Annotated in this window: 33 protein-coding genes, 1 tRNA gene and 1 pseudogene; 24 read left to right on the top strand and 11 right to left on the bottom strand. The window is 60.1% G+C overall.

Annotated elements, in window-relative coordinates; genetic code table 11:
• Window positions 1–1,668: oxidoreductase (locus tag BGC09_RS19020; RefSeq protein ID WP_069805795.1), on the bottom strand; the 1,668-nt coding region annotated here is incomplete at its 3' end.
• A 95-nt stretch (window positions 1,669–1,763) separates the two neighbouring features.
• Window positions 1,764–4,307 carry an alpha-glucan family phosphorylase gene (gene glgP, locus BGC09_RS19015; RefSeq protein WP_084659116.1) on the bottom strand — a complete coding sequence of 848 codons (2,544 nt, stop codon included), beginning with the start codon at window positions 4,305–4,307 and terminating at the stop codon, window positions 1,764–1,766.
• Between the two features lie 579 nt (window positions 4,308–4,886).
• On the opposite strand from glgP, the gene BGC09_RS19010 reads away from it, so the two are divergent.
• On the top strand, window positions 4,887–5,402 hold the full coding sequence (locus BGC09_RS19010; protein ID WP_069805793.1) for a hypothetical protein: 516 nt from the start codon (window positions 4,887–4,889) through the stop codon (window positions 5,400–5,402).
• A gap of 46 nt (window positions 5,403–5,448) precedes the next feature.
• Here BGC09_RS19010 and BGC09_RS19005 read toward each other — a convergent pair whose 3' ends face one another.
• Together BGC09_RS19005 and BGC09_RS19000 are read right to left on the bottom strand one after the other, a co-directional pair.
• Window positions 5,449–6,150, bottom strand: a complete 702-nt coding sequence (locus BGC09_RS19005) for a LuxR C-terminal-related transcriptional regulator (protein WP_069805792.1) — start codon at window positions 6,148–6,150, stop codon at window positions 5,449–5,451.
• A 367-nt stretch (window positions 6,151–6,517) separates the two neighbouring features.
• Window positions 6,518–7,102 carry a GTP-binding protein gene (locus BGC09_RS19000; protein ID WP_052888601.1) on the bottom strand — a complete coding sequence of 195 codons (585 nt, stop codon included), beginning with the start codon at window positions 7,100–7,102 and terminating at the stop codon, window positions 6,518–6,520.
• 409 nt (window positions 7,103–7,511) lie between these two features.
• On the opposite strand from BGC09_RS19000, the gene gatB reads away from it, so the two are divergent.
• Both gatB and BGC09_RS18990 read left to right on the top strand, forming a co-directional pair.
• Window positions 7,512–9,008 (top strand): Asp-tRNA(Asn)/Glu-tRNA(Gln) amidotransferase subunit GatB, encoded by a 1,497-nt coding sequence (gatB, locus tag BGC09_RS18995; RefSeq protein ID WP_069805791.1) that lies wholly within the window; start codon window positions 7,512–7,514, stop codon window positions 9,006–9,008.
• A gap of 182 nt (window positions 9,009–9,190) precedes the next feature.
• Complete coding sequence (locus tag BGC09_RS18990) at window positions 9,191–10,414, top strand: Glu/Leu/Phe/Val family dehydrogenase (protein WP_069805800.1); 1,224 nt, start codon at window positions 9,191–9,193, stop codon at window positions 10,412–10,414.
• A gap of 244 nt (window positions 10,415–10,658) precedes the next feature.
• Here BGC09_RS18990 and BGC09_RS22995 read toward each other — a convergent pair whose 3' ends face one another.
• Window positions 10,659–11,291, bottom strand: a complete 633-nt coding sequence (locus tag BGC09_RS22995; RefSeq protein ID WP_069805790.1) for a hypothetical protein — start codon at window positions 11,289–11,291, stop codon at window positions 10,659–10,661.
• 789 nt (window positions 11,292–12,080) lie between these two features.
• On the opposite strand from BGC09_RS22995, the gene dxs reads away from it, so the two are divergent.
• A complete protein-coding gene (dxs, locus tag BGC09_RS18975; protein WP_069805788.1) occupies window positions 12,081–14,024 on the top strand; it encodes a 1-deoxy-D-xylulose-5-phosphate synthase in 1,944 nt (647 codons plus the stop codon).
• Window positions 14,025–14,168: 144 nt separating this feature from the next.
• Here the strand turns inward: dxs and BGC09_RS18970 are convergent, their stop codons facing one another.
• The gene (locus BGC09_RS18970; protein WP_069805787.1) at window positions 14,169–14,900 is read right to left on the bottom strand and encodes a response regulator; all 732 of its coding nucleotides are present in this window, start codon (window positions 14,898–14,900) and stop codon (window positions 14,169–14,171) included.
• A 545-nt stretch (window positions 14,901–15,445) separates the two neighbouring features.
• Here BGC09_RS18970 and rpsB point away from each other — a divergent pair.
• From rpsB to ispG, 9 genes and pseudogenes are all read left to right on the top strand, one after another.
• Window positions 15,446–16,108: pseudogene (gene rpsB, locus BGC09_RS18965) on the top strand (30S ribosomal protein S2); the annotation flags it as partial.
• 1,088 nt (window positions 16,109–17,196) lie between these two features.
• Complete coding sequence (gene tsf / locus BGC09_RS18960) at window positions 17,197–17,793, top strand: hypothetical protein (protein WP_069805786.1); 597 nt, start codon at window positions 17,197–17,199, stop codon at window positions 17,791–17,793.
• A gap of 274 nt (window positions 17,794–18,067) precedes the next feature.
• Complete coding sequence (gene pyrH, locus BGC09_RS18955; protein ID WP_069805785.1) at window positions 18,068–18,853, top strand: UMP kinase; 786 nt, start codon at window positions 18,068–18,070, stop codon at window positions 18,851–18,853.
• A 153-nt stretch (window positions 18,854–19,006) separates the two neighbouring features.
• Window positions 19,007–19,564 (top strand): ribosome recycling factor, encoded by a 558-nt coding sequence (frr, locus tag BGC09_RS18950; RefSeq protein WP_052888610.1) that lies wholly within the window; start codon window positions 19,007–19,009, stop codon window positions 19,562–19,564.
• 2 nt (window positions 19,565–19,566) lie between these two features.
• Window positions 19,567–20,430, top strand: coding sequence for a polyprenyl diphosphate synthase (gene uppS / locus BGC09_RS18945; RefSeq protein ID WP_245688605.1), 864 nt, complete (start codon window positions 19,567–19,569; stop codon window positions 20,428–20,430).
• A gap of 83 nt (window positions 20,431–20,513) precedes the next feature.
• Window positions 20,514–21,344 (top strand): phosphatidate cytidylyltransferase, encoded by an 831-nt coding sequence (locus tag BGC09_RS18940; RefSeq protein WP_069805784.1) that lies wholly within the window; start codon window positions 20,514–20,516, stop codon window positions 21,342–21,344.
• 273 nt (window positions 21,345–21,617) lie between these two features.
• Window positions 21,618–22,853 carry a 1-deoxy-D-xylulose-5-phosphate reductoisomerase gene (dxr, locus tag BGC09_RS18935; RefSeq protein WP_069805797.1) on the top strand — a complete coding sequence of 412 codons (1,236 nt, stop codon included), beginning with the start codon at window positions 21,618–21,620 and terminating at the stop codon, window positions 22,851–22,853.
• 34 nt (window positions 22,854–22,887) lie between these two features.
• On the top strand, window positions 22,888–24,138 hold the full coding sequence (locus tag BGC09_RS18930; protein WP_069805783.1) for a M50 family metallopeptidase: 1,251 nt from the start codon (window positions 22,888–22,890) through the stop codon (window positions 24,136–24,138).
• Window positions 24,139–24,371: 233 nt separating this feature from the next.
• Complete coding sequence (ispG, locus tag BGC09_RS18925) at window positions 24,372–25,610, top strand: flavodoxin-dependent (E)-4-hydroxy-3-methylbut-2-enyl-diphosphate synthase (RefSeq protein ID WP_084659115.1); 1,239 nt, start codon at window positions 24,372–24,374, stop codon at window positions 25,608–25,610.
• Window positions 25,611–26,032: 422 nt separating this feature from the next.
• Here ispG and BGC09_RS18920 read toward each other — a convergent pair.
• Window positions 26,033–26,107, bottom strand: a tRNA-Val gene (locus BGC09_RS18920).
• A gap of 406 nt (window positions 26,108–26,513) precedes the next feature.
• On the opposite strand from BGC09_RS18920, the gene BGC09_RS18915 reads away from it, so the two are divergent.
• From BGC09_RS18915 to BGC09_RS18870, 10 genes are all read left to right on the top strand, one after another.
• On the top strand, window positions 26,514–29,195 hold the full coding sequence (locus tag BGC09_RS18915; RefSeq protein ID WP_069805781.1) for a CHAP domain-containing protein: 2,682 nt from the start codon (window positions 26,514–26,516) through the stop codon (window positions 29,193–29,195).
• 89 nt (window positions 29,196–29,284) lie between these two features.
• Entirely contained in the window at window positions 29,285–30,982 is a 1,698-nt protein-coding gene (aroB, locus tag BGC09_RS18910) for a 3-dehydroquinate synthase (RefSeq protein ID WP_084659114.1), read from the top strand.
• Window positions 30,979–31,449 (top strand): type II 3-dehydroquinate dehydratase, encoded by a 471-nt coding sequence (gene aroQ, locus BGC09_RS18905; protein WP_069805779.1) that lies wholly within the window; start codon window positions 30,979–30,981, stop codon window positions 31,447–31,449. Before aroB ends, aroQ begins: the two co-directional genes overlap by 4 nt.
• Window positions 31,446–32,546 (top strand): M24 family metallopeptidase, encoded by a 1,101-nt coding sequence (locus tag BGC09_RS18900; protein ID WP_069805778.1) that lies wholly within the window; start codon window positions 31,446–31,448, stop codon window positions 32,544–32,546. Before aroQ ends, BGC09_RS18900 begins: the two co-directional genes overlap by 4 nt.
• Before the next feature lie 13 nt (window positions 32,547–32,559).
• The gene (gene efp, locus BGC09_RS18895) at window positions 32,560–33,117 is read left to right on the top strand and encodes an elongation factor P (protein ID WP_069805777.1); all 558 of its coding nucleotides are present in this window, start codon (window positions 32,560–32,562) and stop codon (window positions 33,115–33,117) included.
• Between the two features lie 28 nt (window positions 33,118–33,145).
• Window positions 33,146–33,673, top strand: a complete 528-nt coding sequence (locus BGC09_RS18890) for an acetyl-CoA carboxylase biotin carboxyl carrier protein (RefSeq protein WP_069805776.1) — start codon at window positions 33,146–33,148, stop codon at window positions 33,671–33,673.
• 21 nt (window positions 33,674–33,694) lie between these two features.
• Complete coding sequence (xseA, locus tag BGC09_RS18885) at window positions 33,695–34,909, top strand: exodeoxyribonuclease VII large subunit (protein ID WP_069805775.1); 1,215 nt, start codon at window positions 33,695–33,697, stop codon at window positions 34,907–34,909.
• Window positions 34,910–35,094: 185 nt separating this feature from the next.
• A complete protein-coding gene (xseB, locus tag BGC09_RS18880) occupies window positions 35,095–35,352 on the top strand; it encodes an exodeoxyribonuclease VII small subunit (protein ID WP_218104109.1) in 258 nt (85 codons plus the stop codon).
• Window positions 35,353–35,382: 30 nt separating this feature from the next.
• Window positions 35,383–35,820, top strand: a complete 438-nt coding sequence (locus BGC09_RS18875; RefSeq protein WP_069805773.1) for a divergent PAP2 family protein — start codon at window positions 35,383–35,385, stop codon at window positions 35,818–35,820.
• A gap of 92 nt (window positions 35,821–35,912) precedes the next feature.
• A complete protein-coding gene (locus tag BGC09_RS18870) occupies window positions 35,913–36,533 on the top strand; it encodes an acyltransferase (protein WP_069805772.1) in 621 nt (206 codons plus the stop codon).
• 73 nt (window positions 36,534–36,606) lie between these two features.
• Here BGC09_RS18870 and BGC09_RS18865 read toward each other — a convergent pair whose 3' ends face one another.
• Window positions 36,607–37,914, bottom strand: a complete 1,308-nt coding sequence (locus BGC09_RS18865) for a phospholipase C (protein WP_069805771.1) — start codon at window positions 37,912–37,914, stop codon at window positions 36,607–36,609.
• A 455-nt stretch (window positions 37,915–38,369) separates the two neighbouring features.
• Here BGC09_RS18865 and BGC09_RS18860 point away from each other — a divergent pair, with 455 nt between their 5' ends.
• Window positions 38,370–39,209: a DUF4388 domain-containing protein gene (locus BGC09_RS18860; RefSeq protein WP_069805770.1), complete on the top strand. Its 840-nt coding sequence runs from the start codon at window positions 38,370–38,372 to the stop codon at window positions 39,207–39,209.
• Between the two features lie 123 nt (window positions 39,210–39,332).
• On the opposite strand, the gene BGC09_RS18855 is transcribed toward BGC09_RS18860, so the two are convergent.
• From BGC09_RS18855 to BGC09_RS18845, 3 genes are all read right to left on the bottom strand, one after another.
• The gene (locus BGC09_RS18855) at window positions 39,333–40,307 is read right to left on the bottom strand and encodes an MBL fold metallo-hydrolase (RefSeq protein ID WP_176728977.1); all 975 of its coding nucleotides are present in this window, start codon (window positions 40,305–40,307) and stop codon (window positions 39,333–39,335) included.
• A 130-nt stretch (window positions 40,308–40,437) separates the two neighbouring features.
• Complete coding sequence (gene pruA, locus BGC09_RS18850) at window positions 40,438–42,018, bottom strand: L-glutamate gamma-semialdehyde dehydrogenase (RefSeq protein ID WP_069805769.1); 1,581 nt, start codon at window positions 42,016–42,018, stop codon at window positions 40,438–40,440.
• A 152-nt stretch (window positions 42,019–42,170) separates the two neighbouring features.
• Window positions 42,171–43,187: MFS transporter (locus BGC09_RS18845; protein WP_069805768.1), on the bottom strand; the 1,017-nt coding region annotated here is incomplete at its 5' end.

The following is a 43,187-nucleotide window of genomic DNA, read 5'->3' as shown; positions in this document are numbered from 1 at the left end:
CTGCCACCCCTCATTGGCCAGCAGCTCCACGGTTGAGAGCACAGCATGTGAGGCCGTCTCATCGATCACCACGGCGTGCTGGCCCGTGCCAGGCACTCGTTCACCCTGCAGGATACGGCGCACATCCAGCACATGGGGAAGATCATGGCCAGGAATCGGCAGCAACCCCTGACCTGCTTTCGCTCCTGTGGCCACAAGCACTGCGCCAGGACGCTGCTCCAGGAGCCAGCTGGCGCTCACAGTGATGCCAGTACGCAGCTCGACCCCTAGACGCTCGCATTCGCCCACCAGATAATCGATGATGCGGCGCAGTGAGGCACGTCCCGGAGCTCGTGCTGCCAGGGCGACCGCCCCCCCTGGCTCCGGCGCCCGCTCAAAGATGACAACCCGTCGCCCGCGCAGAGCAGCGGTGCGCGCCGCTTCCAATCCTGCTGGGCCCGCCCCCACAACCACAAAGGCTTCGCTCAGCGAGGGCGTCTTGCCTGGAGAAAGCTGGCTCTGGCTCTGGTGGCTTGCAGCAGCTGGCTCGCTGTCTGGAGAAAGAGAGGCGGGCCAGGGCTGCAGGACATCAGGGTTAACATTACAGCTGAGAGCCGCGTTGAGCAGGCCACGTACCTGGCAGCCCTGGTTACAGGCCAGACAAGGCCGCACGCGCTCCGCCTTGCCCTCTTGAGCCAGACGCGGCAAGGCGGGATCGGCGATCAGGGGCCGAATCATCTCAACTCCATCGGCCTGGCCTGCTGCTATAATTGCCTCCGCCTGCTCCGCGTCCATAATGCGACCAGCGGCAAAAACAGGAATAGCGACCGCCTCCTTCACGGCTGCCGCCAGCGCGACTGTATAACCTGGGGCGACATGCATTGAAGCGTGGAAAGGGAACAGGTGGGTGCTCAAGATGCTCCCCATCGTCACCGTCAGATAGTGCACCCGACCGGTCTCGGCTAAGCGGCGCGCAATCTCGACCCCCTGCTCCGGGGTAAGCCCGGCCCACGGTGCCAGCTCATCAACGCAGAGACGCACCCCCAGAACAAAGCGCCCCTGCAGGACGGCGGCCACGGCCTCGATGGTCTCCTGCAAGAAGCGCAGGCGATTCTCTAGTGAGCCTCCATAAGCGTCACTGCGCTGATTGGTCAGTGGCGACAGGAACTGACGCAGCAGCGAGCGGTCAGAGACCTGTAGCTCTATTCCATCGGCCTCACCGCGCACAGCGTGCTGGGCAACCAGGGCGAAGCCGGAGATCACAGCGCGAATATCCTCCAGCTCCATCGCCTTGGGCACCTCGCGCGTGGCCACATCGGGCACGGCGGAGGGGGCCCACAGCTCGCGCTGATGATGATCACTTACCCCCTGCTGACCGTTATGGTTCAGCTGAACCAGCGTCAACGCTCCAGCAGCGCGCACACGAGCGCTCACCCTGGCCAGGGCCGCTGGCGTTTCGGGTAAGTAACCAAGCAAGGCAGCCTCGTAGGGCCGATCGGAGGGATGCACGATGTGCTCCTCCAGCACGATGCTGCCAACTCCTCCTTCGGCCCGGCTGGCGTAGTAATTGCCGTGCTGCTCACTCAGCAAATGCTGGCGGGCGAGATTGGTCGTGTGGCTCCCAAAAATCAGGCGATTGCGCGCCTCGCGCGGCCCAATGCTAAGGGATTGAAACAGTTGAGCGTACATGCTTCTCATGGCGTAGGGCGGATTCTCCTCTAGCGGCACTGCCAGCGCCGCCCGTTTTCATTGGCCAAAGCAAAGAGACCAGGCAGATTGACAACTCAGGCCCAACGCACCAGACCCATATCGTGCTTGTCCGCCAGCAGCGGATGGTTGGGCAACACGCGCACCCCATAGACCAGACTACCGCTCTCCTCCGGCTGGAAGCGAGCTTCATAGCGATACGAGCCATCTTGTTCCTGATGGCGATACTGCATGGGAATAGCCCGTTGATGAGAGACCTGCTCACCGTCACCGCTCTCACCGTAGACCAGCTCGACCAGCAGATCATCTGGCGTAATCTCTTGCGCGCGTACCCAGGCTCGCACCTCGATACTCTCGCCCAGGCTGAGCTGACCCTCGCGTCGACCCTCGACGTACAGGGTCAGGCTCTCCCAGCGCTGTTGAATGCGCTCTTTCCACTGGGCCAGGGAGCGGGCCAGCTCATAGGCGTTCTGCTCGACTCGCTGGCCCTGCTGAATCTGGGGGACATAAAAGCGCGTCGTGTATTCCTTGACCATCCGTCGCGTACTGAAGTGGGGGGCGCAGGACCGAATAGCTTCTTTCATATAGCTGATCCAGCGATGAGGCAGGCCGCTGTTGGCCAGATCGCGCTCGTAGTAGGTAGGGATGATCTCCCCTTCCAAGAGAGCGTAGAGCGACAGGCTATCGGCCTCATCCTGAATCTCGGGATTGTGATACTCGCGCTCCTCGCCGATGGCCCAGCCGTTGCGCCCGTTATAGGCTTCGGCCCACCAGCCATCGAGGACGCTGCAGTTGGGTTGCCCGTTCAAAGCTGCCTTCTGGCCGCTGGTACCGCTGGCCTCGTGAGGGCGAATCGGATTATTCAGCCAGAGATCGGTTCCTGCTACCAGATAGCGTGCCATATCAATATCGTAGTTTTCCAGAAAGATGACCTTGCCGCGGAAGTCGTCGCTACGAGAGATGCGATAGACCTGCTCGATCAGCGCCTTGCCGGGTTCATCGGCTGGGTGGGCCTTGCCCGCAAAGATGATTTGCACCGGGCGCTCAGGATTATTCATAATGCGCTTCAAGCGTTCCAGATTGCGGAAGAGCAGCGTAGCCCGCTTATAGGTAGCAAAGCGGCGGGCAAAGCCAATCAGGAGGGCCTCGGGATCAAGCATACGCTCGAACTCAGCCATCTGCAGCGGGCCCTCGCCCAGGCGCAGATGCTGCTGTTTTAAGCGGCGGCGCACGTAGTCGACCAGCAGGCGCTTACGTTGCAGATGGACCTGCCAGAGCTCCTCATCGGGGATCTCCAGCACGCGATTCCACAGATCTGGCTCATCGACGTGCTCCGCCCAATCCGGTCCCAGGTAGCGCTGGAAAAGGGCATTCATCTCGGGAGCCACCCAGGAAAGGGTATGGATGCCGTTGGTGATCGAATCGATGGGCACCTCATCGGGATCGACGCCTGGCCAGAGAAACTGCCACATCCGGCGCGAGACCGCGCCGTGGAGCTTGCTCACTCCATTATGCTGTCCAGTCAGCCGCAGTGCCAGCACCGTCATCCCGTAGGTCGGCCCCCAGCCATGATCTTCGCGGGCCACCTCCAGAAACTGCTCGCGCGAAAGGCCAAGCTGACCCCAGTAGGTATTGAAATACTTGTCGATCAGGTCGTAGCTAAATGTATCATTGCCCGCTGGTACCGGCGTGTGGGTAGTGAAGAGTGAGCTGGCAGCCACGACCTCGCGCGCCTCGCGGAAAGTCAGCCCGCAGGCGACCAGCTCGCGGCAGCGCTCCAGATTGAGGAAAGCGGCGTGACCCTCGTTGATATGCCAGACAGCCGGAGCAATGCCCAAAGCTCGCAGAGCGCGCACTCCCCCAATGCCCAGGACAATCTCCTGAGAAATGCGCATCTCGCGGTCGCCCCCATAGAGGCGGGCCGCCAGCTCACGGTCGGCGGGAGCATTTGGTTCGACATCGGTATCCAACAGATAGAGCGGAATACGACCCACCTGGACGCGCCAGACCTTTGCATGGATGCGTCGCCCCGGCAGATCGACACTGATCAACACCTCATTGCCATCGGGGCCACAGGCTGGAGCTGCTGGCACCTGGGAGAAGATCAACTTATCGTAGAAAGCCTCCTGGATGCCCTCGCGCGTGATGCTCTGCCGGAAATAGCCCTGGGGATAGAGGAAGCCCACGCCTACCAGCGGCAGACCCAGGTCGCTCGCCTCCTTACAGTGGTCCCCGGCCAGGATGCCAAGGCCACCGGAATAGATAGGCAGCGCCTCATGGAGGCCAAACTCAGCCGAGAAGTACGCGATCACGCACTGCTCCAGCTCAGGATAGGTGCGGGCGAACCAGGTGCTGCCCGGGGCCGGATGCATATAGCGATCGAATTCCTCCAGCACACGATCATAGACCTGCAGATACTGAGGATTATGGGCGGCCTTCTCTAAATACTGTGGTCGCACCTCGCTCAGAAAGTGGACAGGATTGTGACCAACCGCCTCCCATAGCTCGGGGTCGAGCGAGCTATAGAGCGCGCTGGCTTCGGGGTGCCAGCTCCACCACAGATTGTAAGCAAGCTCATAGAGGCGGCTAATCCGGGCGGGCATGATGGGGAAAACGGTCATGCGTCCGAATACTTTCACGGAAATCAAGCTCCCTTTCTTCGCTTACTGGACTGGCCTTTGGGCTGTGTCATCGTCTTGTTACCTGTGGCCCGTGGCCCGGCGAGTGATCAAAGGCCACCGAGACTGATCGCTCGCCACCAGGCGAGACTTGTTTCAGGGTACCACAGCCGGCAAGCGCAGGTCCCCCCAGCTTGCTCCTTGGGTTCCCGCTCTGCTCGTCAGCTCCTGTACGCGCGGGTCCAGAGACGCAGGCAGGGCCTGTCAGCCAGAGACAGGCTCAACCTGGCTGCTTCCTCCTCTTCTTCCCATTCTCATTATGGCATATTGCTTGAGGGGTGCGCCCCCTTCCGCTGTCAGAGGCTTGTTTTTGCCAGGCGTCTTCGACTATACTTGGCAATGCGAGGTGAACTGAAAGCTTGAGCCTGGCGGCGACGGCACTGGCGAGCGCCAGACCCACCAGTGCCTCAGCTAACCTGCTTGTCAGCGAGCGGATCGTAGCCGACCAGCCCACCAGTGCTCTCCAGGCAGAGCAGGGCAGTCCAGGCACACCTCTTGAGAGGAAGGAGAAAAGGTGTCGGCATGAGGCGACAACAGCGCATCCAATCGGGCACCTGGAAGATCAGCGGCCTCGTTGGGGCGCTGCTGCTGCTGATCGGTCTGGGTTGCTTTATTCTCCTGCTCAGGCACCCTCAAGGGGGGCTGAAGCTACTCGTTCCCCACCTGGCTCAGACAAGTCAAGCATCGGCTGTCCAGCTGCCCGCCCTCTACACTGCGGGCGTCATTCTGGGTACACCCTCCCAGCCACCCAGCCTGAGTCAGGAGGAGGCCCTCCTGCTGGCGAGCCAGTGGGAGCCCGAAACAGCCAGCAAAGCCAAGAAAGTCCTTGCCCGCTATGTCCTCCTAACCTACATTCCTCGCACGAGCAACCGGACCCAGATCGAAAATGTCCCAGCCTGGATGATCATCTATGAGCAGGTACCGCTGCAGCCCGCTGATGCCTCTGTTGATCCCACACCATTCCCGCGCTCAAGTTATGACTTTTACCTGTTTCTTGACGCCAAGAGCGGCAAGGTACTTCTGAGCCTGTGGACCTGACTGGCTGGCCACAGCTGTCGGTAGCCTTTTCTCCTCTCTCCTGGCCTTACGTATCCTGGATCTTGATCCAGCCGTGGCGTAGAGCATGCACCACGGCGGCGGTGCGATCGTTCACCGCCAGCTTCTTAAGAATCGATGTAATATGGTTTTTCACTGTTTGATCGCTAATCTTCAAAGACTTAGCGATCTCCTTATTACTATTCCCACGGGCGATGTAGTCCAGAATCTCGATTTCGCGGCTAGAGAGTGGGGAATAGCTCTCTTGGCCGTCGCTCTCATCGGTACCATTGTGAGGAGCCACTGGCAGCTCGCGCAACGACTGCAAAACACGGCTGGCGATCTGAGGTCGAGCCAGCACCTCGTCGTTAATCAGATACTCACCGCGATTCACTCGTTGCACGGCCTCGATCAGCTCCTCGGGTGAGATATTGCGGGTATAGTAGGCCGCGGCGCCCACCTTGATCGATTGAAAGAGGCGCTCCTCATCCTCGGAAGGAGTAAGGATCATGATGGCCAGCTGGGGGGCCAGCTGGCGGAGTTGGCGAGCGAGCTCAAGGGCGTCAGCGCTCTTGAGGCCGGCATCCAGGAGGATCACCTCGGCTCCTGGATCGCGTGCCAGTGCCAGAATTTCGGCGGGCTGAGTCGACTCGCCCACCACAGTGCACTGGCCCAGGTGCTCAAGCGTATAGCGAATTCCTTCGCGGAACAGCGGCTGCTCATCAACGATGATGACACGGATAGACTCCATAAGAACCTCGCAGCGAGACAGTCGATCGATCGAACGGGCGGCCCAACATTTGTTGTCCAGGGCGCCTCGCGGTGATGGCCTTTCATCCACAGAGGGAGGGGAAGGCCAAATTCCCCTTCGTAGAGAAGGAGAAAGCAACCAAACCAGGTTTTGCCGTATTATACACAGAGAACCGTCGATGAACAACGACTAAGACAGGAACAAAGTTGCTCTACATAGGCGGTGGAAGAAGCACAGGGAGAAAGAGTTGCTGAAAAAAAGGTCGGGCCATCCTGCCAGTCAGAAGAGAAGTGGCGACTCCTTGCCACAGAGGAGGGCGGAGCGAGCGCGCGCGCGTAGTGTAGAGACGCGCCGGTGGCAGGCTGGGCTAGATACGTTCGAGGCGGCGAAGGGTCGCGTTGATGGCGACGCGCAGGCATTCGATCACGCCGTAGCCGGTGACAGCGACGGCCTCGAAGCTAGGGACGCGGTACGGGTTCAGGTACTGTTCCAGCACCGACACTGGCAGAATATCCTGCAAGTCGCGCTTATTCCACTGCATCACCAGCGGGAACTCAGTGATATTCTTATTCATGCGGCGGAGCTGTTCCTGAAGCTCGTTCCAGCTTTCGATATTTTCCTGCAATTTACTGGCCTGAGAATCGGCCACGAAGATCACGCAGTCGGCCCCTTTCAGCACCGAGATCCGTGTCTGCTGGTAGAGCACCTGACCGGGCACGGTATAGAGCTGGAAACGGATTGAGAAGCCATTGACCTTGCCCAGCTCCAACGGCAGCAGATCGAAGTAGAGGGTACGCTCTGTCTCGGTATCGATCGAGACCATCTCACCTACATCACGGGGATCGACTGCTTGATAGATATAGTGCAGGTTGGTTGTCTTGCCAGACAGACCAATGCCATAGTAGACGAGCTTACAAATGATCTCGCGTTTGGCCATATTAATCAGGGACATAGGTGGTCATTCTCCTCATCCGCTCGCTGGTGTGCCTCGTGTCGTGGTAGCGCATCGTCTCCTCTTCTCTACAAGAGGAGGGCACCGTGCCTTTGAATCTCAGCAACAGTTCTCTCGTGCGAAGCAGTACAAAAGGCATTTCCTGGATTTATCAAGGGAAGCTTGCGTTTCGGCGCAAGACGTCCCACGATGTTGGTGCCTTCAGTATACCAGAGTCATCCGTATCTGGCAAGGACTCCGGTGCCTCTTTCCTGCCTGTTTGTCCCGAAGCAACGGCCTGGCGGCCTGCCCGGGCAGCGTTGAGTCGTGGCTGGGCCTGGCACGGCTACCCAGTTGACGAATCCAGGGGAAAGGGCTAGACTAACGGGTGACAGTGACGCTGAAGAAGCTTTCAGGAAGGTTGGGAAAGATGGCTGTACCTGCTCATACCGAGGTGACCACCGAATACGAGGTTGTCATCGGCCTCGAAGTTCATGCTCAACTCACCACGCGGAGCAAGATGTTCTGCTCCTGCAGCACCGACTACGCCAACGCCGCTCCCAACACGCATGTCTGCCCCATCTGTATGGGGATGCCGGGCGTGTTGCCGGTCATCAATCGCCAGGCGGTGGCCTACACCATCATGACGGCGCTGGCCCTCAACTGCAGTATTCCCGAGTATTCCAAATTCGACCGCAAGAACTATCCCTACCCTGATCTGATGAAGGGGTACCAGATTTCCCAGTACGATCTTCCGCTCAGTCGCAATGGCTATCTTCTGATTGAGCACGATGGGCAGGTGCGGCGCATCGGTATCACGCGCGTTCATCTGGAGGAAGATACTGCCAAGCTCCTGCATCGGGATGGCTACAGCCTCGTCGATGTTAACCGTGCCGGTACCCCACTCATTGAAATCGTCAGTGAGCCGGATATGCGCAGCCCCGAGGAAGCGCGGCTCTATATGCAGAAGCTGCGCGAGATTCTGGTTTACCTGGGAGTCTCTTCGGGGCGCATGGAAGAGGGGAGCCTACGCTGCGATGCCAATATCTCGGTCCGTCCCCGCGGCCAGCAGGCGCTAGGGGTGAAGACCGAGATCAAGAATATGAATAGCTTCAAGGCCCTGCAGCAGGCCCTTGAATATGAGGCTCGTCGCCAGATCGAGGTGCTGCGGGCCGGTGGAGCTATTCAGCAGGAAACGCGCGGCTGGGACGAGAGCCGGGGGGTGACAGTGCCGCAGCGCAGCAAAGAATATGCTCATGACTATCGTTACTTCCCTGAGCCAGACCTGCCGCCGCTGGTAATCAGCCGTGAATGGGTCGAGGAATTGCGCGCGCGCCTGCCTGAGCTGCCCGATGCTCGCCGGCTGCGCTACCAGCGCGACTATAGCCTCTCGGCTCAGGATGCCGATATTCTCACAGAAGAGAAAGCCCTCGGCGACTACTTCGATCAGGTAATGGCCCTTTCCTCTCATGTCCAGGACCGCCAGGCCCGTGCGCGCACGGCCAGCAACTGGCTCCTGAGCGAGGTTGTCCGCCTGCTCCATGCGCATGATATCGCCCCTGCGTCTTGCCCGCTGAAGCCGGCGGCACTGGTGAATCTCCTGGATCTGCTCGATCGCCAGCGCATTACTGGCAAGCAGGCGAAGGAGGTCCTCGAGGAGGCCTTTGTCAGCGGTGAGCTGCCAGAGACCATCGTGGTGCGCAAGGGCATCCAGCCGCCAATTACCGACCCGCAGGCGCTGGAGCGCATCATCGTTGAGGTCATTGAGGCGAACCCCAAGATCGTGGCCGATTACCGCTCGGGTAAGACCAACGCCGCTCAGTATCTGGTCGGCCAGATTATGAAGCGCACTCGCGGTCAGGCCAAGGCCGATCTTGTCCAGCAACTCTTGCGGGCCAAGCTTGATGAGACACCCCCCACTGCCTGAGCGAGCTTGACCGGCCCTGGCAGTCAGACCGGACTGCAAGACCAAAAGAGGCCGGTGGGGTAAACCTGAGATCTTGGCTGCATCAGCTGCCATCAGCTGCAAAATACGGAAAAAGGAGCAAGAACGTGGACCTGCACAACGACGTGAAGTCCTCTCGCGAGACCCGTATTAACCCCTATGAAATGGCTGTGCAGCAATTTGAAGAGGCCGCCGATCGGCTCAATCTCTCGGAGGACATGCGAGAGATTCTGCGCAAGCCCAAGCGCGAGCTGACAGTCAACTTTCCTGTACGCCTGGATGATGGCCGGATCAAGACCTTTACCGGCTATCGCGTACAGCACAACGTGAATCGCGGGCCTGCCAAAGGTGGCATTCGTTACAGTCCTGATGTGACTCTGGACGAGGTCAAGGCGCTGGCCATGTGGATGACCTGGAAGTGTGCAGTAGTTGGCATCCCCTATGGGGGGGCCAAAGGGGGGGTTATCTGTGACCCGAAGACCATGAGTCCGGGCGAGCTGGAGCGGCTGACGCGCCGCTATGCGACCGAGATCTCGATTATCATTGGCCCTCACAGCGATATTCCGGCGCCCGATGTCAATACCAATCCCCAGGTCATGGCCTGGATTATGGATACCTACTCGATGCACGAGGGCTTCTCTATTCCTGCTGTTGTCACGGGCAAGCCGCTCTCCATTGGAGGAAGCGAGGGGCGCAACGATGCTACGGCGATGGGGGTGCTCTTTGTCACCCGCCAGGCGGCGCGTCGGGTTGGCATGCCCCTGCGCGGAGCGCGCGTCAGCATTCAGGGATTCGGCAATGCTGGCTCTATTGCGGCTCGTCTCTTCCACCGTGAGGGCTGCAAGATCGTAGCGGTCAGCGATACCCGGGGTGGCATCTACAACGAGGCCGGGCTGGACCCTGCTGCGGTGCTTCGACACAAGCAGGAGCGGGGCAGTGTCGTTGGTTTCCCCGCAGCCCAGCAGATCAGCCCTCAGCAGGTTTTGGAAATTCCTTGTGATATCCTGATCCCGGCGGCGACCGAGGGCGTCATCACCGAGGCCAATGCCGGTCGTATCCAGGCGCGCATCATAGCTGAGGCAGCCAACGGCCCGACGACTCCCCAGGCGGACAGGATTCTCGGGCGCAAGGGTATCATTGTCATCCCGGATATTCTTGCCAATGCCGGCGGCGTCACGGTCAGCTACTTCGAGTGGGTGCAAGACCTCCAGAGCTTTTTCTGGGGCGTTGAAGAAATCACTCAGAAGTTAGAGATTATTATGAATCGGGCCTTTGCAGCGGTAGTCGAGAAAGCTGAACAATATCATTGCGATCTGCGGCTGGCGGCCAACATGCTGGCCATTTCACGAGTGGCTGAGGCCACTCAGATTCGCGGCATTTACCCTTGATCTGAAGTGAAGATAGCCGCAGAACGGATCAGTGAAAGCCCGAGAGGCTCGAAGCAAGCAGAGGAGGCATCAACAAAAAAGGCCAGGAGCAGAAAAACTGTCTCCTGGCTCTTCCTGGCTGGGATCGGACTGGCGTGGCAAGAGCGAGCTCACCCAGATGGAGAGGAAGCTCTTAGAAAGCCTCTTCTCTTCCTTGCTATTCCAGTCCAGTCAGCATGCAGTACTGCGTATCCTGGCAGTCGGTCTAGTAGCCGCGGCGTGTCTCACGTTTTGGACGCTTGGCGGGCTTGGACTGACGGCCAGGTTTGGGCTGCTTCTTCTTACCTTTGCCGCCGGGCCAGAGGTCTTCATCCTCCTCCTCCTCCTCTTCCTCGTCGAAAAACTCCTCCTCTTCCTCGAAGTCCGGCTCTAGCTCCTCCTCTTCCGCGTATTCCTCCTCCTCCTCTGGAGAAATGTCCAGAGACTCTTCTTCCTCTAGCAGCTCCTCATCCTCATGATCGGCTTCCGCGCTCTCCTCGTCCTCCTCGACGGCTGAGATCTCCTCTTCGGGGACGAAGGTCTCCTCCGGGGACGCCGCTGCAGGCGGAGCCGCGGGCGCCGTGACCTCGGACTGATGGGTCTGAGCTGTTAGCGTTTCCGCCTGAGAAGCGCGAAGCTCCTCCTGCTCGCGGCTTTCGCTACTGGGTATGTGACTGCCGCGAGCCGGCTTTCGTGCAGCCCCTGACTCCTGGGAGTCGCGTTCGCCCCGCTCACCCGTCTCGCTCTCCTCGGTGGTCTTGGAGCTGCCGATCACCCGGCGTCCGGCGGCGACATCGAGCCAGAACTGAGAATAGTAGTGCGGACGTTCGGTGTCCTTTTCGCTCTCTTTCCTCGTCATTGGACCTGCGGCGCAGCAACCCCCGCCAGGAATCTGGGGAGAAGCGCCGCCTCCTTTCCCTCAAAACAGTATCAGAAGATGACGACAAAAGCGCCGTAATGTCCGTTCTTTCAGACGGCAAGCCGCCTGGGCACTACTGCCGGTGCCTCTCTCCCCGGACTGGGCGTGCTGACCGTCTCCCCCCTTCCTCCCTCGGTCCTGTTAGCGTGTTGTGCTGCGGGGCTACTTCAGCCCTGATGTTTGCCGGCCTCATGACTGCTTAGCTGGTTTGACTCAGCTCGACTGGCTTCCTCACGAGCTGAAGGGGGACATTCCCACGCACGGACAGGGTTGATGGGAGACAAAGAGCTGAAGGGAAGCAGGAGAGCCGCCTCCACCCCAATGCGATCAGTATACCGGCAGGAAAAGGCAACGTCAAGCGGTCCATCGGGTCACGCCTGCCATCATTTCAGCGCGTAAACGGACCTCCCCTTGCGGGGGAGCGTTGATCTCTCGGGAACGCTCCAACCCACCCGGATGTCCCAAATGTTTTCCGAAAGGCCATGATAAGAAGAAAGTGGAACCCTGTCAAGAGTCTTCCGGCTCCATCCTGGCCGATCGCTACCGTGAGCGACTCTAGCACACAAGCAACCGCCGGGAAGCTTCCCGTCCTCTCTGCCTCCTTCTCCTTTTGCATGAGCAGCTGTCCTGTCAAGGCTTCAGGTGCATTCGTCTGTCGCATCGCGACCTTTCTTTCCCTGTCGGTAGCGCCCTATAATACGAGGTAAGCTTTCCTGTGGGAGGACTGCCTTGGCAAGGATACTGGATCGCATTGATAGCCCGGCTCAGCTCCGCTCGCTCAGCGTGGCGGAGATGCAGACGCTGGCCGAAGAGATTCGTCAGGAAATCATCGAGACTGTCTCGACGAGAGGGGGACATCTTGCCCCCAACCTGGGCGTTGTCGAGCTGACACTCGCCTTGCATACCGTCTTCAACACCCCCCATGATCTTCTTGTCTGGGATATCGGCCATCAGGCTTATGTGCATAAATTGTTAACTGGACGTCGCGAGCGCTTCCGCACAATTCGCCAATTTGGAGGCCTGTCGGGCTATCTCCGCCGCGAAGAAAGTCCCTATGATGTCTTCGGTGCCAGCCATGCCAGCACCTCCATCTCTGCCGCTCTGGGCCTGGCAGTGGCGCGTGACCTGCAGGGCCAGGACTTCAAGGTCGTGGCCGTTATCGGTGACGGCGCCCTGACTGGGGGTATGGCGCTGGAAGCGCTCAACAACGCTGGTAGCTTGAAGAAGAATCTTATTATCGTTCTCAACGACAACGAGAAATCTATCTCGGATAATGTGGGCGCCATAGCCGCCGTCCTGGCTAAAGCGCGACGGGTGCAGACCTCGCCGGGCTACCAGCGCTTACGGGAGATGACCAAAGGTTCGATCGAGCGCCTGCCCGTGGTGGGGGATGTTGCCCTGGAGGCTGCCGCGCGCGCTGAAACCAGCTTTAAGCAGTTTGTCTTGCACAGCAAGAGCGGAGCCATCTTCGAAGAGCTGGGCTTCAAATTCTTTGGACCATTCGATGGTCATGATCTCATTCTCCTCATCGATGTCCTGGAAAATATCAAGCGTATTGAAGGGCCGATCGTTGTTCAGGTTGTGACCAAGAAGGGCAAAGGTTGGTCCTTTGCCGAAGAAGATGCCACCAAGTGGCATGGGCCTGGCGCCTTCGACTACCGCACCGGCGTCATTAAAAAGAATCCTAATGATCCCCCGACCTATACCGAGGTCTTTGCGAACACGCTGGTCGAGCTGGCCGAGCGCGACCAGGCCATTGTTGGCATTACGGCGGCGATGGCCGAAGGTACAGGCTTGAAGAAGTTGCACCAGCGTTTCCCCGAGCGCTACTTCGACGTTGGCATTGCCGAGCAACATGCTGTAACCTTTGCCGGAGGGCTGGCCGTTGGCGGATTGCGTCCGGTAGTTGCCATTTATTCCACCTTCATGCAGCGGGCCTTTGACCAGGTCATCCACGATATCTGCATGCAGAACCTGCATGTTGTCTTTGCCATGGACCGCGCCGGGATTGTCGGAGAGGACGGCCCCACGCAGCACGGCCTCTTTGATATCGCCTTTATGCGGATGATTCCCAATATGAAGGTCATGGCTCCTCGCGATGAAAACGAGCTGCGCCACATGCTCTATACCGCCCTGTCTATGGAGGGACCGGTCTGCCTGCGTTATCCACGTGGTAAGGCGCGTGGGGTAGCGCTGGACAAAGAGCTACGCCTCCTGGAGATCGGTAAAGCCGAGCTGCTCACGCCAGCGACTCTGGCAGAGGCCCAGCGCTGCCAGTGCACCTTGCTCGCCTATGGTACCACCGTCGAGCTTGCCGAGCAGGCGGCCACAGAGCTGCGAGAAGAGGGGCTGAGCGTGGCAGTTGTCAACGCGCGCTGGGCCAAGCCGCTAGACGAGGACCTCATTCTGGCCCTGGCGCGTGCGACGCGGCACCTGGTCACCATTGAAGACCATATGGTGGCGGGAGGCTTCGGCAGCGCTGTGCTTGAACTCCTGGCCCGCGAGAGCTGCCACGATGTCCACGTCAAACTCATCGGCTTCCCCGATCGTCTGGTTGAGCACGGAGCGCCCTCCATCCTCAAAGAGTTGTATGGCCTCTCCAGCGCTCACATTAAGGAAGTCGTTCGCGAGCTGCTCGGCGCCACGGCGCACAGCAGCCCGGCCTCGGCCTGAGTGAACGGTGACGGGGACGGGCCCCACCTCCGGGCTGAGGGCAGACGAATCTTCTCTGCCCTCAGCCACAGCGAGGAACGCGAGAGCGGCAGCATGGTAGCAAGCAGGAATCTGCTTGCTGGACATGAGAGGCAGCAACCACCCTCAGTTACGCGAACTGAGTAGATAAATGGCCTCGGTGCGGCTACGAGCATGGAGCTTCTCAAAAATATTCTGAATGTGCTTATGTACTGTTGATTCCGCTATATTGAGTTCCTGAGCAATTTCTCGGTTCTTGCGGCCTTTACGGATCAGGTCCAGAACCTCGATTTCGCGCTCCGTCAGGGGGCGCGAGAGATTGGGCAGGTTCAGCGCTGAACCGTGGAGCCGCTGCTGGACCTTATAATAGAAAGCGCGACTGGCCGCGCCCTGGGAGAAATCAGCTGGAGGAACTTCGCGGATCTTGCCGCTGAGAGTCAATGTGCGCAAGTGTGCCAGCACGCGCGTGGCCAGGGGGCCAGGGATTGAGATCTCATTGCGCGCGGCGGAGTGGATGGCTGCCACCAGCGTCTCTGGCTCGATGTCCTTGGTCAGGTAGCCAATGGCTCCACGTTGGATGGCGAGCAGGGCCAGCTGTTCCTGCTGCGAAGCTGTCAGGATAACCACACGTGTCTCCGGCGAGCAGACAAGCACCCGCTCTGTTGCCTCGAAACCATCACATTCTGGCATGTCCAGGTCCATCAATGCAACATCCGGGTGGGTTTCACTGGCCTGGGCCTCGGCCTCGCGGCCAGTGCAGGCCTCGGCCACCACTTCGATATCACCGGCTCGCTCCAGAATCTCACGCACGACACGTCGAATCAAAGTATGATCATCTGCCAGTAGGACTCTAATCATCGTGTAACCCTTTCTGCCTCCTGTACAGTCTTAAGTCCTCTCAGTATAGAAGCAAATATGCACGTGTGCCAGATAGGAAAGCACACATAAGCGAATATGTGTACACATTACACTGTACTGTAGCCTCCAAGAAGCAGAGGCTAAAAGCGTGGTTGGGCGGGAAGGTCTGGGGAAGAGAGGGGAGAGGTAGAGAGGAGACAGTCCGGGAAATCTTGCTTGCGTCCATCTGCAACCTATGCTATACTTGCAAGTTAGCAGGAGCGAGGGTTCCTGCGGGTTAAGGCACGTGTAGCGTTGTCTTATTCATCAAGTACACACGCTCTCTGATCGGCGTTTCCCTGGTGCCCCGATACCCTCGTACCTCGAACCCTGAACAGCCCTGGCACCGGTGTGGCGAGGGGAGGGGCGCGAGCGAACGAGCGAACCAGCAGACCAGGCAACCAGGAAGCTGTGCAGCGCAAGGAGCGAGCAAGGGGAACCCTTTCGCCGATAGGAGGAGAGCGGAGGTAAAAGGGAGGATCTGTTTTTTGGCCAACATTATCTCGATGAAACAGCTTCTGGAAGCTGGCGTTCATTTTGGGCACCAGACGCGGCGCTGGAACCCCAAAATGAAGCCCTTCATCTTCATGGAGCGCAATGGCATCCATATCATCGACCTTCAGCAAACGGTGGCGCGCCTCAACGAGGCCTACAAGTTTGTGAAGGAACTGGCTGCCAGCGGTGAGACTCTGTTGTTCGTCGGGACGAAGAAGCAGGCTCAGGAGGCGGTGGCGGAGGAAGCCAGGCGCTGTGGAATGTTCTATGTCAACCAGCGCTGGCTGGGTGGGATGCTCACCAATTTCCAGACCATTCAAGGGCGCATCCGCTATCTCCGCGAGCTGGAGGCACGGCGCGAGCGGGGCGAATTCGAGCGTCTGCCCAAAAAAGAGGCCCAGCGTCTGCAGGATGATTTGGAGCGCTTGGAGCGTATCCTGGGAGGCATCAAGGACATGCGTCGCCTGCCCGGAGCGGTCTTCATCATCGACACTCGCAAGGAGCATACTGCTGTCCTGGAGGCCCGTCGTCTGGAGATCCCCATTGTGGCCCTGGCTGATACGAACTGTGATCCCGACGAGATTGACTATCCGATTCCGGCTAACGATGATGCCATTCGCGCTGTCCGCCTCCTCTGCTCCAAGATTGCTGATGCGGTGATTGAAGGACGCCGCGAGCTGGAGGCACAGCAGAAGGATAGCGAGGCCCCTGTCGAGGGCGTGGCAGCTTCAGGTGAAGAAGGAGCTGTCCAGACGGAGGCGGTGGAGACCTCGGCCTCTGGTGCTGGCTCGTCTCAGCGCGAGCGTGAAGCCGCGGCCCCTGCGGGTGAGGTCGAGAGTTCATCGAATGCCTCTGAGCCTGAGCTGGTGGCCAGAGAATCCTAGTGCCATCTTGCTCCCCTACGAGTTTGTCCCATCCTGCCGCTTGTCGTTCGTTCGTTTGTTCGTGATCTGGTTGCATTGCTGTGCTGCTTACCCTGCTCTCGCCCACCAGCTGATCTTCGGCTGGCGAGGCGCGGCTATCTGTGCTTGTGCCTGCATGCCCTTCGCTTGCCTCCTCTCTCGGTCCAGGCACTGTGAGGAGGGAGGAGCGTGTGAGGGCCTCGATGGCCTCAAGAGCTGCAACGCTTGACCAGGCAGAACAGCCTCCCCGGCTGGTTCGCCGGTGGTGGTAGTAGCTGGCTGGCTGGCTGGCTAAGTGAAACGTGACACTGCCCCGGGCAGGTTGTCTGTAGGGGGCGGCAGGCGGTTCCTAACGGCCAGCAAGGAAGATGGGGGCAAGGCAGGTGGCCCGGCGGGCGGGCTGGATTCATTAGTAACGAACCTGTTCTTCTCTTCTCTCTATTATCCCGCGTGCTCCAGGTCTATCGGGACCGGCACGGACAGCCTGCGTGCGCCAGATGTCGATGGCCGGCTTGCGCGCTGAGCTGCCATGAGACTTGGGTGGGATATGGACCTGGTGACCACACGTGTGCCAGACCGGAAAGACAGCAAGGTTTCTCGCCTCCTGGCGCTGGCCGTGGTGGGTGCCAGGTCCTCTCTATGCCGTCTGGCCTGGCGGCGTGGACTGGTGGGGGAAACTCAAACGGGGATTCTTGGGGCCAGGGTGGCTAACGGGCCGTACACGGGCCGTACAAAGCCCAGAATCCTACTGTACCGCAGCTGTCAAGCACTCGAAACCGTCTACGAGTGACCGAGAGTCATTGTCAGTCAGACTGAAACCTGAGTATGCTATCAGAGTACGCTGAAGGAGAAGCACCCTTATGAATTATGCTGCTGCCGATGTGAAGAGGTTGCGTGAGGAGACTGGGGCGACCTTTGCCGATTGCAAGAGCGCGCTGGAGGAGGCGCAGTCGTGGGAGGAGGCCATCAAGATCCTCAATGCGAAGGCCAGCCGCAAGGCGGAGAAGATGATTGCCGCCGGTCGCGAGACCAAGCAGGGCGGCGTCTTCTCCTATGTCCACCACAACAACAGTGTGGGGGTTCTGCTGGAGCTGAACTGCAGTACGGACTTCGTTGCACGCAGCGAGAGCTTTCGCCAATTGGCCAATGAGCTGGCTCTGCAGATTGCTGGCACCAATCCAAAGTATGTGAATTACGAGGATGTGCCTGCCGAGGTGATCGACCAGGCTCGTCAGCAACTGCTTGAGGACCCCTCGATGGCTCGTGTACCGGAACACAAGCGTGAGGAGGTCATTCAGGGCAAGCTCAAGAAGCTCTTCGGCGAGCAGGTGCTGATGATGCAGCCCTGGATTCGGGATGAGAGCCAGGTGGTGGGCGACCTGGTACGCAAGGCCATTGCGGAAACCGGGGAGAACATCGTGATTCGCCGCTTCTGTCGCTTTGCCTTGGGCGAATAGGGTAGGGAAGGAAGCGGCACTTCCTGGCTTGTCTTGTGGCGTGCTATGCTATGTGTGGAATTGGAGGCGAGCGAGATGCGCTCCGGGCGACCGCCTGTCCTGGGGGGCCGGTGTAGCATCCGCTCCCACTCCGGCCTTGCCTATCGGGGGCCGGCCTCTCTTCTTCCCCTGTCTGCCTGCTCTGGTCGCTGGCTGAGAGCGCCACGCGCCAGCCTCGGGCAGTACAGGGCCGGGGCTGTTCCCCCACGAAAAGCGCATGGGAGTAGAAGAGAAGATGGCTGAATCTCAGATGGCTGCGTCCTTGCGATATCAGCGCATCCTGCTCAAGCTAGGCGGTGAGGCGCTGGGCCCCCGCCATACCTCGGAAGCCGGTGAGCCGCGCATTGGCATCGATCCGGTGGCGGTCCGCCGAATCGCGGCTGAGGTCAAGCGCGTCCACGATCTGGGGGTCGAGGTTGCAATGGTCATCGGTGGCGGCAATATTTGGCGTGGGGCAGATGCCGCTGCCGCAGGCATGGATCGCGCGACCGCCGACTATGTCGGTATGCTGGCCACAGTGATGAATTCTCTGGCCATGCAGGATGCTATGGAGAAGCTCGGCCTGGTCACGCGCGTGCAAACTGCGATAGAGATGCCTCCGGTGGCGGAGCCGTTTATCCGCCGCCGCGCTGTGCGCCACCTCGAAAAGGGGCGCGTGGTCATTCTGGCGGCGGGAAGTGGCAATCCGTTCTTTACGACCGACACGGCGGCGGCCCTGCGTGCCATTGAGCTGAATGCCCAGGTGCTGCTGAAGGCTACGAAGGTCGATGGCGTCTACGATGATGATCCCATGCGCAATGCGAACGCTCGTAAGTTCGAGGAATTAAGCTATATGCGCGCCCTCAATATGGGCCTCAAGGTGATGGACAGCACCGCGATCTCTCTGTGCAAGGATAATCGCTTGCCGATCGTGGTCTTCAACCTCGATCAGCCTGGTGCGCTGGAGGCGATTATGCGTGGCGAGAAGCGTGGGACACTCGTTCATGACCTTGAGGAGAGCGCTATTGGTGAGCGCGCCTGAACGCAGACAGGCTGTCTGCCTGTCTATCTGCCTGCCATATGCCCAGGCCCCTGACTTTCTGGCTGCTGTCTGGCTTGCTCGCCAGTGGCTCTACCCTGGTTTGTCGCTGGCTCTGCGTGCGTATCCAAGGTACCTTACGATGGGAGCATTGCTATGGTAGATGATATTTTCGGAGATGCCGAGCGCCGGATGCAGAAAGCTGTGGAGGCGCTCCGCCATGACTTGGGGAGCATCCGCACTGGCCGCGCCAGTTCTGCCCTCGTGGAACGGATTCAGGTCGATTACTACGGCGTCCCCACGCCAATTAACCAGCTCGCTTCAATCTCTGCGCCAGAACCACGCTTGTTGGTGATCCAGCCCTGGGACCGCAGGCTGCTCCCTGATATTGAGCGGGCGATTCAGAAGTCCGATCTGGGGATCAATCCCAGTAGCGATGGCCAGGTGATCCGCCTGGCAATCCCCCCTCTCAATGAGGAGCGGCGCCGTGAGATGGTGAAACTCCTTCATAAGAAGTTGGATGAGCACAAGGTCGCAGTACGCAATATCCGCCGCGATGTCCAGGACAAGTTGCGTGACCGCGAGAAGAAGAAGGAGATCTCCGAAGATGAGCTGAAACGCGGTCAGGACCGCCTGCAGAAGCTGACCGACCGCTACATCGAGGAGATGGATAAGATCGGCAAGCTCAAGGAACACGAGATTTTGGAGGTCTGACGTTGACCAGGATACGTGATCTTTTTCCCTCTTCCGTAGGGAAAAAGAGTGAGCAGTCGCAACCAGCGCTAGAGGTGCGCTCTCGGGAGCAGGAGCCAGGGCTGCGGGCCTCTGGCCCGCAGACTCAGGGGCAGGAGCAGGCACAGAAGCAGGGGCAGAGCTGTCCGCTGCGTCACCTGGCCATCATCATGGATGGCAATGGACGCTGGGCCGCTCAGCGCCATTTGCCTCGCCTGGCCGGCCATAAGGCCGGCGTGGCTGCGCTCCGCCGCGTGGTGGAGGCCGCCGTCGATGAGCATATCGAGTATTTGAGCGTCTACGCTTTCTCGACCGAGAACTGGGGCCGCCCCAGGGAAGAGGTCGAGGGCCTCATGCGCCTTTTCTGGGAAACCATCCGCTCTGACCTGGAGAAGTTGCATCGTGACGGGGTGCGACTGCGCCATCTTGGTCGCTTGCAAGATCTCCCCCCTGCGATTCAGCGCGCCGTCCAGGAGTCGGTGGAGCTGACGCGCTATAATAATCGTATCCACCTCAGTGTGTGCTTTAACTACGGCGGTCGCGCTGAGCTGGTCGACGCCGTCCGGCGTATTATCGCCGACGGCTTGTCGCCCGATGCGATCACCGAGGAGGTGATTAGCTCCTATCTTTATACTCACGATCTACCCGATCCTGATCTCGTCGTCCGCACTGCTGGCGAGATGCGCGTCAGTAATTTTTTGATCTGGCAGTCAGCCTATAGCGAGTATTATTCCACATCAACACTCTGGCCCGATTTCGGGCGCGAAGATCTACGCGCGGCCCTGGAGAGCTATCGCCAGCGCCAGCGACGTTTTGGGCGGCTGACCGCTTCTCCCAGTGGCCGCTAAGCAGGTGGAAGCATCGCGTGGAGCGCGCAACTGAGAAACAGGTACAATCAGGGAAGAAAGCTGTTGACAGCGGTGGGCCGTGGATGAATACGTTGGTTCTGCGAGTACTGACCGCTGTTGTCGCCATTCCTATTGTCTTGCTCGTCGTCTGGCTGGGTGGTTGGGTGGCTTTTGGGGCGGCGCTCTTTGTATTGGCCTGGGGCAGCTACGAGTTGCATCAGATGATGGCGCACTCGGGTAGCCGCCCCTTGCTCTGGGTGAGCTTTGGGCTGGGGGCGCTCTTGCTGCTCTCGGCCATGTTCCCCCAGTGGCGCTTGCTCTTGCTGGAGATCAGCCTGGGCGCCGCCTTGCTAGTAGCTTTCCCGCTCCTCTTTTGGCGGGAGCGTCTCGATGGTTCACTTGTCGATTGGGCGCTGACGGTCGTCTTCGCTCTCTATCTTGGCTGGCCGCTCAGCCTCTTGCTGTTGTTGCGCGGCTCTCAGTTCGGCTGGCCTCCTCCTCGGGGTCTCTGGTGGCTGCTCTTGCTCTTTGCCGCTGTCTGGACGTTCGATTCGGCGGCCTTCTTCACTGGCCATTTTCTGGGACGCCATAAGCTGGCGCCTCAGATCAGCCCTGGTAAGACCTGGGAGGGTGTCTTCGGCGGCCTGCTCTGCACGCTGATCCTCTGCCTGCTGCTGGCCGGCTCGCTGCTCCAGGTCCCCTGGTACCTGGCTCTAATCCTCGGCCTGGCTCTCTCGCTGGCTGCTACCCTGGGCGATCTGGCGGAGTCGCTCATGAAGCGCCAGGCTCAGGTGAAGGATAGCGGTCAACTCATGCCCGGCCACGGCGGCTTGCTCGATCGCATCGACAGCTTGCTCTTTGCCGCCGTCGTTCTCTATTTTTTCGCTCAGCTGGCTTTGGCGGTCCCTCACTGATCAGCCGGAGCTGGCCGGCTCGCTTCCAGGCGGTGGCACGCAGCTGGGTGCGGCAAAGTAGCTAGAGCTGCCTGGGGCTATCGTGCAAAGTTTTTCTTTCAGGCAGGACATCCTGACCTTAGTTTAAGAAAAGAGCAGAAACGTCTCCTGCTGCATTCGCTCTGCCGTGTTACAATATTCCCTGGGTAGAGCCAGCAAGGGAAGAGCAAGAAGACAATGGAACCGAATGAGGAGAAAGAAGCTGGCCGGCGGGCTGCGGGCCAGATGACTGCGATGCCGCCTTTCCCCCGGCGTATCGCCTTACTGGGAAGCACCGGCTCAATCGGGCGGCAGACGCTGGACGTGGTGCGTTGCTTCCCTGAGTACTTCGAGGTCGTGGCCCTGGCCGCCCATAGCAATCTATCCCTGCTGGCCCAGCAGGTTGAAGAGTTTGCTCCGACTCTCGTGGCCTGCTTCGCAGAAACCCCGGCGCTGCGGGAGGAAGCCCAGCGCTCGCTGATCGAGGCCCGTCGGCGTGAGCGGAGACCTGTGCCCCGGCTGGCCTTCGGTCTCGCGGGTTTGCTGGAAGCGGCTACGCTGCCACAGGTGGATCTGGTGGTTGTGGCTACTTCCGGCCTGGTGGCCTTGGAGCCAGTGATGGCGGCCATCCAAACTGGCAAGACCATCGCTCTGGCTAATAAGGAGACACTGGTGATGGCCGGTCATCTGGTGATGGAGGCAGCACGGCGGGCCGGGGTGGCTATTCTGCCGATCGATAGTGAGCACAGTGCGCTATGGCAGTGCCTGCGAGGTGAGGAGGGGGCCGAGGTGCGTCGCTTGATCTTGACGGCTTCGGGCGGACCGTTTCGTCGCACTCCCCTCTCAGAGTTGCCGTCGGTGACGGTGGCTCAGGCGCTGGCTCACCCAACCTGGCGCATGGGGCCGAAGGTTACTGTGGATTCGGCTACCTTGATGAATAAAGGGCTGGAGGTCATTGAAGCTCACTGGCTTTTCGCGGCCCCGTATGAGCGCATCGAGGTGGTAATCCATCCTGAAAGCATTATCCATTCGATGGTTGAGTTTGTTGATGGCTCGATCAAGATGCAGGCAAGTCTGCCCAGTATGCATCTGCCGATCCTCGATGCGCTGAGTTATCCCCTGCGCCTGAAGGCGGAGGCTCGCGGCCTGATCCGATCCCTGGACTGGGTGCAGGTGGCGCAGCTGCATTTTGAGACCCTCGATGTGGCACGCTTCCCTTGCTACCGTCTGGCCCGTGAGGCCGCCGTGCGCGGTGGTACCTACCCTTGCGCTCTAGTGGGAGCCGATGAGGAGGCGGTCGCACTCTTTCTGGCGGGACAGATTGGTCTAACCGATATCGCTCGCCTGATTGAGGCGGTGCTGGAGCGCCACGTAACGGTCGCTCAGGAGCAGCCGGATATCCCGGTCATCCTCCAGACGCGCGATTGGGCGCGGCAGGAGGCTCGGGAGCTGGCCACCTCGCTGGGGGGTGTGCGCCAGGCCACAGGTTAGTCTTTGCTTGCAAAGCTGTCTGAGGGAAGTGGGAATGAATTATTGGTACTTGTTAGCTGCAATACCGGTCTTTGGTCTGCTCGTCTTTGTCCATGAGTTGGGCCACTTTTTGACTGCCAAGTGGGCAGGGATTCGCGTTGAGGAGTTTGGCCTCGGCCTGCCTCCGCGGATTGTGGGCATTCGTCGCCGCCCCGGAGGGGGGTGGGAGGTGATCTGGTTTAATGGGGGCACTCAACTCTACCAGCCGGCTGCTGCCCATCCTGCCGACGAGACCTGGGCTCCAAGCGTTCCCGGTTCTGGTACCGCGGTCGACGAGCGCGAGGGTAGCGCGACGGCGGTGGCTCCTCCTTCCTCGACGATCTACTCGCTCAACCTGCTTCCTATCGGCGGCTTTGTGCGGATGCCCGGCGAGAACGGGGAGATGTACGATGAGTACGGACGCTACGATCCGCAGAGCTTCGCCTCGAAGTCTGCTGGCAAGCGCCTCATCGTGCTGGTGGCCGGGGTGGCGATGAATTTCTTGCTGGCGATCGTGCTCTTCTCAATTGCTTACAGTGTCGGAGAGCCGGTGATCCCGCCGGTGATTGCCAAAGTGGCGCCGGGTTCTCCGGCGGCAGCGGCGGGCTTGCGCCCAGGCGATACCTTTCTCTCAGTCAATGGCCAGCCAGTCCAGCAGTTCTCTGATGTCCAGAATATTGTCCAACAGGCCATTGCCCAGGCGCATGGCCAGGCTACGGTGCCGGTGCGCGTTGTAGTCAGGCATGCCAGTGATCCGCAGCCAGTGGCGCTGACCATTAATGTGCGGGTTAACCCGCCACCTGGTCAGGGACCGATGGGGATCGAGCGCGGCAACGAGGTCCGCTATGTGACCTACCCCCTCTGGCAGGCTCCACTCAAAGGCATCTCTCAGACCTTTTCTGTGACTGGCCAGTTTATCTCTAGTATTGTGCAGATGGTGACAGGGGCGGTGAAACCGGAGATTGCTGGTCCGGTGGGGATTGTGCAGATGACGGGCGAGGTCGCTCAGACAGTGCCCACCATTGGCTGGTGGCCCATTTTGACCCTGACGGGAATTCTGAGCTTGAACCTGGCTATTATCAATATCTTGCCGTTCCCGGCTCTCGATGGCGGGCGGGTACTCTTGATCTTCATCGAGCTGCTGCGCGGTGGCAAGCGTTTGCGCCCTGAGCGCGAGGGCCTGATTAATCTGGTGGGCATGGCCATTCTCTTGATGCTGATCGTGGTCGTTACCATCAGCGACGTCGTGAATTGGAGCGCCCGCTGAGCGCCAGGGCTGCATCGCCTGGCGAGGCCGCTGGCCTCCTCGTCTCGCCAGGCACAGAGCTGCCCGCCTGCCGTCTAGCAGCTCTGCGTTGATCTGGCAATAGCAACAGGCCCAGTGGCTGGCGGAGAGGCGGGATGCGACCACGGTCGTTGAGTCGTAGACTCCTGCTCAGCAGCGCCCTTGCCAGCAAGACGCTGCTGTTACGATAGATGGATCGGATTTATGGAGTGCTTATGCGAAGAAAGACGCGACAGATTCATGTCGGAGATGTGCCTATTGGTGGCGATGCACCCATTGCAGTGCAGTCGATGTGCACCACCTACACCCGTGATGTTGAGAGCACCGTGGCCCAGATCTTGCGCCTCGAAGAGGTAGGCTGCGAGCTGGTGCGCGTCGCTGTGCCAGAGATGGAGGATGCTCTCGCGCTGGGCGAAATCAAGAAGCGTATCCACATCCCGCTGATCGCCGATATCCATTATAATCATCAGCTCGCCCTGGAGGCTATTCGCCAGGGGATCGATTGCGTCCGTATTAATCCTGGCAACTTGATTCATGGGCGCAAGGCGCTGGAGGAGATCGTCAAGGCTTGCAAGGAGCGCGGCGTAGCGATGCGCATCGGGGTCAATTCCGGCTCCATTGATGCCTTGGACAAGCAGGCTCAGATGCAGCGCATCCAGATTCGCCGCCGCGCCGATGGCGTGGTGGAGCGCAGCGATCCGGCTGAAGAGCGACGCCGTGAGCGTGAGCAGCTGGCCGAGCGCATGGTGAATAAGGCCCTGGAGTACATTGGCTGGTGCGAGGAGCTGGATTTCCGCGAAATCAAGGTCTCGCTGAAGTCCTCTGCGCCATTGACGGCTATTGAAGCCTATCGACGCTTCTCGCAGCGCTCCGACTATCCGCTTCATTTAGGAATCACCGAAGCCGGGACTCTGGTGCCAGGAGCGGTGAAGTCGGCGGTCGGTCTGGGGATCTTGCTGGCCGAGGGAATTGGCGATACTATTCGCGTCAGTTTAAGCGCCGAGCCGGAGCAAGAGATCCCTGTGGCCTATGAAATCCTGCGCTCGCTGGAATTGCGCAATCGCGGCGTGACCTTTGTTTCGTGCCCTTCTTGTGGGCGCGTCGAGATCGATGTTATCGAAGTCGCTAATGAAGTGGAGCGCCGCCTGGCCAAGGTACAGACTCCTATTCATGTGGCGGTGATGGGCTGTGTCGTGAATGGACCGGGTGAAGCGCGGGATGCCGATGTCGGCCTGGCCGGCGGACGCGGCAAAGGGGTCATTTTCCGCAAAGGGCAGGTTGTACGCACGGTGCCCGAAGAGGAGTTCCTCGACGCCGTCTTAAAAGAGGTGGCCTCGCTCCTCCCCGAACATGAGGCGCGCCTGGTCTATCCCGAAGGAGGAATTAAGGAAAGTGCCGGGCGGCATCGCACGCGCGATGAGGGCATCACTCAAATCCCCGTGCTGAAGAAGTAGAGAGGGTACGGAGCGGAAAAGCGAGTGGCCATCATGGCGCTCTCGACACGCAGCCTGGCGCCAATGAGAAAGGGCATAGCCGGTAAGGCCGGATAGTCTGGGAACTGGACTATACCCGCAGCAGGAGAATGCCAGGCTGCTCGGCTGGTGCCCTCTGGCTAGGGTGGAGACGCTGGAGCAGGGAAGCCAGCTGTTCTCGTCTGCCTGGGGGTCAAGGCGGTCAAAAGAGGCTGCCCTTCTCTTCTCTATGCCCTAGAGCAGGGAGCCAGATCGCCAGAGATCTTGTGTCTTCTTTGGCCTCATCATTTTTTCCCTCTTTTCCCCGGCCTCCTCGCTAGTAGTCTTTTCCCTGCTCTTCTCGCTCACTTCTCTCAAGAGAAAAGAAAGAGGCAACCCTGTACAAGCAGGGTTGCCTCACAGAGTGGGCAATACAGGACTCGAACCTGTGACCTCTGCCATGTCAAGGCAGCGCTCTAACCGGACTGAGCTAATTGCCCATGCCTTACTCTTCTTTCGAGTCTTTCGAGATGCTCCTATGATAGCATTGCTCCCACGCCCTGTCAAGCCCTTTTTTGGCCGGAGCGTGAAAAGGAAAGAGCGCCGGCTTGCTGGCTGCTGGTTAGCTTCGTTACCAGCTGCGTGCTCGGGGCCAGCCCTGGCTGTCGAGGGGAAAAGGTACAATAGAACTGGAATGCGACTGCGGCAGTGCCAGCTCGTGCGAGTGCTCTGGCCGAAGAAGGAAAGGAGCCGGCAAGGCAAGCAGGCCACCTTGCGCGCATGAACTCACAATGATATACTCTCCAGGAAATCGCAAAATGGCAGAAAGACCGCGAGCGTGCTTTCAGGCAAAAATTGGCCAGCCGTGGCTGCATACAGGTCTTATTTTAGGGAGGAAGAGACCAGATGCATCCTTTGGCCTTCCTGCGGAGGCTCCTGCAAGGCGATGATGGGCATGGACCCATTGGGCGCACAACGCGACGCCGTTTCCTCGCTGCTCTCCTCGTTGCTGTTCTCTGCCTGCTGCTCTCGCAGCCGCTCTCATTAGTGAACCTGCTCCAGGCCAATGCCCAGGGCTTAGGGTATACCGCTTCTACGCTCAATTCCAGCTGTGATCAGCTCAGCTTCAGCGCTGATGGCAATCCTTTTGCGCTTTGCCCTGGTCCCTTTCCACGGGGTGGAAACTGCGTTTGGTGGGCCTGGGAGCAATGGCACTGGCTGCATTACGATCTACCCCTCAATTGGGGAAATGCGGCGGACTGGATCAGCGCCGCTCAGCGAGCTGGCCTGGCTGTGGGAACGCAGCCCCGCGTCGGTGCGATTGCTGTCTTCCCTGTCGCTGACGGCGTCTGGGCCTACAGCTCTGCTGGCCACGTGGCTTTTGTCACCTGGGTCAGCCCCGATGGCGATACCTTCAATGTGACCTATCAGAATTACGGCGACCCGACCCCTGTCCACCTTGGTATTGGTTACCAGGTCTCGGTTATCAATCAGCCTCGCTATCAGCATGGTCAGCTTCGCTTCATCTATTTCCCGGGCCAGATAGACCTGCAGCTCTTCGCTCGTCTACCGGGCGTCGACAGCGAGGCGCTGGCAGAGGTGATGGCTGCCAATCAGCAGCAGCAGCGCGATCCGACTACGCTGACCTCGGCGCGTCTGGCCCTTGGTCTGCCCCCGACGTCCTCAGAGCAGAAGTTTGACGCCGACTTCACGGGAGACGGTCAAAGCGCTCTCTTGCTCTACAACCGCCAGCAGGGCACGTTGAAGGTATTGCAACTGTTGGATGCCGAGCAACTCAGCAAGCGCCCAGGGGGGCGCCTCTGGCCCTATCCCGATTCTCCTGCAACCTCCTCTGGCACGATTGCTGGCGCACGGCTGGTGACCCTGGCTGATCGCCAGGTGGGGCCGCATGGTTGGGGCTCGGATCTGGATATTCGTATCGGCGATTTTGCTGGCCTTGGACATGCTCAGATACTACTCTACAGCCGCTCTTCAGGGAAAATACAGATTTTGAGCCTTGGCCCTGATCTGCAAATCAGTCAGCATATCACACTCGCCGGTTGGGGACCCGGGTGGGAAATATACACAGGTCGCTTCAATGGGCAGACGACGGGCTTGCTTCTCTACAATCGCTTTGCCAACACCCTGACCCCGACCATCCCGACGCCAAGCCTGACGCCCACTCCTTTCCCAACTATGCCCGGTGAGCCAGGCGTCTCACCTGTACCCAGCCTGGTGCCGACGAAGACACCTGCGCCTTCTTCCACACCGAAACCGACAGCGACGGCCAGTCCGACACCGAAACCGACAGTGACGGCCAGTCCGACGCCGAAACCGACAGTGACGGCCAGTCCGACGCCGAAACCGACAGTGACGGCCAGTCCGACACCGAAGCCGACAGTGACGGCCAGTCCGACGCCGAAACCGACAGTGACGGCCAGTCCGACGCCGAAGCCGACAGTGACGGCCAGTCCGACACCGAAGCCGACAGTGACGGCCAGTCCGACACCGAAACCGACAGTGACGGCCAGTCCGACGCCGAAACCGACAGCGACGGCCAGGCCAAGTGTGACCCCTACCGTCACCCCTACGGCCAGCCCAACAGTCAGGCCCACGGCCACAGCTGGCGTGACGCCCTCGCCTACTGCGGGGACCATCACCCGGGCCCTGGCCTCTGGCGAGGCGGGACCCCTGGCCATGCCCAATGGTCTGGCCTTGAGCTTGAATCCCGGCGATGGTGGTGGCAAGGACCTTGGCGGTGCCCAGAGCAGTCAGGCCCAGTTGAGGCCCAACGTGCTACTGGTCGACTTCACGAGCAAGTTTGGAATCAAGCATCTCCAGCGCTACCTGCTCTCACAAGACTCGTGGGAGATCTATGTCGGAAGCTTTATCAGCGCGCAGCAGGACGGTCTTTTCCTCTACGATCGCCTGAATGGCCAGGGACGCCTGATCAGTTTTGATGCCCGCTTGCAGGTGGCCCATAATCAGGCTGTGACTGACCTCGATGGCAACTGGCAAGTCTACAGTGGAGACTTTTGTGGGAGGGGGCAGGCCCAGCTCTTGCTCTATGATCCCATCGCTGGCGAGGCTCAGCTCTTGATCCTGAAACCCAATCTACAGATTCAGGCGCGCCAGAGCTACAGCCAGTGGGGGAGCGGGGCGATCCTCTACACCGGCCACTTTGGCGGTGCTGCGGAGGGGATGATGCTCTATAATCCCCTACAGGCTCAGAGCACCTTCATCGCCCTCGATCGTGAGGGGCAAGTTACCCACCAATATACCGTGGCGAGCTGGGATCAGAGCCGGCAGGTCCTGATCGGCTCTTTCACTGATCATACGCGCTGTGGGGCCGAGGCAAGCTGCGTGCCGGGGGATGACATCCTGGTACTCAATCGCCAGACGGGGCGCCTTGAACAGTACGCTTTCCGCTTCCAGTCCACTTTCAGGCTCTACGACAACCGCATCCAGGCTTTTGTGCGGGAAGGTCTGGCACAGGAGCAGGACAACTATCTGCAGATAGTTGATACCTCGACCTTCAGCCTGCTGGCAGTCCTGAATACGCCGGTGCACAACGAAGAGCTTTACTGAGCCAGGTGAGAAGGAGAAAAGGAGTATAAGAGGAGGGAGGAACGAGTCTCGGCGGCTACTGGGCTGACCGCCAGTCTCATGGTAGAATAATGCGCATGCGTAACGTCTTCTTGATTGGGCTATCTGGGAGTGGCAAGACAACCGTAGGGCGCCTGCTGGCGAAGCGCCTGGGAAGGCCCTTCATTGACACCGATCTGCTGGTAGAGCAAGGCTGTGGAAAACGCATTGCCACGATCTTTGCAGAGGAAGGCGAGAGCGCTTTCCGAACTCGTGAAAAGCGAGCCTTGCAAGAAGCAGCTGCCTGCGCCGGAGCCATCGTTGCCACTGGTGGGGGCATCGTCCTGGAGGCTGACAATCGCCGGCTCATGGCTGAGCAGGGAGTAAGGATTTTCCTGAGCGTCGAGCCGGAGACGGCCCTTGAACGGCTACGCCAGCAAGACGCGGCGGCGCGGCGAGAGGGTTTTTCTCCCGAAGTGCGTCCGCTGCTGGCTGGGGATGATCCGCTAGCAGCGCTGCGTCGCTTGCGGGCCGAGCGGCAGGCACTCTATGAAGAGGCAGAAGCCAGCTGCTCGACCGACGGAAAAAGCGTCGAGCAGGTCGTACGCGCCATTGTGGCGGCCCTCATTGCCCTGGGAGCGTTGGAAGGAGAGGCGCCACTGGAGCGTCAGATTCGCGCCGGTGAGGGCTATCTGGCGGTCGTCGATTGGGGGGGACTGGGACGCCTGCCAGGGTATCTGGCGCGTCTGGAGCTACCGCGGCGCGTTTTTCTCCTCAGCGACCAGCATGTCTATGACCTCTACGGTCCGCCTTTGCTGCGAACGCTGCAGCGAGCGGGCTGGAGCGTCAGCAGCTATGTCCTACCTGCAGGCGAAGCCAGCAAGTCGCTGCAGCAGCTCAGCGCCATCTACGACTGGCTCATCGAGCAGCGGGCAGAGCGTCGTGAGGCCCTGCTGGCCCTCGGCGGAGGCGTCGTCGGCGACCTGGTGGGCTTGGCCGCCGCCACCTATCTCCGCGGCGTTCCCCTGGTGCAGCTGCCGACCTCCTTACTGGCCCAGGTTGATGCGGCTATTGGCGGTAAAACAGGGATCAATCACCCGCGAGGCAAAAACCTGATCGGCGCCTTCTATCAGCCCCGCCTGGTGTTGGCCGATCCGGCAACGCTGCTGACGCTGCCCCAGCGCGAGCGCACTGAGGGCTGGGCAGAGGTTGTCAAGTATGGTATGATACTCGACGCAGAACTCTTTACTTTGCTAGAAACCTATGCGGCAGCGCTGCGCGATTTCTCTTTGCCCCCAGCCTCTCTGTTGGCGCAGATCATCGCGCGCTGTATTGCCCTCAAGGCCGCAGTAATTGAGGAGGATGAACGAGAGCAGGGGCGGAGGGCGATCCTCAACTATGGGCATACGCTGGGCCATGCCCTGGAAAATGTGAGCGGCTATGGCGAATGGCTGCATGGGGAAGCGGTAGCGCTGGGTATGGTGGCCGCGGCTGAACTGGCCTGCCAGGCCGGCCTTCTGGCACGTGAGGAGGCTGAGCGCCAGCGAGCGCTACTGGCGGCGTTGGGCCTGCCTACCACCTATCAGGGAAAGCCACAGGCCGAAGCTTTGCTGACAGCTATCCAGCTTGATAAGAAAGTGGCTCAGAAGCAGGTGCGCTGGATCATGCCCCGCCGGATTGGCGAGGTCTTCCAGACAACGCTACCAGATGAGCTGGTCAACAAGGTCGTGCACGCCCTCTTTGGAGGCGAGAGCACCACCAGTGCCAGGGTGAGGCAGGAAGAAGCATGACACGCACGATCCTGGTGGTCAATGGGCCAAACCTGAATCGCTTGGGAAAACGGGAGCCGGCTATCTATGGCACGGTTACCTTGCCCTGGATTATCGAACGCCTGCGCCACCTTGCCGCCGAACACGGGGTCACGGTGCTCGATTTTCAGTCGAATCATGAGGGGGCGCTCATCGATTTTCTCCAAGAACATGGAGAGCAGGCTGCCGGAGTGATCATTAACCCAGGGGCCTTGACTCACTACTCGCTGGCTCTGCGCGATGCTCTGGCTGCCCTCGCAGCACCGGTCATCGAGGTCCATCTGAGCAATATTTATGCGCGGGAGCCGTTCCGCCATCAGTCGGTGACGGCAGCAGTCTGCCGAGGCCAGATCTCAGGTCTCGGCTGGCGTGGCTACGAGCTGGCCCTGCGTGCCTTGCTCGCTATGCTGAACGAGGAAGATTCTCGCGCAAAAGAGGAGCATACATGAAAGAAGGGAGCATCGCTGATTTTCGTGCGTGGCTGCGCGAGCAGGGACTCGATGCCTGTTTGATTACGCAGCCGTACAATCGCTCATATCTCAGCGGCTGGCTGGAGAGCGACCCCGAGGCGGCCTGGCTGCTCATCTCTCAAGAGCTGTGTCTACTGATTACCACCACCCTCTACCGTGAGGCAGCAGAGAAAGAGGCGGTGGGCTGTCAAGTGCTGGTGCCGGAGCGGCGCGAGTTCTCCGAGGCGGTCGCGGCTCAGGCGCGTCAGTATAGCTGGCAGCGTCTTGGCTTCGAAGCGGGGGCCCTCAGCTACAGCTCTTATGCCCGACTCTATCGAGCTGGGGAAGGCTGCTACAGCTTGCAGCCACTGGAGAGCACGATCGTCGACCGTCTGCGTCAGGTCAAATCGGTGCAGGAGCTGGAACGGCTACGGAAAGCCGCGGCAATCACTGACGAGACCTTTGCTCATCTGCGCAGCTGGCTGCATCCCGGACTAACCGAGCGAGAAGTACAATGGGAGATTATTCGGACCATGATCGCCTTAGGGGCGGATGGACCGGCCTTTGAGCCGATTGTGGCTGCTGGTCCTCATGGTTCTATGCCCCATGCGCGGGCCAGCGGGCGCCCTATTGAGGCCGGTGAGCTGATTACAATCGATATGGGGGCGCGCTACCAGGGCTATTGTGCCGATATGACTCGCACCGTCTGTCTCGGGGAACCGCGCGAGGAGCGTATGCGCACCCTCTACCAGGCCGTGCTAGAGGCAATGCGCACCTGTGAGCAGGGTCTGCGGGCTGGCCTCTCCGGACGTCAGGCCGACGCCCTGGCGCGCGATGTGCTGGCGCGCTATGGCCTGGCTGACTACTACATCCACAGTACCGGTCACGGCGTTGGCCTGGAGATACACGAAGAGCCGTTGTTATCTCAGCGAGCGCCCGAAGATGCCCTCTTGCCCGCTGGGGCTGTGGTGACCGTAGAACCGGGGGTCTATATCCCAGGCTGGAGTGGCTTGCGCATTGAGGATAGCCTGCTGCTGTTGGAAGATGGGGCGGAAGTGCTGACGCACTCACCGCTCGATCTGATCATTTCGCAATAGGGAGTGTGTGGCGATGATTTCGACTGGCGACCTAAAAAAGGGCCTTTCTATAGAGCTAGATGGACAGCTCTATACCATTCTCGACTGGCAGCATATTAAACTTGGCCGCGGTGGGGCCACGGTTCGCCTCAAGCTACGCAATCTGCGCACGGGGGCCATCGTTGAGCGAACCTTTGATGCCGGAGAGAAATTCAGGCGCGTCTTCCTGGACCGGGTGCATGTGATGTACCAGTACCGGGATGGCGATCAGTACCATTTTATGGATACGACCACCTATGAGGATATTGTCCTGACCGAGGATCAGCTCGGCGATGCCCAGCTCTATCTGACCGATAATATGGAGCTGGATATCATCATGTATGAAGGCCAGCCGATCTCGGTGGAGCTGCCTGAAAAAGTCGTGCTCCGGGTAACCTATACGGAGCCGGGCGTCAAGGGCGATACCGCGACTGGCGGTTCGAAGCCCGCCACGACAGAGACGGGTCTGGTAGTGCAGGTACCGCTTTTTGTCAACATTGGTGACCTGATCCGCGTCAATACTACCACAGGTGAGTACGTTGAGCGCGCGTAGCCTACCAGCGCCGAGGAGGATCAGAACGATGGAAACCAAGGGATCGCGCCGGGGGGGCAGCCGCGCCGCTCTGGAAAACGGCGCCTATAGCAGTGAGGAGCTAACAGTTGAGCAGATTAAGCGCCTGGTGCAGTTGCTCGACACGAGCGATGTGAGCGAGCTAGAGCTGCGCGCTCCAACAGCGGGCCTGCGCCTGGCGCTGCGCAAGGCGCGTCTCAGCAGCGTCGATGGGCTGGCGTCAGCAGCACTCATTGATGAGGAGGAGGTGGTGGCAGAGGAGCAGCCGGCGGCTGCCGCCGAGACTCGCCACACGATTGTCTCGCCCTGGGTCGGGATCTTCCACCGCTGGGCCAGGCCCAAGGAGCAGCGCCCTGCCGTCCAGGTGGGTGATCAGGTCAAGGTGGGCCAGCTGGTGGCCACCGTCGAGGCGCTCAATGTCATCAATGAGGTCGAGTCGCCAGTAGCGGGCCGCGTTGCTGAGATCCTGCTAGAAGAAGGCCAGCCAGTCGAGTATGGGCAGCCGCTGATGGTGATCGATAGCGCCGGCGAGGCTTAGCCGAGGAGCGGGAGGGCGCTGATGCTGGCGACACTCAACGAGCCGCCGTTGACAGTCTCCGAGGCGGTTCATTACCTCAAGAAATTGCTGGAGCAGGATGAGCTGCTGCGCAGTCTCTGGGTGCAGGGAGAAATCTCTGATTACAAGGTTCATCTGGCTTCCGGCCATTGTTATTTCACCTTGAAAGACGAAACAGCCCAGCTGTTATGCGTCTTTTTCAAACATGCTCGCCAGCGGGCCGGTTTGCCTGAGCTGCGCAATGGCATGGCAGTGCTGGCCGCCGGCTATGTCTCGTTCTATGAGCAGCATGGTCGGCTGCAACTCTATGTCGAGTATGTCGAGCCTCTAGGCGAGGGCGCCCTCTATCGTCGCTTTGAGCAACTCAAGGAGCGGCTGGCTGCCGAGGGTCTCTTTGCCGAGGAGCGCAAGCGTCCGCTCCCTTCAGCGCCGGCAGTGATTGGCCTGGTCACCTCGCTGCAAGCGGCAGCCCTCCGCGACATGCTGCGCGTGCTCCGCACACGCTATCCGCTGGCGGAGGTCCTGATCGCTCCGGCTCTGGTCCAGGGGGAGGAGGCGCCAGCTTCGATTGCCGCCGCCCTTGATCTCTTGAATGAGCATGGAGAAGCGGAGGTGATCATTGTGGCGCGGGGCGGCGGCTCGCGTGAAGAGTTGTGGGCCTTTAATGACGAGCTGGTAGCACGCGCCATCGCTCGCTCACGCATTCCCGTCATTAGCGGCGTCGGCCATGAAACCGATGTAACCATTGCTGACCTGGTGGCCGACTATCGGGCTTCAACGCCGACTGCCGCTGCGACCATCGCCGTGCCCGATGTGGCTCGTTGGCGCCAGGACCTGCTTGAGTGGCAGCGGCGCTTGCAGGAGTCTATGCTAACATATCTGGCCGAGCAGCGTGAGCGCCTGTTGCGTCTGGAGCGCGACCTCCGGCGCGCTAGCCCTCGCGGGCAATTGGATCAACGACGCCAGCAGCTCGATGATCTGAGTGAGCGCTTGCTTGTCAACATGCAGACGCTGCTCACGCTGCAGCGCGAACGTCTCCGCGGGATCTCCCGTCATCTGGAAACGCTCTCTCCGCTGGAGACGCTCGCGCGAGGCTACGCCATTGTGCGACACGCCGAAGATCAGACCCTGGTAACCGCTGTTGAGCAGGTCCATCCTGGCGATCGCCTGCTGCTCCAGCTTGCAAATGGTTCCGTGACCGTTCAGGTGCTCCCCTAAGCGAGTCGTCCCTGCCGTATGACCTGGCTTGAGGTGATCTGTGTTCCCTTGCTGCTCTCTCTGGCTGTCAGTTCCCTCAAGGTCAACGGCCTGCAAGCAGTGGCCAAAGCTTCAATGCTGTTCGTCTGGCTGGTAACCAGACTGTTCCTGTCTTCATCATTGGCTTTACTTAGAGAACTGGCGGAATGGCATCCACTATGGACGAGTTGACTTTTGAAGAGGCATTTCAACAGCTAGAGGAGACAGTGCTCACGCTGCAAAATGGACAAATTCCTCTAGAAAAAGCTATTGAGCAGTTCGAGCTGGGTATGCGCCTGGTGCATTACTGCAACGATCTCTTACAGCGAGCGGAGCTGCGTGTCCGGCAGCTGACCGTGGATGGCGAGGGTCTGCCGGTAGCGCAGCCGCTGGAGCTGAGCCAGCTTGCGGATGAGATCGAGTAGAAGGCAAGGCGTGCATAGTTGCAGGTGTCGATGGCATCGTTGTTAGAGAATCGTGTCTTGTTGGCAGCCTTACTGGCCTGGGCCCTGGCCCAGGTGAGCAAGACCCTCATCGAGGTTGTTACCCAGCGGCAACTGAACCTGCGCCGGCTAGTCTCAGCGGGAGGAATGCCCAGCGCTCACTCAGCTCTGGTCATGGGGCTGGCGACGGCAGTGGGCCGTCTGGCGGGTCTCTCCTCGACCAGTTTCGCCATCAGTATTGTACTGGCGGGCGTGGTCATGTACGATGCGGCGGGCGTGAGGCGTGCTGTCAGTATCCAGGCCCGGATGTTGAATCAGATGCTGGAGGAAGCCTTTAAGGGCCATCCCATTGGTGAGCAGCGTCTGCGCGAGCTGATTGGCCATACCCCTGTGCAGGTCCTGGTGGGGGGACTGCTGGGTATTGCAATCGGCCTGCTCGTGACAGCCTGAGCGTGCGGTTGGTTGCCTCCGGCAGCGTCTGCTCTTCCCTGACGAAGTGCGAGCGGCAGCTCAAGAGATGGAATCCCGAGAGGAGCGCAGTCATGGAGCACACGAGTGAGAAGGGCGTTTTTATCCACCCGACGGCGGAGGTCTCCCCGGAGGCGCAGATCGGCGCAGGAACGCGCATCTGGGGCCTGGCCCAGGTGCGTGAAGGGGCCGTCATTGGAGAGGAGTGTATTCTGGGGCGAGGTGTCTATATTGATGCGCAGGTACGGATCGGGGCGCGGGTCAAGATCCAGAACTATGTGTCGGTCTTTGAAGGCGTCACCATCGAGGACGGGGTCTTTATTGGCCCACACGTCTGCTTTACAAATGACCTGCTGCCGCGAGCGATTACGCCCGATGGGCGTCTGAAGGGAGCCCAGGACTGGCATGTCACGCCCACAGTGGTACGCTCTGGGGCCTCGCTAGGGGCGCGGACGGTGGTAGTCTGTGGGGTAACCATTGGCGAGTTTGCCCTGGTGGGAGCTGGTTCTGTGGTCACGCGCGACGTGCCTCCTCATGCCCTGGTGTATGGTAATCCGGCGCGCCTGCATGGCTATGTCTGTCGCTGTGCTCGGCGCCTGAGCGAGCTACGCGAAGAGGGGGGGCAGCTTGTTGGCTGGTGTTCGACCTGCCAGCGTCTTTGCCTGCTGCCTGCTCACTCTGGAGGGTGGAGGTGAACAGGGAGAGGCAACGGGGTAGTGCGCTGCGCTTCCCTGCTCACCCCGCACGGTCAAGTGGCAGCCGTGGACGTCACGGCGCCGGGGGAAGGGGGGGATAGTAGTGGGGGTCCTGGCTAAAGTCGAAGACCTCATAGAGGTCACCGATCTGGGCCAGCCCATCGCGTGGTGGGGCTGGTGGTCCCGCGCTTCGTCCGGCGGCGGCGTCGTTGTTGGTGGCCGGCGTCTCTCCATCAAATTGATGGTTGAGGCTCGCCAGAGCTGGCAGCCCAAAGGTACGCTCGATGAATTTGAGGACGGAGCTGTGTTCGTAGAGCTGGCCAGCAACATAACCGCGTTTGACCCAGGGCGAGATGATCAGGGTCGGCACGCGCATACCGAGGCCATAGGCGTCCAGCTGCGGCGGCGCAATGTGGTCGAAGTAGCCACCGTTCTCGTCGTAGGTCAGAATGAAGGCCGCCTGGCTCCAGTAGCGCGAGGCAATGAGCGCGTTGATGATTTCTGCGACCTTTTTCTCCCCAGCGCGCACATTGCTGGGGGGGTGCTCACTGACCTCGCCGCTGGTAATGAGAAAGGCCACATGGGGAAGGGTCCCATCGGCCAGGGCCTGGTAATAGTCGTCTTCGCTGCCATAGAGCCGGGCATCCTTGATCCAGCGTTTGAAGTAGGCCAGGCCGTTGAAGCCGTTGGGGCTACCGATGCGCTGCCGGCTGTGGCTGTTGAGATTATAGCTTTGCCAGCTAATGCCGTGCTGGTCAAGCAGGTCGGCGATGGTCGGCCAGTCGAGCGAGCCTGGCCCTGGGCGGTTGTTCGTGATGCCGCCACAGGTACCGCTCCAGAGAGCGAGGCGATTCGGCAGGGTTGGCCCAAGCTGGTAACAGAAGTAGTTGCCGCAGAGGGTGAAGGCGTCGGCCAGGGCGTAATAGTAAGGCAGGTCGCTCCGCGTGTAGTAGCCGAGAGCTTCGAGGCCATCTGTGGTGACGAAGCCGTCCATCTTGCCACCATTCCATTCGGCGTGGAGTGCTTGCCAGCTGTGAGGAATATCGCGGTTGGTGTAGCTGCTGAAGTGGTAGGGCTTGACGGCTGGCTTACCGGCTCCACCCGGCTGGCTGTAGTTGGCCGGTACGGCGAAGCGCCCAGCTCGCTCATAGTAGCCAAAATAGGTATCAAAGGAGCGGTTTTCTTGACAGAGGATAAGAATATGTTTGAGCGGGTTCTCTGTCGGCGTAGGAGCCGGCGCACTGGCCACGGCTCGTCCGGTGGCGGTCAGCGCGACCCTTCCCAGACCCGCACTGGCGCTCAGGCCCAGGGTCAAGGCTCCCAGCCGCTTGAGGGCGCGGCGCCTGCTCTGGCGGTGGAGAAATTGCTGTGAAAAGTTCATGTAGCCTCCTTTGCTCTACTAAACCATCCTGTTGTTATTATAGCGGTATGAGTAGCAAAAGTGAACACAATGTCTATGAATATAGAGGGAGAAGAGTGGGAAGTGGGACCGACGGGCAAAAGCGCGCATAGCTTGACCAGTAGTCCAGTATACGTTAGAATAGGTCTGGCACTCAGCGACCTTGCGCCGACGGGGCCTGGCGGCTCTGGGGCTGGCCCATCCAGTTGAGCTGGTAGGCAAGCAGACAGACGGGGTTGCTGGACTGCGCCAGGGGGGATGGCTGGAGTGAAGAGGAGGAAGGACAGATGGGCGAGCGAGAGGGGGAGGGACGAGGAGTGGAAGGAGTGGGTGAGTAACCCGCACGTGGCACTGTCTCGCGGTCACGGGAGACAGCACCCGAACACTGATGATGGCCTGTCCATCGTTAGGGCAGTTTCGGAGAACGGCGTTGTACTATGTCTTCCAATGCACAGTGGCAGGGTTCTCTAGCTGACCTGCCCAGTATTATCAGCAGTATTAAGCGCCTGCGTGCCTTTGGGCGGCTGACCGTGCGGAACAATACGCGCCTGGGGCTGGCTCATCTCTATTTCCGGAATGGCCGATTGGTGCATGTGATTGGAACGCGGGGCGCAGTCGATGCGGTGCTGGCGGATTTGCAGAGCTGGACACGTGCGACGCTGCGTTTTGAGCGAGGCGTGACGGTCCAGAATGAGAATGTCACGCCGGCCCATGAGCAGCGTTTTGAGCGCTGGCTCTCGCATCTGCAGGCTCGCTATAGCTCTGGTGGGGCGTCGCGCTCAGGGCCGGCTCCGTTCGCGTCGCCGTCGCCACCTCCGGCAGCCCAGCCGCGTCCACAGATTGTGGAGGGCCAGGTTGTGGCTCGCACGAAAGTCAATCAGCTGATCTCGCCCTGGGAGTGGCAATTGCTGGTTGAGGCCACCAGGCGGGTCTCCCTGGCCGTGGCTCAGCTGGTCGGGCCGAAGGAGGCCATGAACGTTCTGCGCGACATCATCGATGATTGTTCCGCTGCTTTCCCGGCCTTCTCTGGTCTGAGGATTTCCCCCAACGGCTACCTCTATGTGATGGATAAGTCCCACCTTGACCGGATGCCGCGTGAAGACTTGCTCGAGGGATTCTCTGCTCTCATTGCCATCTGTCAGTATTTCTGCTCTCCCATTGTCGGCGAGGTGGAGGCTCATAAGCTGATTATTCGCGCCTTGGGGGACATCGCTCCAGCTCTCGTTAGCCTGGGGGTCTTTCAGGTTGACAATCGCCTGCTTCTGAATGGGGGCTGAGCCAAGGGGATGGAGGAGTGAGCCAGCCACGCCCCAGCAGGCCAGCTCACCTCGGCTCGGACTGGCGGCGTGGTCTGGCACTGGTCTCTTGTTTTCTTCCTCTGGCCTCTTGTGGCCTCTGGCCTAGCTATGTGGGCTTTCCTGGAGTCGCTCGGGGTGCTTCTTCTGCCAATAGCGCATGTAACCCTGAACCGTCATCGGGTAGTTGGTAGCAAGATCGTAGCGCTTGATGGCCTGGGGATCACGGGCAACGCGCTCCAGCTCCGGCTGGGTCTCGGCGATGAGTCGCTCGCGGATCTCCTCCTCGCTTTTGCCTTCGCGCATGGCCTGCAGAACAATCTCGCCCCAGGCGATGAGACGCTCGCGCAGATTGGCGATGTGGCGTGTGACATCGTGGGTTGGTCCGAAGTGCCCCAAGTAGAGCACGTCAGGCCGCAGACGGCTGATGCGGCTCAGGCTCTCGGACCAGGCTTCCAGATCGAGGTCGGGTGGCGGCGTGGGAGGACGCACATACTCGACGTCCTGGAGGCGCACGCCGGCAGCATCCCCGGCGAAGAGTTCCCCCGAGTGAACATCGAAGAAGACAACATGATGAACGGCGTGTCCCGGTGTGTAATGCACCTCCAGCCGACGCCCGGCGACTGTGAGCACATTACCATTTTCAAGGCTATGGACACGCTCGGCGGGCACGGCCTCAACCTCGCCCCACAGCGTTGGCATCTGCTCGCCGTAGATGCGGCTGGCGCTGGCGATGACCTTCGACGGGTCGACCAGGTGCGGAGCACCCCGACTGTGGACATAGACCTGAGCCTGCGGCAGCAGGCGGGTCAGGGTGCCCGTGGCCCCAGCATGATCCAGGTGAATGTGGGTCAGCAGGATATGTGTAATGGACTCGGGATCAAAGCCTGCCTCGCGCAGTTCGCTCAGCAGGGCCGTCACTGTGCTGGTTGGCCCGGGATCAATGAGGGCTGTCTGACGCTCATCCGTGATGAGGTAGCTGCCGATGACCCCGTGCTCACCGAGGAAGGGCAGCGAGATTTGCCATGTCCCCGGCCTTTCTTTCCGTAGGCGAACAACAGGTTGAAAGTTTTCAGACACGTAATACACCTCTCTCGTGCCGCGACGCTGGCACTACCTTGCGGCAACAAGCTGCTCTTATCTTGCTTGCTCGCTTGCTCGCTCGCTTGTGCACGCACGCGCTCACTGGCCTGGCGGGTGGGCAGACGGGCTAGAGCTTCTTGACCGAGATGGCCTTAGCCTGCGTAAACAGCAGGAGATAGTCGCGGCCCCCGGCTTTGGAGTCCGTGCCTGACATGTTGAAGCCTCCGAAGGGATGCACGCCGACCAGGGCTCCTGTGCACTTGCGATTAAAGTAGAGGTTGCCGACGTGGAACTCCTCTTTGGCTCGCTGGATGCGCTCGGGATCGCGTGTATAGACGGAGCCTGTGAGGCCGTACTCGGTATCGTTAGCGATACGCAGGGCATCGCTGAAGTCCTTCGCCCGGATGAAGGCCAGCACGGGGCCGAAAATCTCTTCCTGGGCAATGCGGGCGTGGGGATCGACGTCGGCAAAGATCGTTGGCTCGATGTAGTAGCCTGGGCCATGATGGCCGCCTCCCAGGACAAGACGTCCCTCGCCTTTGCCGATCTCGATATAGTCGGTGATCTTTTTGAAGGCGTTGGCGTCGATCACTGGCCCCATGAAGGTCTCAGGGTGCGTGACGTCGCCAATGCTGAGCTGTTTGGCCTTCTCTACCACCTTCTCCAGAACCTGATCGTAGACGCTCTCGACAAGAATAGCGCGCGAGCAGGCTGAGCATTTCTGGCCCTGGAAGCCGAAGGCAGAGGCAACAATGCCGTTGGCGGCGGCCTCCAGGTCGGCGGTCTCATCGACGACGATCGCATCTTTGCCACCCATCTCCAGGATAGTGCGCTTGATCCAGCGCTGGCCCGGCTGGGGTTTGGCCGCCAGCTCGTTAATGCGCAGGCCGACGTCACGCGAGCCGGTGAAGGCGATGAAGCGCGTTAGAGGATGGGAGACCAGGGCGTCGCCGATGCTAGAGCCAGCGCCGGTCAAGAAGTTGACGACCCCTGCCGGCAGGCCAATTTCTTCAAGGATACGTACAAACTGGGCGGCGATGGTGGGCGAGGCACTCGATGGTTTGAGAACCACGGTATTGCCCGCCACAAAGGAGGCGCTGGTCATGCCGACCATGATGGCGCCGGGGAAATTCCAGGGTGGGATGACAGCGCCGACACCCAGCGGAATGTAGACGAGTTCGTTGTCCTCATCTGGAATGCGGACGAGTGGCTGCTCTTCGGCCAGGCGCAACATCTCGCGGGCGTAGAATTCCAGGAAGTCGATGGCCTCAGCGGTATCGGCATCGGCCTCGATCCAGCTCTTGCCCACCTCGTAGATCATCCAGGCGTTGAAGAGAAAGCGACGCTCGCGCAGGCGGTCGGCGGCGGCGAAGAGGTAGTTGGCGCGCTCATGGGCTGGAATGTGCTTCCACTGCTCAAAAGCCTCAGCCGCGGCACGCACGGCCTGATCAACCTGGTCTAAGGTGGCGCGCGGGAAATAGCCGATAACCTGATCGGGCTGGGCTGGGTTGACAGATGCGAAGGTCTCAGAGTTCTGGATATGCTGGCCGCCAATGATCAGCGGATAGGTACGGCCTAGCTCGCTGCGCACCTGAGCCAGAGCCTCTTCTTGGGCCCGGCGATTCTCAGGACGCGAGAAGTCTGTGAGCGGCTCGTTTCTAAAGGGAGTCCGCGCACGCTCTAAAACGTGCTCTGCGGTTATGGTCATGATCGGTCACACTCCTTCGTGTTCTCAGCGGGTACTTTCCCCTTTATTGTATCCCACAGAGTGCCCTGCCTGGTAGGGAAGGAAAGGGCCAGCGCTGCCTTGAGGGAGGCCAGTAGCTGCCTGGCTGAATCACGACTGCCTGCCAGCCCTGCTTAGCAGAGGACGAGGTCACTGGCGATTGCGATCAGGATGGTGCCGAGGCAGAGCAGCGCGACACCAGGCCAGCCCCCGTGCAGGAGGGCAATGCCAGGCAGGACCGCCCCCAGGCTGCCACCGAAGTAGTAGCAGGAGAGGTAGAGGGAGGCTGCTGTCCCTTTGGCTTTATGGGCCTGTTCGCCAAGATAGAGGTTGACTGCGGGAATGGTGCAGAACATGCCTAGGGCTAGCAGCCCTAGACCCAGAATGACCAGGGGGAGCGAGGGGATCAGCGTGACCAGGAGGCCGCAGCCTGCCAGGCTCATGCTGACAGCAATGGCGCGCCGCGAGCCGACACGCCCCGCCAGGCTACCTGCAATGGGCGAGCAGAGACCGGTCAGCCAGAGCAGGTAGACCAGGCCAAGCTGGACCGTTGAGAGGCCAAAGTGCGGTCCGCTGAGGTAGTAGGGTAAATAGGTGAAGGTGCCAACGAAGCCAAAGAAAAGGGTGAAGCCGATGATAAAGGCTCCCACCAGGTGCTGATTGTGCAGATGAAACCAGATATCGCTGAGCGACTGGCGCAGGATGTTGCCACCTGGCTGGTCGCTGGTACTGTCGAAAATAGTGGTGCGCTGGTGCCGGTTGGATAGGAGGCGAGCGCGCTGGGTCTGCTGGCTCTGGCTATCGGGCAGGAAGCGCCACATAGCCAGGGCAGCAATCAGGGTCGGCAGGCTGAAGGAGAAGAGGGCGACCTGCCAGTTGGTAGCGGCGGTCAGGGCGGCGCTCCCGAGGCGGGCGAAGAGACCGCCGAGCGTCTGCCCACTGACGTAGACGCCCATTGCCAGGCCACGCTCGGACCCTCTAAACTCGTCGTTGACGTAGGAAATGGCCACGCTGGTCAGTCCCGGCATCAGCAAACCCTGCAGGGCACGCAGACAGAGTAAGGTGGTGAAGTTGGGGGCAAAGGCGCATAACAGCGTCGGCAGGGTAATGAGGAGGCTGCTGCCTACCATGACAATTTTGCGTCCGATGCG

This window comes from Thermogemmatispora onikobensis (genome assembly GCF_001748285.1).
Taxonomy (GTDB): Bacteria; Chloroflexota; Ktedonobacteria; order Ktedonobacterales; family Ktedonobacteraceae; genus Thermogemmatispora; species Thermogemmatispora onikobensis.
The sequence above is the reverse complement of the archived record's forward strand: the minus strand, read 5'-3'. Positions and strand labels throughout refer to the sequence as shown.

Coding starts and splice junctions, on each gene's coding strand:
- pyrH (WP_069805785.1), top strand. CDS start 18,068: ATGGCTGAATCTCAGATGGCTGCGTCCTTGCGATATCAGCGCATCCTG.
- gatB (WP_069805791.1), top strand. CDS start 7,512: ATGGCTGTACCTGCTCATACCGAGGTGACCACCGAATACGAGGTTGTC.
- xseA (WP_069805775.1), top strand. CDS start 33,695: ATGCTGGCGACACTCAACGAGCCGCCGTTGACAGTCTCCGAGGCGGTT.
- aroB (WP_084659114.1), top strand. CDS start 29,285: ATGCGCATGCGTAACGTCTTCTTGATTGGGCTATCTGGGAGTGGCAAG.
- BGC09_RS18900 (WP_069805778.1), top strand. CDS start 31,446: ATGAAAGAAGGGAGCATCGCTGATTTTCGTGCGTGGCTGCGCGAGCAG.
- BGC09_RS18870 (WP_069805772.1), top strand. CDS start 35,913: ATGGAGCACACGAGTGAGAAGGGCGTTTTTATCCACCCGACGGCGGAG.
- BGC09_RS18890 (WP_069805776.1), top strand. CDS start 33,146: ATGGAAACCAAGGGATCGCGCCGGGGGGGCAGCCGCGCCGCTCTGGAA.
- BGC09_RS19005 (WP_069805792.1), bottom strand. CDS start 6,150: ATGGAGTCTATCCGTGTCATCATCGTTGATGAGCAGCCGCTGTTCCGC.
- efp (WP_069805777.1), top strand. CDS start 32,560: ATGATTTCGACTGGCGACCTAAAAAAGGGCCTTTCTATAGAGCTAGAT.
- frr (WP_052888610.1), top strand. CDS start 19,007: ATGGTAGATGATATTTTCGGAGATGCCGAGCGCCGGATGCAGAAAGCT.
- BGC09_RS18940 (WP_069805784.1), top strand. CDS start 20,514: ATGAATACGTTGGTTCTGCGAGTACTGACCGCTGTTGTCGCCATTCCT.
- tsf (WP_069805786.1), top strand. CDS start 17,197: ATGAATTATGCTGCTGCCGATGTGAAGAGGTTGCGTGAGGAGACTGGG.
- BGC09_RS19000 (WP_052888601.1), bottom strand. CDS start 7,102: ATGTCCCTGATTAATATGGCCAAACGCGAGATCATTTGTAAGCTCGTC.
- BGC09_RS19010 (WP_069805793.1), top strand. CDS start 4,887: ATGAGGCGACAACAGCGCATCCAATCGGGCACCTGGAAGATCAGCGGC.
- BGC09_RS18865 (WP_069805771.1), bottom strand. CDS start 37,914: ATGAACTTTTCACAGCAATTTCTCCACCGCCAGAGCAGGCGCCGCGCC.
- BGC09_RS18860 (WP_069805770.1), top strand. CDS start 38,370: ATGTCTTCCAATGCACAGTGGCAGGGTTCTCTAGCTGACCTGCCCAGT.
- BGC09_RS22995 (WP_069805790.1), bottom strand. CDS start 11,291: ATGACGAGGAAAGAGAGCGAAAAGGACACCGAACGTCCGCACTACTAT.
- BGC09_RS18875 (WP_069805773.1), top strand. CDS start 35,383: ATGGCATCGTTGTTAGAGAATCGTGTCTTGTTGGCAGCCTTACTGGCC.
- BGC09_RS18970 (WP_069805787.1), bottom strand. CDS start 14,900: ATGATTAGAGTCCTACTGGCAGATGATCATACTTTGATTCGACGTGTC.
- aroQ (WP_069805779.1), top strand. CDS start 30,979: ATGACACGCACGATCCTGGTGGTCAATGGGCCAAACCTGAATCGCTTG.
- dxr (WP_069805797.1), top strand. CDS start 21,618: ATGCCGCCTTTCCCCCGGCGTATCGCCTTACTGGGAAGCACCGGCTCA.
- pruA (WP_069805769.1), bottom strand. CDS start 42,018: ATGACCATAACCGCAGAGCACGTTTTAGAGCGTGCGCGGACTCCCTTT.
- ispG (WP_084659115.1), top strand. CDS start 24,372: ATGCGAAGAAAGACGCGACAGATTCATGTCGGAGATGTGCCTATTGGT.
- BGC09_RS18930 (WP_069805783.1), top strand. CDS start 22,888: ATGAATTATTGGTACTTGTTAGCTGCAATACCGGTCTTTGGTCTGCTC.
- glgP (WP_084659116.1), bottom strand. CDS start 4,307: ATGACCGTTTTCCCCATCATGCCCGCCCGGATTAGCCGCCTCTATGAG.
- xseB (WP_218104109.1), top strand. CDS start 35,095: ATGGCATCCACTATGGACGAGTTGACTTTTGAAGAGGCATTTCAACAG.
- BGC09_RS18990 (WP_069805800.1), top strand. CDS start 9,191: ATGGCTGTGCAGCAATTTGAAGAGGCCGCCGATCGGCTCAATCTCTCG.
- BGC09_RS18915 (WP_069805781.1), top strand. CDS start 26,514: ATGCATCCTTTGGCCTTCCTGCGGAGGCTCCTGCAAGGCGATGATGGG.